Raw genomic sequence first — 56,743 nt, 5'->3', positions numbered from 1 at the left:
CGGTCCGGTTATGCTCTTCCGCGAAGAACTGGTGCAGCGACTCGGCGACGATCGGCCCGACGTCGTTGACTTCGAGCAGTTCGTCGATCGATGCATCCATGATCGGCGTCAGCGAGCCGAAATGCTTCGCGAGATCCTTCGCGGTCGATTCGCCGACATGGCGGATGCCGAGCCCGTAGATGAAGCGCGCGAGCGTCGTGTGCTTCGCCTTCTCGAGCGAGTCGAGCAAATTCTGTGCGGACTTCTCGGCGAACCGGTCGAGCTCGGCGAGCGTCGCGAAACCGAGATTGAACAGGTCGGCTGGCGTGCGCACGAGATTCAGCTCGACGAGTTGGTCGATGATCTTCTCGCCGAGCCCGTCGATGTCGAGCGCGCGGCGCTGCGCGAAGTGCCACAGCGCCTGCTTGCGCTGTGCCGGGCAGAACAGGCCGCCCGTGCAGCGCGCGATCGCCTCGTCCGGCAGGCGCTCGATCTTCGAGCCGCACACAGGGCATTCGGTCGGCATCACGAATTCGGCCGCATCGTCCGGGCGCCGGTCGAGCAGCGCGCCGACCACTTCGGGAATCACGTCGCCCGCGCGTCGCACGATCACGGTATCGCCGATCCGGATGTCCTTGCGACGTACCTCGTCCTCGTTGTGCAGCGTCGCGTTGGTCACGGTCGCACCGCCGACGAACACCGGCTCGAGGCGCGCGACCGGCGTGATCGCGCCCGTGCGGCCGACCTGCACGTCGATCGCGACGAGCTTCGTCAGCGCTTCCTGTGCGGGGAACTTGTGCGCGAGCGCGAAGCGCGGCGCGCGCGACACGAAGCCGAGGCGCTCCTGCTCGTCGCGCCGGTTGACCTTGTAGACGACGCCGTCGATGTCGTACGGCAGCGACTCGCGCTTCTCGCCGATCTTGCGGAAGAAGCCGAGCAATCCGTCGGCGCCGTGCACGACCGCGCGTTCGCGATTCACGGGCAGGCCGAGCGCTTCGTACCAGTCGAGCAGCGCGCTGTGCGTGTCGGGCATCGGCATCCCGTCGAGCACGCCGATGCCGTACGAGAAGAACGACAGCGGACGCTGCGCGGTGATCTTCGAGTCGAGCTGGCGCAGGCTGCCGGCCGCCGCATTGCGCGGGTTCGCGAATTCGCGCTGCTCGGCCGCACGCTGGCGTTCGTTCAGGCGTGCGAAATCGCGCTTGAACATCAGCACCTCGCCGCGCACGTCGAGCACCGCCGGCACGTTCGCGCCCTTCAGCTTCAACGGGATCGAGCGGATCGTGCGCACGTTTTCGGTCACGTCCTCGCCCGTCGTGCCGTCGCCGCGCGTCGACGCCTGCACGAACACGCCGCGCTCGTAGCGCAGCGAGATCGCGAGGCCGTCGAACTTCAGCTCGCACGCGTATTCGACGGGCTCCGTCACCGAGCCGGCGAGATCGGTCGTCTTGTCGAGCGCATCGGCGACGCGCTTGTCGAACGCGACGATGTCCTCGTCGGCGAAGCCGTTGTTCAGCGACAGCATCGGCGCGTCGTGGACGACCGGCGTGAAGCCGCCGGCCGCTTCGCCGCCGACGCGCTGCGTCGGCGAATCGGGCGTCACGAGTTCGGGATGGTCGGTTTCGAGCTGCTGCAGTTCGCGGAACAGCCGATCGTATTCGGCGTCGGGCAGATCCGGCTGGTCGAGTACGTAATAGGCGTAGTTCGCCCGCTCGAGTTGGTCGCGCAGCCATGCGGCGCGCGCGTCGGGCTGGCTGGCTGGCGGTTCGGCTTGGGTTCGGGCCATGCTGGCGGCAGATTCGTTCTGAGAAAATCGGATGCCCGATTATCTCAGTTTGACGCCGCGGCGGGGCGTGCAATGCGCGCCGGATCAGCGTGCTGCAGCGCACACGAAAAGCCTGCGCTGCCACGGCGGACGACGGCGCCGAAGCCCGCCGTCCGCACCATCGCGTTACTGGCTGAAGAGGCGGCGCGTGACCGGCGAACCGGCCGGAATGCCAGCTTCCTCGAGCTTCGCGTACAGCTTCATCAACTGCTGCTCGATCGCCAGCAGCGTCGACTCCGGCAGCGGCCGGCGCGAATCGTCGACGACCCGCGCGCCGATCCGCTCGGACAGCGACTTCGCGTAATCGCACATCAGCCGGAACGGCAGGATGTCCTCTTCGGCAACCGGCACGTCGAGCACCAGCGTGATCATGTTGCCGCCCTTGTACGTGAGGTCGTCGCGCAGGAAGTTCGTGTCGCCGAACTGCAGCATGAACACGGGGTTCTGCTTCGCGTCGAGCTTCACGAAACGCGTGCCGTCGCGCGACAGCAGCAGCCCGTCCTGCGATGCGACCGCCTGCACGTAGTTCGCCGACCACGGCGCGCCGTCCGACATCACGTTGATCGACAGTTGCGCGTCGCACTGCGCGGCAAAGGCGTCGAGTTCGCGCGCCATCGCCACCGTCTCCATCATGTCCGGGAATTCCGGTGCGCCGTCGATCGTGTCGGCGAACTGCTGGACGCCCGTCACGAATTCGGAGAATTCGAGCTCGTTCAGCGCGCCGCTGCGGTTCGCGAGCTGCGCGGCCGCGCGCAGTTCTTCGTAGCGCACGCCGTTCTGCAGCAGCTCCCACTGGCCGCCTTCCGGCTTGCCTTCGATGTGCACGGGCTTGCTGCCCGCACGGCGCAGCCGCTGCGCGGCCGGCAGGATCTTGTCGCCCGGCAGCGGCCCGGCGAGGCGGATCGGCACGATGCAGTCGATCCGGCGGTCGACGATCGCGGGCGGCGTCGACGAGATCGTCGTCGCGGCCGGCAGCACGGGTTCGGACGATTCGGCCGGTTCGGCGGCCGGTTCGTGCGCGGCGGCAGGCACCGCTTCTTCACCGGCGGCCGGTTCGGCCGACTCGGGCGACAGGTCGGCGCCGGTCGCCTCGGCCTGCAGATCGGCCGGCATGTCCGCTGGCGCCGCACCTCCGAACGTCGGCTCGACGCGCGCGGCTTCGGCCGGCGCGGCAGCCGCGGCGACCGGTGCCGCGGGCTCGCGGCGCGCCGGCTGGCGCACCGGTTCGATGAACGGCAACTCTTCGTCGCGCTCGGGGCGGTTCATCGCCTCGGCCGCTTCCTCCGGCATCGGGCGCGGCATCCTGCGCCGCACCTTCGCGCCCTGCCATGCGTTGTAGACCACGACGCCGCCCACCACGACGGCGCCCGCGCCGATCAAACCGAGTGTCAACTCGTCCATGCACGCTCCATCAGCAATTCTTTTTCGTCGGGATCGCGAACGGGCGCCCATGCGCCGCGCGAACGCGATCCGGTTTCGTCAAACGTCAATTCTGGGCAAAACCCGCCGCGGTTTCCATGTCCACCGCAACGATCCGCGACACGCCCTGCTCCTGCATCGTCACGCCGATCAGTTGCTGCGCCATCTCCATCGCGATCTTGTTGTGCGAGATGAACAGGAACTGCGTCTTGTCGGACATCGCGCGTACGAGATTCGCGAAACGTTCGGTGTTCGCGTCGTCGAGCGGCGCGTCGACCTCGTCGAGCAGACAGAACGGCGCCGGGTTCAGCTGGAACATCGCGAACACCAGCGCGGTCGCGGTCAGCGCTTTTTCGCCGCCCGACAGCAGGTGAATCGTCGCGTTCTTCTTGCCGGGCGGCTGCGCCATCACCTGCACGCCGGCATCGAGGATCTCGTCGCCCGTCATGATCAGCTTCGCCTGGCCGCCGCCGAACAGGCGCGGGAACAGGTCGCTGAAATGGCGGTTGACCTCGTCGAAGGTACCCTGCAGCAGCGTGCGGGTTTCCTGGTCGATCTTGTGGATCGCGTCCTCGAGCGTCGTGATTGCGTCGATCAGGTCGGCCGACTGCGCGTCGAGGAACACCTTGCGCTCGCTCGCGGCCTTCAGCTCGTCGAGCGCGGCCATGTTCACCGGGCCGAGTGCATTGATCGCATTGTTGAGCCGGGTGACCTCGCCCTGAAGGTACGACGGTTTCAGATCCGGCGTCAGCTTCTCGCTCAGCGCGGCCTCGTCGACCTCGGCCGTCGCGAGCTGCTCGGCGAACTGCTCGACGGACAGGCGCGCGGCCTGCTCCTTCAGCTGCAGCTCGGTGATGCGGTCGCGCAGCGGCTGCAGCGAACGCTCGGTGACGAGACGCTGCTCGTCCGACGCGCGCAGCTTCGCGGTCAGGTCGTCGAGCTCGATCCGCGCGGCCTGCAGCGCTTCCTCCTTCACCGCGCGAATCTCGAGCGCGTCCTGCAGGCCCGTGTGCGCGGTCTGCTCGTTGATCGTCTCGAGTTCGGCACGCGCGTCTTCCAGCGACGCGGCGACACGCTCGCTCTGCTCGTGCGCAACCTGGATGCTGCGCTTGAGCTCGTCGATCCGGGTCACCGCGTTGCGTGCGGCGAAGCGCGCGTCGTTCGCGCCGCGCTCCAGGTCACGCGCCTCCTGACGCGCCTGCGTCAGCGATTCGTCGAGCGATTCGAACGCGAGCTGGTTGTCCTCGAAGCGTGCCTGCAGCTCCGCGAGTTCGCCGTCGAAGCGTTCGAAATTCGCTTCCGACTCCGCGCGCAGCGCGCGCTGTTCTTCGATCTGCGCACCGATTTCCTCGAGTTCCTCGCGGATCTGCGTGCTGCGCTGCGTATAGCGCTCGTGTGCCTGCGCGAGCTTCAATACGTCCATCTGCAGCGCATGCACACGCTGCGTCGCACGCTCGGCCTGCGCGCGCACGTCGCCGAGCGCCTGCGTGGCCTGCGTATGCGCGGCTTCCGCGCGCACGGCGGCCGTGCGCGCCTCGTCGGCGAGCAGTGCCTGCGCACGCACCTGGCGCGTCAGGTTCTCGATTTCCTGCTGGCGGGCCAGCATCCCGGCCTGCTCCGAATCGGCTGCGTACAACTGCACGCCGACGCGCGTGACGATATGGCCGGCCTTGACGACGAATGCACCGCCTGCCGGCAGTTGCGTGCGCGTCGCAAGCGCCTGCGCGACGTCGTCGGCGACATAGACGTTGCCGAGCCAGTCGTTCAGCACCGCGCGAATGCCCGCGTCGTCGATGCGCACGAGCGACAGCACCGGACGCAGCCCGGCCACCGCCGCGGGCGGCTCACCGGTCGCGGGCGGCGCGTAGAACGCGAGCTTCGCGGGCGGTGCATCGGTCGCGAACGCCTTCACCCAGTCGAGATTCGACACTTCGAGCGCGGCGAGGCGCTCGCGCAGCACGGCTTCGAGCGCCGCTTCCCAGCCCGCCTCGACGTGCAGTTTCTTCCACAGGCGCGGCAGCGCGCTGAGCTCGTGCTTGTCGAGCCACGGCTGCACCTTGCCTTCGGTCTGCACGTTTTCCTGAAGCTGCTTCAGTGCGGCGAGGCGCGCCTCGAGCTGGTGGATCTGCGCGCCTTCGGCCTGCACGCGCTCCTGCGCGGCACGGCGTTCGCCGTCGAGGCGCGGCACCGTTTCCTGCGCGTCGGCGAGACGCGCCTGCGCTTCGGCGAGGATTTCTTCCTGCTCCGCAAGCTGCATGCGCAGCTCTTCGAGCTGCGCCTCGTCAGGCGCATCGAGCCCGCCCGCTTCGCTCTTCAGGCGCTCATGGCGCTGCTGAAGCTGCTGGAGCTGCTGGTCGGCGTTGCGCTGGTGCGCGGCTTCGAGCTTCAGCGACTGTTCGGTCTGCGCGATCCGCGCGCGCTCGTCGTTGAGCTGCGCCTGCGCGTCGCGCCACTTCGCCTCGAGCGCCGGCAGCGCGTCGTGCTTCGCGGCTGCGTTGTCCTCGGCGAGCGCGGCCTTCTCGTCGGCCATCGCGCGCGCCTCTTCGGCTTCCTCGAGATCGTCCTGCGACTTCTCGGCCTGCGCGCGCCATTGCTCGCGCTGCGCGTTCAGCGCCGCGATCTGCGCCTGCACGCGATTGCGCGATTCGACGATGAACTTGATCTCTGCTTCGAGGCGGCTCACCTCGGCATTCGCTTCGTAAAGCGCGCCCTGCGCGCCCTGCATCGCATCGCTCGCCGAGTAATGCGCGACGCGCAGTGTCTCGAGCTGCGACTCGACCTCGCGCAGCCTGGCCGTCTGCGCCTCGAGGTCGATCTGCGCCTGTTCGATCGCGCGCTGCTGCTTCTGCTGCTCGCCGGCGGCCTCGTTCTTGCGCAGCAGCCACAACAGGCGCTGCTTCTCCTCGCCGTCGGCGACGAGTTCCTTGTACTTGGTCGCGACGACGGCCTGCGCCTCGAGCTTCTCGAGGTTCGCGCCGAGCTCGCGGACGATGTCCTCGACGCGCGTCAGGTTCTCGCGCGTGTCGTGCAGGCGGTTCTCGGTTTCGCGGCGGCGCTCCTTGTACTTCGACACGCCCGCGGCTTCCTCGAGGAACACGCGCAGCTCTTCCGGCTTCGCCTCGATGATCCGCGCGATCATGCCCTGCCCGATGATCGCGTAGGCACGCGGCCCGAGGCCGGTGCCGAGGAAGATGTCCTGGATGTCGCGGCGGCGCGCCGGCAGGTTGTTGATGTAGTAGCTCGACGTGCCGTCGCGCGTCAGCACGCGCTTCACGGCGATTTCGCCGTATTGGCCCCACTGCCCGGCCGCGCGGCCGTCGGAGTTGTCGAAGATCAGCTCGACGCTTGCCCGGCTGCCGGGCTTGCGGGCGGTCGAGCCGTTGAAGATCACGTCCTGCATCGATTCGCCGCGCAGCTCGGACGCGCGCGACTCGCCGAGCACCCAGCGCACGGCGTCGATGATGTTGGACTTGCCGCACCCGTTCGGGCCCACCACGCCGACAAGCTGGCCCGGAACCTGGAAATGCGTGGGATCGACGAAGGATTTGAAGCCAGCGAGTTTGATCGAGCTCAGACGCACGGCAGTATCGGATGTGAAGAAGGTGTGAAACGGACGGGGCCGCGCTGCGCGGGGCCGGACGGCCCATGCGCGCGACGCGCCCCGGAATTCAAAAGCGGGGCCGCGCGCATACAGCGTTGGGCCCCGCAAACGGCTTCCATCATACCATCGCGCGTGCGCCGTCCCGACCGTCGCCGGGTTTGCCCGGTGCCGGCGCGGCACGATGGACCCGGCTCGACAGCAGCGTCGCCAGCACGATGCACACGCCGCCCGCCCACTCGCGCGCGGTCGGCAGCTCGTTCGCGAACACCCACGCCGACAGCGCGGTGATCACGATCTCGAACAGCATGATGATCGACGCGCGGTTCGCCGGCACGCGCGCGAGGCCGTATTGCACGAGCAGGTTGTTCGCCGCCATCGTCACGCCGATCGCGGCGACGATCAGCGCGGCGACGCCGAGCTGGCCGCCCGCCGGCACGGCCGGCAACCCTTCGAACAGCGACGCGATCGCGCCGAATACCGCCGCGCCGCCGAACAGCGTCGCGGTGCGCATCTCCGCGCGCATCCCGGGCAGCTCGCGGCTCGCCTTGATCACGAGCACGTTGCTCATCGCGAAACTCAGCCCGGCCGCGAGACCGGCCCATTCGGCCGGGTTGGCCGGCAGCGGCAAGCCGAGCGTCGGCGACCACAGCATCAGCATCGCACCGCCGATCGACAGCGCCGCCAGCCCCGCGCCGGCCCAGGTCAGCCGCTCGCGCAGCAGGAAGTGCGCGTAGATCGCGGTCCATGCGGGGGTCAGGTAGAACAGCAGCATCACGCGCAGCACCTCGCCGTGGATCGTGCCCCATACGAAACCGAGGTTCGTCACGCCGGCCGTCACCGCGATGCCCGGCAGCACCCAGTGCCAGCGCAGCGTCGCGATCGTGCGGTGCCGTGTGACGATCACGAACAGGAACGCGACGAGGCTCGTCAGCGCGCTCGCCAGCGTGCCCGTCACGCCGAGCGACGCGAGGATCCGCAACGGATACCAGATCAGGCCCCATACTGACGCGCCGATCAGGATGGCCAGCGTCGGCAAGCTGCCGCGTACCGCGTTATTCATTTGGTTCGATACCCTTTATTCGACCGGCCCGGCCGCCGTTCCGACGGGCCGTGACCGCATTCCGTCACGCTATAATCGTCCGTTGCGACCCGCGCGCCGTCGGCGCCCGTTCGCAGCCGCGCGGCACGCCCGCCGCTTCTTTCGCTCCAACCGGCCGCGATGGCCGCTTCGCCCGTGAACCCTCGACTCGACTCGCTCCAGCCCTATCCCTTCGAAAAGCTGCGCGCCCTGTTCAAGGACGTGACGCCCTCCGGCGACCTCAAACCGATCAGCTTCGGCATCGGCGAGCCCAAGCACCCGACCCCGGCGCTGATCCGCGACGCCGTCGTGGCCGCGCTCGACGGCCTTGCGTCGTACCCGGCCACGGCCGGCTCGGACGCGCTGCGCACATCGATCGCGCATTGGCTCGAGCGCCGCTACGGGCTGCCGGCGATCGATCCGGCCACGCAGGTGCTGCCCGTGTCGGGGTCGCGCGAGGCGCTGTTCTCGCTCGCGCAGACCGTGATCGACGCGCGCCCGTCCGGGCAGGGCGAGAAGGCGATCGTACTCTGTCCGAATCCCTTCTATCAAATTTACGAAGGCGCGGCGCTGCTGGCCGGTGCCGAACCCTATTTCGCGAACAGCGACCCGGCCCGCAACTTCGCGTGCGACTACGCGGCCGTGCCCGACGACGTCTGGGCGCGCACGCAGCTGCTGTACGTGTGCTCGCCGGGCAACCCGACGGGCGCCGTGCTGACGCTCGACGACTGGCGCGAGCTGTTCGCGCTGTCCGACCGCCACGGTTTCGTGATCGCGTCGGACGAGTGCTATTCGGAAATCTATTTCGACGAAGCGACGCCGCCGCTCGGCGGCCTCGAGGCCGCGCACCGCCTCGGCCGCGGCTTCGAGCGGCTCGTGATGCTGTCGAGCCTGTCGAAGCGCTCGAACGTGCCGGGCATGCGCTCGGGCTTCGTCGCCGGCGACGCGGCACTGCTGAAGAAATTCCTGCTGTACCGCACGTACCACGGCGCGGCGCTGTCGCCGGTCTGGCAGCACGCCAGCATCGCCGCGTGGAACGACGAGGCGCACGTGCGCGAGAACCGCGCGCTGTACCTGCAGAAGTTCAATACGGTCACGCCGATGCTCGCCGACGTGATTGACGTGAAACTGCCCGACGCCGCGTTCTACCTGTGGGCCGACGTGTCGCGCACCGGGCTGTCGGACACCGAGTTCGCCCGCCGCCTGTACGCCGACTATAATGTGACGGTTCTGCCCGGCTCGTACCTGGCGCGCGATGCGCACGGGTCGAACCCGGGCCGCGATTTCATCCGGATCGCGCTCGTCGCGGGCACCCCCGAATGCGTCGAGGGCGCGCAACGCATCGTCGATTTCTGCCGTTCTCTCGCGCGGTAATCGTCCATCCCGATCAATTCCATCCATCTCCTGCGAAAACGAACATGTCGCAACAACTTCAGCAAATCATCGATACCGCCTGGGAAAACCGCGCCGAGCTGTCGCCGAAGGCCGCGCCCGCGGAAGTCCGCGAGGCCGTCGCTCACGCGATCGAGCAACTCGACAAGGGTGCGCTGCGCGTCGCCGAGAAAATCGACGGCAACTGGACCGTGCATCAGTGGCTGAAGAAGGCCGTGCTGCTGTCGTTCCGCCTGGAAGACAACGCACCGATGGCGGCCGGCGGCTACTCGCAGTTCTACGACAAGGTGCCGTCGAAGTTCGCGAACTACACGGCCGAAGACTTCGCCGCGGGCGGCTTCCGCGTCGTCCCGCCGGCCATCGCGCGCCGCGGCTCGTTCATCGCGAAGAACGTCGTGCTGATGCCGTCGTACACGAACATCGGCGCCTACGTCGACGAAGGCACGATGGTCGACACGTGGGCCACGGTCGGTTCGTGCGCGCAGATCGGCAAGAACGTGCACCTGTCGGGCGGCGTCGGCATCGGCGGCGTGCTCGAGCCGCTGCAGGCGAACCCCGTCATCATCGAGGACAACTGCTTCATCGGCGCGCGCTCGGAAGTCGTCGAAGGCGTGATCGTCGAGGAAAACTCGGTGATCTCGATGGGCGTGTATCTTGGCCAGAGCACGAAGATCTACGACCGCGAAACGGGCGAAGTCAGCTACGGCCGCATCCCGGCCGGCTCGGTCGTGGTCGCCGGCAACCTGCCGTCGAAGGACGGTTCGCACAGCCTGTACTGCGCGGTGATCGTCAAGAAGGTCGACGCGAAGACCCGCGCGAAGGTCGGCCTGAACGAGCTGCTGCGAGGCGACTGATGGCGAAGCCGCACACCGTGGTCGTCTACGGCATTCCGAACTGCGACACCGTGAAGAAGGCCCGCGTGTGGCTCGACGATCACGGCGTCGAATTCGAGTTCCACGATTTCAAGAAGCTCGGCGTCAGCGCGCCGCTGGTTGAAGACTGGCTGAAGGACGTGTCGCTCGACGCGCTCGTGAACAAGCGCGGCACCACGTGGCGCGGCCTGGACGACGCGATGAAGGCGGCCGCCGAAACGAAGACCGGCGCGGTCGCGCTGATGATCCACAAGCCGTCGGTCATCAAGCGCCCCGTGCTCGTCGTCAACGGTCGCGTGAAATCGCTCGGCTTCGCGGCCGATCAATACGCGGCGCTGTTTGCCGCATAGGGCCGCCCGCGCTGCGCCTGTAGAAGGGCCTGTTCACGCTAATAACGGGCTTGCGAACGTGCCTTGCCGGCTGCAGTGCAAGAAGCAAGGAGCGCCGTTTGGCCGAGCCAAACAAGCGACGCGCGACGCCGCAATGCGGCCGGCAAGGCACGTTCCCCTGTTTGGAAAAAATCATTCGTGGGGCTGGCCCCCAGAAGGGCCGATCGCCGCGTCATGCTCCTCGCGAATACGTCGAGTATTCGCTTCGTCGCGATCCTTGCGCTCGGCCCTTCCGGGGGCCTGCGCAAGCCCGTTATTAGCGTGAACAGGCCCTGGCCCGACGTCATGTCGCTGCCGGCCACCGCGCCGGCATTTTTTATCGAAAGTGGTCCGAACCATGTCCGCCACCCTAGCCCTTACCGAACAGTTGATCGCCCGCGCGTCCGTGACGCCCGACGACCAGCATTGCCAGCAGATCATGACCGGGCGCCTCGCCGCGCTCGGCTTCGAATGCGAGACCATCGCGTCGCACGGCGTGACCAACCTGTGGGCCGTCAAGCGCGGCGCCGACGGCCGCGACGGCAAGCTGCTCGCGTTCGCGGGCCACACCGACGTCGTGCCGACCGGCCCGCTCGAGCAGTGGACCTCGCCGCCGTTCATCCCCGCCCATCGCGACGGCAAGCTGTACGGCCGCGGCGCGGCCGACATGAAGACGTCGCTCGCGGCGTTCGTCGTCGCGTCCGAGGAATTCGTCGCGGCCCATCCCGGCCACCGCGGCGCGATCGCATTCCTGATCACGAGCGACGAGGAAGGCCCGGCCACCGACGGCACCGTGAAGGTCGTCGAACTGCTGCAGGCGCGCGGCGAACGCGTCGACTACTGCATCGTCGGCGAGCCGACGTCGACCGCCGAGCTCGGCGACGTCGTCAAGAACGGCCGCCGCGGGTCGATGTCGGGCGAGCTGGTCGTCAAGGGCGTGCAGGGCCACATCGCGTATCCGCACCTCGCGAAGAACCCGATCCACCTGCTCGCGCCGGCGCTCGCCGAGCTCGCCGCCGAGCAGTGGGACGAAGGCAACGAATATTTCCCGCCGACCACCTGGCAGGTATCGAACCTGCACGCGGGCACCGGCGCGACCAACGTGATCCCCGGCCATGCCGACCTGCTGTTCAACTTCCGGTTCTCCACCGCGAGCACCGTCGAGGGCCTGCAGGCGCGCGTGCACGCGATCCTCGACAGGCACGGCCTCGAATACACGCTGAAGTGGTCGGTGAGCGGCCTGCCGTTCCTGACGCCGCGCGGCGAGCTGTCGAATGCGCTGGAAAACGCGATTCGTACCGAGACCGGCATCACGACCGAACTGTCGACCACGGGCGGCACGTCGGACGGCCGCTTCATCGCGCGCATCTGCCCGCAGGTGATCGAGTTCGGTCCGCCGAACGGCAGCATCCACAAGATCGACGAGCACATCGAAGTGCGTTTCGTCGACCCGCTGAAGAACGTGTACCGCCGCGTGCTCGAACAACTGATCGCCTGATGGAGCCTCGCATGACGACACCTTTTGCCACTGTCCGCGACCTGCTGCGCTACGCGGTCACGCGCTTCTCGAAGGCGAAGCTCGCCTTCGGCCACGGCTCCGACAATGCGTACGACGAAGCGGCCTACCTCGTGCTGCATACGCTCGACCTGCCGCTCGACACGCTCGAGCCGTTCCTCGACGCGCGGCTGCTGCCCGACGAAATCGCAGCCGTGCTCGCCGTGATCGAACGGCGCGCGACCGACCGCGTGCCGGCCGCATACCTCACGCATGAAGCCTGGATGCATGGCCACCGCTTCTACGTCGACGAACGCGTGATCGTGCCGCGCTCGTTCATCGGCGAGCTGCTCGACGACGGGCTGCAGCCATATGTCGCCGATCCCGAGCAGGTCGGCGCGGTGCTCGAACTGTGCACGGGCTCCGGCTGCCTTGCGATCCTCGCGGCGAGCGCGTTCCCGAACGCCGAGATCGATGCGGTCGACCTGTCCGACAAAGCACTCGAAGTCGCGGAGATCAACGTGCGCGACTACGGCCTCGAAGACCGCATCGCGCTGCACCGCGGCGATCTCTACGCGCCGCTGCCCGCGTTCCGCACCGACCCCGGCGCACGCTACGACGTGATCCTGACGAACCCGCCGTACGTGAACGCGTCGTCGATGGCCGCGCTGCCGCCCGAATACCGGCACGAGCCGGAGATGGCGCTCGCGGGCGGCGACGACGGGATGGACATCGTGCGACGCATCGTCGCCGAAGCGCACCGCTGGCTGCACGACGACGGCGTGCTCGTCGTCGAGATCGGCAACGAGCGCGAGCACGTCGAAGCCGCGTTCGGCGGCCTCGAACTGACGTGGCTGCCCACCAGCGCGGGCGACGACACCGTGTTCCTGATCCAGGCGTCGGACCTGCCGCGCAAGGACTGAGCCGCCCGGCTCCCTGACCGTGCGGCGCACCGCTGCGCCGCACGGTTGGGTAAGATGCGCGTAAGCGGCCGCCGCGCCGCACGACCTCAGGAGTCCGTCACGCGCCCATGACCCTCGACTGGCTACATCTCGGCACCCTGATCCTGACCATCCACGTGCTCGGGATCGTCGCGGCATGCCACGCGATCATGAACACGCGCACGTCGCAAGGCGCGATCGCGTGGGCCGTCTCGCTCGCCGCGATGCCGTACCTGACGCTCATTCCGTACCTGTTCCTCGGCCGCAGCAAGTTCTCCGGCTACGTCGACGCACGGCGCCACGAGCTGGAACTGTTGCGCACGCACGCACCGCGCTCGCCGTGGCTCAGCGCCGATGCGACCGACGCAACCGACGGGCCGGCCGCCGCCGCGCTCGGCCAGGCCGCCGTGCTCGCACTCACGCGGCTCGGCGGCATGCCGTTCCTCGGTGGCAATTCGGTGCGCACGCTCGTGAACGGCGACGCGACGTTCTCGGCGATCCTGTCGGCGATCGATGGCGCGCGCGACTATGTGATCGTCCAGTTCTTCATCGTGCGCGACGATGCGCTCGGCCAGATGCTGCTCGACTCGCTGCTGGCGCGTGCGGCGGCCGGCGTGCGCTGCTGCCTGCTGTACGACAGCATCGGCAGCTTCGACCTGCCGCACAGCTACGTCGACACGCTGCGCCGGGGCGGCGTCGAGGTCCATCCGTTCGCGACCAATCGCAAGTTCGTCAACCGCTTCCAGCTCAACTTCCGCAACCATCGCAAGATCGTCGTCGTCGACGGCAATCGCGCGTTCGTCGGCGGCCACAACGTCGGCGTCGAATATCTCGGCGCGAAGCCGCGCCTGTCGCCGTGGCGCGACACGCACATCGAGATCCGCGGCCCCGTGGTCGCGAGCATCCAGTACGTGTTCGCCGAAGACTGGCACTGGGCGACGCAGAAGCTGCCGCCGCTCGCGCTGCCGCCGCCCGCGCAGCCCGGCGACGGCATGCATTGCCTCGTGGTGCCGATGGGGCCGGCCGACAAGCAGGAAACCGGCTCGCTGTTCTTCGTCGAGGCGATCAATGCCGCGCGCGAGCGGATCTGGATCACCTCGCCGTACCTCGTCCCCGACGAAGCCGTGCTCTGCGCGCTGAAGCTCGCGGTGATGCGCGGCGTCGACGTGCGCATCCTGATCCCGAGCCGACGCGATCACTACGTGGTGTTCGAGGCGTCGAAGCTGTACGCGCGCGACCTGATCGACGCGGGCGTCAAGGTGTTCCGCTACCGGCCCGGCTTCCTGCACCAGAAGGTCGTGCTGATCGACCGCATCGCGGCGGCGATCGGCAGCGCGAATCTCGACAACCGCTCGTTCCGACTCAACTTCGAGATCATGGTGCTGACCGTCGACCGCGCATTCGCCGACGAGGTCGAGACGATGCTCGATGCCGACTTCGCGCAGGCGTATGGCGTCGACGCGAACGAATACCGCCAGTCGCCCGCATGGCGGCGGATCGCGATGCACGTCGCGCGGCTGTTCGCGCCGATCCTGTAGCCGCAGGAAGGACGGCAGCGCCCGCCGTCACAGCAGCTTGTCGATATCCGCGGCGATTTCGTCGGGCTTGGTCGACGGCGCGTAGCGTTTGACGATGCGCCCTTCGCGGTCGATCAGGAATTTCGTGAAATTCCACTTGATCGCCTTGAGGCCGAGAATGCCGGGCGCCTCGTCGGTCAGGTAGCGGTACAGCGGATGCGCATGGTCGCCCTTCACGTCGATCTTCGCGAACATCGGGAACGTGACGCCGTAATTGCGCTCGCAGAACGCGCCGATCTGCGCGGCGTCGCCGGGCTCCTGCTTGCCGAACTGGTTGCACGGGAAGCCGAGCACGAAGAAGCCGCGCGCCGCGTACTGGTCGTACAGTTTCTGCAGGCCCGCGTATTGCGGCGTGAAACCGCACTCGCTCGCGGTGTTGACGATCAGCAGCACCTTGCCGCGATACGCGTCGAGCGAAACCGGCGCGCCGGCGAGCGTCTCTGCGCTGAACGAATACAGGGTGGACATCGGGCACTCCTTTTACGAAACCGGATCGACGTGAAGTCTAGGCGAAATCGCGCCGTTGCGGCATCCGCCGAGCGGCCGATGCCCGGCAAGAGCGGCGCGCAGTCTAGAATAGCGGTTTTGGCCAGTCATTTCCGCCGTGATCCGTTTCAATCAGTTCAGCCTTGCGCGAGGCACCAAGCCGCTGTTCGAGTCGACCTCGTTCGTGCTCAATCCCGGCGAGAAAGCCGGCCTGATCGGCGCGAACGGCGCCGGCAAGTCGACGCTGTTCGCGGTCCTGCGCGGCGAGCTGCACTCGGACGCCGGCGATTTCTCGATGCCGCCGTCGTGGCGGATCGCCCACGTGTCGCAGGAAACGCCCGCGGTCGACCGTTCGGCGCTCGACTACACGCTCGATGGCGACGCCGCGCTGCGCGAGATCGAGGCGCGCATCGCGGCCGCGTCCGCCGCGCATGACGGCGCCGCCGAAGCCGACGCGCACGCGGCCTTCGCCGATGCCGACGGCTACACCGCGCCCGCCCGCGCCGAAGCGCTGCTGCTCGGCCTCGGTTTCACGCTCGCCCAGACACGCGAGCCCGTCGCGAGCTTCTCCGGCGGCTGGCGCATGCGCCTGAACCTCGCGCAGGCGCTGATGTGCCGCTCCGACCTGCTGCTGCTCGACGAACCGACCAACCACCTCGACCTCGACGCGATCGTCTGGCTCGAAGACTGGCTGCACCGCTACCCCGGCACGCTCGTCGTGATCTCGCACGACCGCGAATTCCTCGATTCGATCTGCAACGTCACGCTGCACCTGGAAAACCGCCTGGTGAAGCGCTACGGCGGCAACTACTCGCAATTCGAAGTGCTGCGCGCGCAGCAACTGGCGCTGCAGCAAAGCGCATACGAAAAACAGCAGAAGACGATCGAGCACCTGCAGAGCTTCGTCGACCGCTTCAAGGCCAAGGCCACCAAGGCCAAGCAGGCGCAAAGCCGGATGAAGGCGCTCGAGAAGATGGAGCTGATCGCGCCCGCGCACATCGCATCGCCGTTCACGTTCGAATTCCGCACGCCCGACGCCGCACCGAACCCGATGATGGTGATGGAAGACGTCCGCTGCGGCTACCATGCCGACAACGGCGCGGACATCCCGATCGTCGAACGCGTGGCGCTGTCGATCCAGAACGGGCAGCGCATCGGCCTGCTTGGCGCGAACGGCCAGGGCAAGTCGACGCTGATCAAGACGCTGGCCGGCACGCTCGCACCGCTGTCGGGCGACGTCCGCGAGGGCAAGGGGCTGACGATCGGTTATTTCGCTCAGCATCAGCTCGAGACGCTGCGCGAGGACGATTCGCCGCTCGCGCATCTCGCGCGGCTCGCGCCCGACACGCGCGAGCAGGAGTTGCGCGACTTCCTCGGCGGGTTCAATTTCTCTGGCGACATGGCGATGAGTGCCGTCGGCCCGTTCTCGGGCGGAGAAAAGGCGCGGCTCGCGCTCGCACTGATCATCTGGCAGAAGCCGAACCTGCTGCTGCTCGACGAACCGACGAACCACCTCGATCTCGAAACACGCCACGCGCTGACGATGGCGCTCGCGCAGTTCGAAGGCACGCTGATCCTCGTATCGCACGACCGCCACCTGCTGCGCGCGACGACCGACCAGTTCATGCTGGTCGCGAAGCACCGGCTGCAGCCGTTCGACGGCGACCTAGACGATTACCGCGACTGGCTGCTGCAGCATGCGGCCGAGCAGCGCGCGGCCGCGAAGGCCGACAGCGCGGCCTCGTCGGGCGCGGGCGCCGCGACGAACCGCAAGGACCAGAAGCGTCAGGCCGCCGAGGAGCGGCAGCGCCTGTCGGTGTTGAAAAAACCGCTGCAGTCGCGCATCACGAAGCTCGAAAAGGAAATGGAGACGCTACACGCGGAGAAGGCGCGCCTCGACGCGTTCGTCGCCGATCCGGCGAGCTACGAGGCAGCGCGCAAGACGGAGCTGACCGACGCGATCCGCAAGCTCGGCGACGTCAACACGCGTCTCGAAACGATCGAGGCCGACTGGCTCGCCGCGCACGAAGAGCTCGAACAGATCGGCTGAACGCGGCCGCAGTGCAGCCGGCCGGTGCCGCCGGCCCGGCGCGCTGGCGGCACCGGTTCTTCGACAAGCCATCGGGCCCGCATGCGACAAGGCCGGGCGCACTGGCCCGGCCTTTTTACTGCCCTTGTCCGTCGGTTCGCAGGCCGCCTGCCGGCTCAGCGCCGCGGCAGCGTGTCGCGCGGCAGTTGCTCGTCGTCGCCCATCAGGTACCGGCGCCCTTCGGTCGGCCGCCGGATCGCCGCGGCGACTTCCGCTTCGGTCACGTCCTCGGACACGACCTTGCGCGCCAGGCGCCCTTCCTCGTCGATCCATTCGACGATCCGGCATCCGCCGCCCCAGGGCTGGCGAATCGGCTCCGACACGCGGCAGCCGCGCAGGTTGTAAAGGCGTCCGCCCGGCGCTTCCCCATACGATTTCAACATAGGTTCCCTTCGCATTGCGCGGTTCGACAATCCGGCAAAGGATAGGGAAAAGCGATGTCCGGCGGGTTACAGCAGCCTACATATTCTTTACAGAGAATTACGCGACAGATCGCCGACAGGCACAGCCCGCACGGCTGCCGGGCCGATCACTCGAGATCGCGCACGCGGTCGATCGCCTGCTCGATCCGCTCGACGGCCATCACGTTCAACCCTTCGATCGGCTGTTTCGGCGCATTCGCCTTCGGGATCAGCGCGGCCGTGAAGCCGAGCTTCGCCGCCTCGCGCAGCCGCTCCTGCCCGCGCGGGGACGGCCGGATCTCGCCCGCCAGCCCCACTTCGCCGAACACGATCAGCCCCTTCGGCAGCGCCTTGTTGCGCATCGACGAATGGATCGCGAGCAGCACCGCGAGGTCGGCGGCCGGCTCGGTGATCTTCACGCCGCCCACTGCATTGAGGAACACGTCCTGGTCGAAGCACGCGATGCCCGCGTGCCGGTGCAGAACCGCGAGCAGCATCGCGAGCCGGTTCTGCTCGAGGCCGACCGCGAGCCGGCGCGGGTTCGGCACGTGCGCGGTATCGACCAGCGCCTGGATTTCGACGAGCAGCGGGCGCGTGCCTTCCTGCGTGACGAGCACGCACGAGCCGGGCACGATCTGCTCGTGCTGCGACAGGAACAGCGCGGACGGATTCGCGACGCCGCGCAGCCCGCGCTCGGTCATCGCGAACACGCCGAGTTCGTTGACCGCGCCGAAGCGGTTCTTGAACGCGCGCACGAGCCGGAACGACGAATGCGTGTCGCCCTCGAAATACAGCACCGTGTCGACGATGTGCTCGAGCACGCGCGGGCCGGCCAGGTTGCCCTCCTTCGTCACATGCCCGACCATGATGATCGCGGTGCCCGACTGTTTCGCGATGCGCGTGAGCTGCGCCGCGCATTCGCGCACCTGCGCGACCGAGCCCGGCGCCGACGTGAGCGCTTCCGAATAGACGGTCTGGATCGAGTCGATCACGGCCACGTCGGGCCGCTCCGCGTCGATCGCGGCCTGGATCTTTTCGAGCTGGATCTCGGCGAGCAGCTGCAGCTCGGCCGCCGGCGTACCGCCGTCGAGCAGCGCAAGCCGTTGCGCGCGCAACGCGATCTGCGCGGCCGATTCCTCGCCGCTGATATAGAGCGCGCGCCGTTCGCTCGCGATGTCCGCGAGCGACTGCAGCAGCAGCGTCGACTTGCCGATGCCCGGATCGCCGCCGATCAGCACGACGCCGCCGGGGACCAGCCCGCCGCCGAGCACGCGGTCGAATTCGCCGATGCCGGTCGAGAAGCGCGGCACGTCGGCCGCTTCGATGTCGACGAGGCGCTGGACGGGCGCCCGCTTCGCGAGCGACTGGAAACGGTGGGCCGACGGCGACTCGGCGACCGATTCGACCAGCGTATTCCAGGCCTGGCACGACGGACACTGCCCCTGCCACTTCGGGGTCTGCCCGCCGCACTCGCTGCAGACGTAGACGGTTTTCTGTTTGGCCACGCGCAACGCCCTTATTCCGCGCGCACGGGCACGCGGCCGGCGACCGCGCACATCAGCTCGTAGCCGATCGTGCCGCAATGGCGGGCGACGTCGTCGATCGGCAGTGTATTGCCCCACAGCTCGACGCGCGCGCCGACGCCGGCCTGCGGGCACGGGGTCAGGTCGACGGTGATCATGTCCATCGACACGCGGCCCACGATACGCGTGCGGATGCCGTCGACGATCACGGGCGTGCCTTCGGGCGCGACGCGCGGATAGCCGTCCGCGTAGCCGCACGCGACGACGCCGATCCGCATCGGCGCCTGCGCGGAGAACGTCGAGCCATAGCCGATGGCCTGGCCTTTCCCGATCGTTTGCACCGCGATCAGCTCGGACGCGAGCGTCATCGCGGGTTTCAGCCCCGTGTCGGCGATATCGGACGACAGCCCGGACGGCGACGCGCCGTACAGCACGATCCCCGGCCGCACCCAGTCGAAGTGCGTATCCGGATGCCACAGCACGGCGGCCGAATTCGCGAGACTGCGCGCGCCGGCGATGTTTTCCGCGCCACGCTCGAACGTCGCGAGCTGCTCGGCGACGCCGCGCTCGTTGTCCGCGTCCGAAAAATGGGTCATCAACGTGATCTGGCCGATGCCTGGGCACGCGCGGGCGCGCTCCCAGGCCGCACGGTATTTTTCCGGCAGGTAGCCGAGCCGGTTCATCCCGCTGTTCATCTTGAGCTGCACGTTGACGGGCTTCGACAGCCGCGCCGTTTCCAGCATCCGCATCTGCTCGTCGTTGTGGACGGTCGTCGTCAGGCTGTAGCGGTCGATCACGTCGATGTCGGTCGACCGGAAGAAGCCTTCGAGCAGCAGGATCGGGCCGGCCCAGCCGAGCTCGCGCAGCTTCACGGCCTCGTCGAGGTCGAGCAGGCCGAAGCCGTCGGTGCCGCGCAGGCCGGGAAACGCGCGGGCGAGACCGTGGCCGTACGCGTTGGCCTTGACGACCGCCCAGACCTTGGACGGGCCGGCAAAGCGGCGGACGACGGAAAGATTGTTCGCGAGAGCGGCGGTGTGGATGGTGGCGGAGATCGGGCGCGGCATGGGAAATTTACGTAAAGACGCTTGCGAATCATCAGCTTACCGCGCCTTTTGAGCACCGAAGCCGACAATTTGCGGAACGATCGGGGAATCTTGCTAGTCCGAATTGGCGTATTTTCATGTTATAAAGCCGTGCGCACAACCCATTTCGAACGGAATAAGCCGATCGCATATCAGGCGGCCTACGCGGCCCTGCCGCAGCGACGAAAGCATCGCATCAGATGAAAAAAGGTTTTTACACCATCATGGCCGCGCAGTTTTTCTCGTCGCTGGCCGACAATGCGCTTCTCATCGCCGCCATCGCCCTGCTGAAAGACCTCCACGCCCCCAACTGGATGACACCGCTGCTGAAGCTGTTCTTCGTGTTGTCCTATGTGGTGTTGGCGGCGTATGTCGGTGCTTTCGCGGATTCGCGCCCGAAGGGCCGCGTGATGTTCATCACCAACTCGATCAAGGTGGTCGGCTGCATGATCATGCTGTTCGGCGCCCACCCGCTGATCGCGTACGGGATCGTCGGATTTGGCGCGGCGGCCTACTCGCCCGCCAAATACGGAATTCTCACCGAGCTGCTGCCGGCCGATCGGCTGGTCGCCGCGAACGGCTGGATCGAAGGTACGACCGTCAGCTCGATCATTCTCGGCACCGTGCTCGGCGGCGCGCTGATCAGCCCGCACATCGCATCGCACGTGATCGCGCACACGCCCGGCTGGATCGGCACGCCCGCCGAAGCGGCGATGGCGATCATCATGGCGATCTACGTGGTCGCCGCGCTGTTCAACCTGCGCATTCCCGATACGGGCGCCCGCTATCCGAAGCAGGAACGCGGCCCGGTCAAGCTCCTCACGGATTTCGCCGACTGCTTCATGGTGCTGTGGCGCGACAAGCTCGGCCAGATCTCGCTGGCGGTCACGACGCTGTTCTGGGGCGCGGGCGCGACGCTGCAGTTCATCGTGCTGAAATGGGCCGAGGTGTCGCTCGGCATGTCGCTTTCGGAAGGCGCGATCCTGCAGGCCGTGGTCGCGGTCGGCGTCGCGGCCGGCGCGATCGCCGCCGCCGCCCGGATACCGCTGAAGAAGTCGCTGACCGTGCTGCCCGTCGGCATCATCATGGGCATCGCGGTGATGCTGATGGCGTTCTACACGCGCGACCTGTTCCCGTCGCACTGGGCCGTGCACTTCGGCCATCTGCGCATGCCCGTCTACCTGATCGTCGCGTATATCTTCCTGATCTGCGTCGGCGCGCTGTCGGGCTACTTCGTCGTGCCGATGAACGCGCTGCTGCAGCACCGCGGCCACGTGCTGCTGTCTGCCGGCCATTCGATCGCGGTGCAGAACTTCAACGAGAACCTGTCGGTGCTCGTGATGCTGTGCCTGTATGCGGTGCTCGTGTGGCTCGACGTGCCGGTCGGCGTCGTGATCGTGCTGTTCGGCACGTTCGTCTGCCTGACGATGTGGCTTGTGATGCGCCGCCACCAGGCGAACCAGCGTCAGTTCGACTCGGTCGCGCTGATCGGCGAAGCGCGGCACTGACGCTACACTTCCCGTTTCCGTCCGCCGGCGCCGGTCTTCGAACCGGCGCGTTGCCATCATGACGCACCCGATACCCAACATCCTGACGATCGCCGGCTCCGATTCGGGCGGCGGCGCAGGCATCCAGGCCGACCTGAAGACGTTTTCGGCACTCAGCGCGTATGGCGCCAGCGCGATCACCGCGCTGACCGCGCAGAACACGCGCGGCGTGACGGGCGTGCACGCGCCGGACGCCGCGTTCGTGACCGCGCAGCTCGACGCGGTGTTCGACGACATCCGCATCGATGCGGTCAAGATCGGGATGCTCGCGAACGCGGCGATCGTGCACGCGGTGGCCGACGCGCTGCGCCGTTACGCGCCGCGCTTCGTCGTGCTCGACACGGTGATGATCTCGAAGAGTTCACATGCGCTGCTCGCGCCCGACGCGGTCGACGCGCTGCGCGATGCGCTGCTGCCGCTGGCGACCGTCGTCACGCCGAACCTGCCCGAAGCGGCCGCGCTGCTCGGCGACGCACCCGCGACCACTGAAGACGACATGGTCCGGCAAGGCCGGGCGTTGCTGCAGACGGGCGCGCGCGCCGTGCTGATGAAAGGCGGCCACCTGCCCGACGCGGCCGCGAGCCCCGACTGGCTCGTCGATGCGGCGCACACCGTGCGGCTCGACGGCCCGCGCGTGCCGGTCAGCAACACGCACGGCACGGGCTGCACGCTGTCGTCAGCGATTGCCGCGCTGCTGCCGCAGCGGCCCGATCTCGAAAGCGCGGTGCGCGAAGCGAAGACCTACCTGACCGGCGCGATCGCCGCGAGCGGCCGCCTCGACGTCGGCCACGGCGTCGGCCCGGTTCATCACTTCCATCGCTGGTGGTAAGCGCCGCCTGACGCGGCGTCAGTTGTCCTGCGCCGCGAATGCCTGCGCACGCGCCGGCCAGTCGTCGGGCACGACGAAGCCGCGCGCCGTCTCGCGCCACGTGCCATCGCCGCCCTGTTCATAAATGCCGATCAGGTCGGGAGCCTGACGCGTCGCCAGCACGGACGGCAGTTCGAGTGCGGCCGCGAGAGGTTCGGGTTCGAAACCAGCGCCGGCTGCAACACGCCGCGGTGCAAGCCAAGCAAGCCGCGGCAACACGCTCCAGGCAACGCCGGCACGCTGCGCGGCCGCCCACGCCGGCCACTGCGCATGCGTCAGCCAGAAACCGCGCGGGTGATCCGGCGAGATTTCGGCGGACACCGGCGGCAACGGTGCGCCGTGCGGATAGAACAGCCAGCCCCTGATGAACATCTGCGCGTCGGACGGCGCGCCGTAGCCGAGCAGCGTAAACCCGGCGCGATCGCCGAGCCGCAGCTGGTGGTCGAGCAGCCGGCTGCGCTTGCGGTCGAACCGGTCGACGAGGTTGGGGCCGACGAAGTCGGCGAGCGACGCGCCGTCGCGCACCGGCGCGCACAGATAGCACTTCACCGCGAGTTCCCAGTGCAGGCGCTGCCCGCCCGGCGCATCGACGAGAAAATCGACTTCGCCGAGCGTCAGGCCGTTGCTGCGTAGCGGAAGATTGGCCGCAACGAGCCGCAGCGACGGTCCGTACGTAAGGAAATACTCGAGCAGGCATTCGGCGTAGCGGCCGAGCCGGGTGGGCCGCACCCCGTCGAGCGCGCGGCGCAGCGCCTCGGGCGCCGCATCGAGCGCGGCGAGCCATGCCTCGACGGCCGATTGTCCTGCCGCATCCGGCCACGGATGCGCGAGCGGCGCGCCGGGTGCCGCGGTCAGCAGGCTCGGGCTCGCGAGCAACCAGCCCAGATCGCGAACCGCGGCGTCGCGCAGCGTATCGACGAATGCGAACGCCGCGCCGGTCGTCATTGCCCGGCCGGCCCGTTCGCGTCGCCACCCTCTGCGCGCCGGAACGTGTCGCGCGCGAGGCACAGGTCGACCCACGCCTTCGACTTGTCCTGCAGGCTGCGCAACAGGTACGCCGGGTGGTAGGTGACGATCACCGGCACGCCTTCGTACTCATGCACGCGGCCGCGCAGCGACGCGATGCTGGCGTCCGTCTTCAGCAACGTCTGTGCGGCGAAGCGCCCGAGCGCGACGATCAGCTTCGGTTTCACGAGCGCGACCTGGCGCTGCAGATAAGGCTCGCAGCTTGCGACCTCGTCCGGTTCCGGGTTGCGGTTGCCGGGCGGCCGGCACTTGATCACGTTCGCGATATACACGTTGTCGCCGCGCTTGAGCGCCAGCGACTGCAGCATGTTGTCGAGCAGCTTGCCGGCCTGGCCGACGAACGGCTCGCCCTGCTTGTCCTCGTTCTCGCCCGGCGCTTCGCCGATCAGCATCCAGTCCGCCTCACGGTCGCCGACGCCGAACACGGTGTTGGTCCGCTTTTCGCACAGCCGGCAGCGTGTGCAGTCGCGCACGCGCGCGGCCAGCGCATCCCAGTCGAGCATCGCGACCGGCGTTTCGGCGGGACGCGATTCGGCCGGCACGGGCTCGCCCGGCGGCGCCGCGTCGAACCAGGCGAAATCGTCGGGTGCGTCGCCCATCGGCGGTATCGCATCGGCAGAGGCCGCCGGCACAGGTGCGCGATCGCCATCGACGACACGACGCGCCGGTATGCCCGAAGCCGGTATGCCCGGCTCGCGAGCCGGCGAGGCCTCGGCGGCTCGCACGGCCGCCGGCGGCGCATCGTCTTGCACCGGTGCACGCACCGCGCGCGCCGGCCGATCGGCCGTCACTGCGGAAACGTCGTCCGCCGCACCGGTTTGCGCCACGGCGGGCGCGTCGGCTGCCGCGCCTTCGTCCGCGCGCTGCCCGCGCCGCACCCAGATCTGCGCGAGGCCCATTTCCTCGAGCGCCGCTTCAGCCCACGCCATGCGCGTCCCCCTCGTCCTTGTTCAGCGTCAGACGCATCACGATCGCGTCCTCCCGGCTGCGATGCTTCGCCGGATAGTAGTTCTTGCGCCGGCCGATCGTCATGAAGCCGAAACGCTCGTACAGATGGATCGCGCGCGGATTGGACGGCCGCACCTCGAGCAGCACGCCGTCGAGCCGCTCCGCGCGCGAAATGCGCACGGCCTCGCGCAGCAGCGCGAGGCCCGCGCCCGCGCGCTGCGCGGCCGGCGCGACACACAGGTTCAGCAGGTGCATCTCGTCGATCACGGGCATCAGCACGCAATAACCGATCAGCGAACCCGTCACGTGCCGCAGGCACACGCCCAGATAGCCGTTGCGCAACGAATCCTCGAAGTTGCCGCGGCTCCACGGGAATTCGTACGCGACCTGCTCGATCGCAACGACCTCGTCGAGATCCGCGTCCGTCATCGGCGCCAGATAGCGGTCGCTCAGCAGTACACCCGTCATCCCTTCGCCCCGCCCGTCTGCGCGGCCCGCGCCGCGACCCGCTCGGCAGTCGTCTGCGCGACCTTGTCGCGCACGTATTCGGGCGCCGCCTGATCGGCCGGTACCGTGCGCCCGGCGCGGAACGCGCGCAACGCGGCATGCGCGACCGCCAGCGCATGCGGCAATGCTTCGCCGTCGATCACGGCCGCGCGCGCCGCGGCCGACAGCTGCGCGCCGAACGCGGCAGCCGCATTGCCCGCGAGCGTGAACGGCGCGTCGGGCACGCCGACGGCACCCGGCGCATCGAGCGATGCCGGATGCACCGTGCGCCAGTCGCCGGTGCTGTCGTCCCACGCGAAGTCCGCCCAGTAGGCTTCGTCCATCCGCGCGTCCAGCGCGGCAAGCACGCGGGTCGTGCCGGGCGCGCGCAGCCGCGCGTGCTCCGCGCACGCGAGCAGCGTGCCGATCGGCACGACCGGCAGCCCGCGCCCGAACGCGAGGCCCTGCGTAATGCCGGTCGCGGTACGCAGGCCGGTGAACGAGCCGGGGCCCGCGCCGAACGCGATCGCGTCGCAGTCGGCGAGCGTCAACCCGGATTCGGCGAAAAGCTCCTGGATCGCCGGCAGCACGCGCGTGCTCGACACGGCGCCCGTCTGTTCGTGGCGGACCCAGGTTTGCGGGGTGGAAACGGCGTCATCGGCATGGGCCGAGCGCAGCAGCGCGACCGAGCAGTATTCGGTCGACGTATCGATGGCGAGGAGCACTGTTTGCGTCATGGCCGACATTGTAATGCGACGCCCCGCTCCCACGGGCGATCAGGCCCGATTCGTGCACGCGCGCGGCGCCGGCGGCGGTTTGGAAGGATCGCTCGACCCCGCGCGGCGGTCCGCTTGTTAAGATCGCCCGACCTGAAACCCTTACGGAGACACCCGATGAGCGAACTCACCGCCCAATTCGACCAGGCCCAGATCGACGTCAAGCAACTGACGGAACGGCCGGGCAACCTGACCCTGCTGCGTCTGTACGCGCTCTTCAAGCAAGCAACCGACGGCGATGCCCACGGCGACAAGCCGGGCTTCACCGACATCGTCGGCAAATACAAGTACGACGCATGGGATGCACTGAAGGGCACGTCGCAGGATGCCGCGAAGCAGCAGTACATCGAACTCGTCGAATCGCTGAAAAACGGCACGGCTTCCTGACCGAACCACGCCGGTCGCAATAGGCAATCAAATCAGTGGCGCAGCGCAGCAAATCTCTTTATAATGCGGCCTGCGTCACCTCCGCGCTCGGCTCGCATGCCGTTCCGGCCCGACGCCTCGTAGCGTTAAGCTCCAATCCGGTTTAGAACCTGTCCCCTCCTGCTTCGACCCTCGCGGTCGTCACTTATCAGGCTGGCGGCCCCGCTCCTGAAGCGCGCCGCACCCAAAACAGCTTCTAATGCCTCATCCGCCGACTGTTCGGCGGATTGCACCCGTTTCCCGATTTGCTCGCTGAATCCGACGACTTGGGTATGCGCGATTGGCGCCGACGTTTCACCCACTGTGTTTCAAGGATTGTTATGACTTCGAGCATCAACTCCAGCCCGCTCAACGCGATCGCCGACCAGGCGCTCGGTCTCGACGACGCCGCCGCACCGGCCGCGGTCGAACCGGCGTCGGACGAGCCGAGCTTCGCGTCGCTCGGGTTGTCGCCGGAGATCGTCTCCGCGCTGCAGGCCGCCGGCTATGTGAAGCCGACGCCGGTCCAGCAGCGCGCGATTCCGGCCGGCATCGCCGGCCGCGACCTGCTGGTGTCGAGCCCGACCGGTTCGGGCAAGACGGCCGCATTCATGCTGCCCGCGATCGAACGTTTCGCGCAGCTCCAGAAGACGCTGGCGCAGCAACCGCGCGCGCCGCGCGAACCGAACCAGGGCGACCGCCGCGTGCGCCGCCCGCAACCCGTCGCGCGCCCGGGCCTGCTCGTGCTGACGCCGACCCGCGAACTCGCGATGCAGGTCACCACGGCCGCATCGACCTACGGCAAGCACCTGAAGCGCCTGCGCACGGTCAGCATCCTCGGCGGCGTCGCCTATGGCCAGCAGCTGATGCTGCTCGCGAAGAACCCCGAAATCCTGGTCGCCACGCCGGGCCGCCTGCTCGACCACCTCGAGCGCGGCCGTATCGACCTGTCCGAGCTGAAGATGCTCGTGCTCGACGAAGCCGACCGCATGCTCGACATGGGCTTCATCGACGATATCGAAACGATCGTCGCCGCGACGCCCGCGTCGCGCCAGACGATGCTGTTCTCGGCCACGCTCGACGGCAAGATCGGTTCGCTGACGGGCCGCCTGCTGAAGGACCCCGAGCGCATCGAGATCCAGCAGCGCCTCGAGTCGCGCGCGAACATCGCGCAGACCGTGCACTACGTCGACGACCGCGATCATAAGGATCGCCTGCTCGATCACCTGCTGCGCGACGACGCGCTCGACCAGGCGATCATCTTCACGGCAACCAAGATCGACGCCGACCAGCTCGCCGGCCGTCTCGCCGACGCAGGCTTCGAATCGGCCGCGCTGCACGGCGACCTGCCGCAGGGCGCGCGTAACCGCACGATCCGTGCGCTGCGCGAACGCCGCGTGCGCGTGCTGGTCGCGACCGACGTCGCGGCACGCGGCATCGACATCCCGGGCATCACGCACGTGTTCAACTACGACCTGCCGAAGTTCGCGGAAGACTACGTGCACCGTATCGGCCGTACGGGCCGTGCGGGCCGTTCGGGTACGGCGGTGAGCCTCGTGCACCACGCCGAACAGGGCGCGCTCAAGCGCATCGAGCGCTTCGTGCGCTCGCCGCTGCCGGTCAACGTGATCGAAGGTTTCGAGCCGCGCAAGTCGGCGCCCCCGCGCGGCGGCAACGGCGGCCGCGGCCGTCCGGGCGGCGGTAACGGCGGCGGCCGGCGTTTCGGCGGCAAGCCGGGCAGCGGTCATGGCGGCAACGGCCGCAGCTACGGCGGCGGCAATGGCGGCGGCTGGAGCGGCAAGCCGGGCGGCAGCCGCGACGGCGGCCCGCGTCGCGACGGCCAGCGCAGCAGCGGCCCGCGCCGCGGCAGTTCCGCGTCGTAAGCACGCACGGGCGGCCACTGGCCGCCCACGGATTGGCTGTCCTACGGATGGCCGTCCCGACAATCCAGCCGACCGGCGCACCTGCGCCGGTTTTTTTTCGTCCCGCCGAAATTTCACGATGCGAAAAATTTTTTTGCGTCGTAAAAAATCATGCTGCGTGGCACAACCCAGACGATTGCGGGATGGAAAAAAGCATTTCTTATCCTGAAATTAAGAATTCAAGCATTTGATTTAAAACAACTAAAAATTTACGCACTTTCTGAGACAGCCGCTGTTTCGCTCCCGTCGATTTGCCTAGACTCTTATACAAGACTTCACGAAACGGAACGCACCGCTTCCCGCTTCGAGAACAGCACTCCCATCGTCAGATTCGACCCATTAGGCAACACACAGCATCAAGGAGCTCATCATGTCGCGTCAGCAACAGGCACAGGAACTGCAAAAGCAATGGGAAACCGATCCGCGCTGGAAAGGCATCAAGCGCGGCTACTCGGCCGAGGACGTGGTCCGCCTGCGCGGCTCGATCCCGATCGAGCACACGCTGGCCAAGCGCGGCGCGGAAAAGCTGTGGAACCTCATCAACAACGAGCCGTTCGTCAACGCACTCGGCGCGCTGACCGGCAACCAGGCGATGCAGCAGGTGAAGGCCGGCCTGAAGGCCATCTACCTGTCCGGCTGGCAAGTGGCCGGCGACGCGAACGTCGCGGGCGAAATGTACCCGGACCAGTCGCTGTACCCGGCAAACTCGGTGCCGCTCGTCGTGAAGCGCATCAACAACACGCTGACGCGCGCCGACCAGATCCAGTGGTCGGAAGGCAAGAACCCGGGCGACGAAGGCTATGTCGACTTCTTCGCGCCGATCGTGGCCGACGCGGAAGCCGGTTTCGGCGGCGTGCTGAACGCGTTCGAACTGATGAAGGCGATGATCGAGGCAGGCGCATCGGGCGTTCACTTCGAGGACCAGCTCGCTTCGGTGAAGAAGTGCGGCCACATGGGCGGCAAGGTGCTCGTGCCGACGCGCGAAGCCGTCGCGAAGCTATCGGCTGCGCGTCTCGCGGCCGACGTGATGGGTACGCCGACCGTGCTGGTCGCACGTACCGACGCGGAAGCGGCCGACCTGATCACGTCCGACGTCGACGACAACGACAAGCCGTTCCTGACGGGCGAGCGCACGGTGGAAGGTTTCTTCCGCACGAAGCCGGGCCTCGAGCAGGCGATCTCGCGCGGTCTCGCGTACGCACCGCATGCCGACCTGATCTGGTGCGAAACCGGCAAGCCGGATCTCGAATACGCGAAGAAGTTCGCGGAAGCGATCCACAAGCAGTTCCCGGGCAAGCTGCTGTCGTACAACTGCTCGCCGTCGTTCAACTGGAAGAAGAACCTCGACGACGCGACGATCGCGAAGTTCCAGAAGGAACTCGGCGCGATGGGCTACAAGTTCCAGTTCATCACGCTGGCCGGCTTCCATGCGCTGAACTACTCGATGTTCAACCTCGCGCACGGCTATGCCCGGACGCAGATGAGCGCGTTCGTCGAACTGCAGCAGGCCGAGTTCGCGGCCGCCGACAAGGGCTTCACGGCCGTCAAGCATCAGCGTGAAGTCGGCACCGGCTACTTCGACGCGGTGACGCAGACGGTCGAGCGCGAAGCTTCGACGACCGCGCTGCACGGCTCGACCGAAGACGAACAGTTCTTCGACGGCAAGAAGGTCGCGTAACGCGCAAGCGGCGCGGCATCGGCAACAGAACAAAATCAGGGAGGAGACGGCAGGCGCGCGATGCAGATCGCGCGACCGGCCGCGCGGCCCGCGGGCCGCCAGCAACGACGCGCGCCGGCTTTCGTCCGGCGCGCCCTTTTTCTACGGTGCCGAACCTGCTGCCGCCCGCGCGGCCACAACAGCAGGCGCCGCCCTACCGATAGACGATCACCGGAATTTTCGTATGGGTCAGCACACGCTGCGTCTCGCTGCCGATCAGCAGGCTGCCGAGCCCGCGGCGTCCGTGGGACGCCATGAAGATCACGTCGCAGCCGCCGCGTTCGGCCGCCTCGATGATGCCGAGATACGGCGACGGATGCACGCTGGTCCACGTGTCGCAGACGACGCCGGCCTCCTTCGCGGCCGATTCGACCTCGTCGAGGTGCGCGCGCGCCTCGCGCTCGCTGCGCGCCCGGAAATCGGCGGGCGGCTCGATGATCACTTCGGAAAACGGCGAGTACGGATACTGCGGCAGGCACGCGTAGGCCGTCACGCGCGCGCCGACCGCGCGAGCCAGGTCGATCGCGCCGTCGATCGCCTTTTGCGACAGTTCGGAACCGTCGGTTGGAACGAGGATGTGCCGGAACATCGCGCCCTCCTTCGTCAATCGCACTCCGCGCGCCGCGATCCCGTCCGAGCCGGCCGCCACGCGTCGGTCATGTCTCCTACGATTGTAGTGTGCGAAACCGCGCAACCGGCACCGGCAGCGGGTTCGCCCTCATATCGGAAACGCGCGGGCATACGCGGCCTACTCGCCCCAATAACCGGGCCGCTCGTACGTGTGCTTCAGGTAATCGAGAAACAGGCGCACGCGCAGCGGCAGGTGACGGCGCTGCGGAAACACCGCGTGGATGCCGATCGGCGGCGCGGCGAACGCGTCGAGCACGCTGACGAGCCGGCCGGCCGCGATGTCGTCGCCGACCTCCCACCACGAGCGCCATGCCAGGCCGTGGCCGGCGAGACACCACTCGTGCAGCACCGCGCCGTCCGAGCATTCCATCGTGCCGTTCACGCGGATCGACACGACCTTGTCGTCCTCCTGGAACGCCCAGCCGCGCTGCTGGTTCGCGTTCGCCGCAAGCGCGAGGCAGTTGTGCCGCGCCAGTTCCGCGAGCGTGGCCGGCGTGCCGCGCCGCGCGAGATACGCGGGCGACGCGACGCACACGCGGCGATTCTCGCCGAGCTTCAGCGACACCAGCGACGAGTCCGGCAGTTCGCCGAGCCGCACCGCGCAATCGAACCCTTCGTTGACGAGGTCGACCATCCGGTCGGACAGGTCGAGCGTGACCGACACGTCCGGATGCCCGCCGCTGAACTCGGGCACGAGCGGCGCGACGTGCCGCCGGCCGAAGCCGGCCGGCGCGGAAACGCGCAGATGGCCGCTCGCCTTGACGCCGCCGGCGGACACGCTCGCCTCCGCGTTCTGCATGTCGTTGATGACCCGCTGGCAATCCTCGAGGAATGCCGACCCCTCGAACGTCAGCGTGAGCTTGCGCGTCGTGCGCACCAGCAGCTTGACGCCGAGCCGCTCCTCGAGCGCGTCGAGGCGGCGGCCGATGATCGCCGGCGCGACGCCTTCCGCGTGCGCGGCCGCCGACAGGCTGCCTTTCGCCGCGACCGCGGCGAACGTTTCGATCTGTTTGAACCGGTCCATGACTCGCAGGGACGGCACCGCCGCCCTTCAAATAGCTTAAGCCGCTAAAGATTATGTATATAAAAGTAAAAGATCAAGTGATGATTAGCGTCTTTTTTAGCATCTGCGATCACGAATAGAATCGACCCGACCTCTGAAACTGGAGCGCAAGGCTATGTCGGCCACAACGACACTCTCCTCTCCCGACGCAATCCTCTTCGACGCATTCGGCACGTTGTTCGACGTGCATGCGGTCGTGGCCGCGGCAGAGCAGATGTTTCCCGGTCACGGGGAACGGTTGTCGCAGCTGTGGCGACGCAAGCAAATCGAATACTCGCAGCTGCGCACGCTCGCCGATCCGGCCGGCGCCCGCTATCGCCCGTTCCGGGACATCACGCTCGACGCGCTGCGGTTCGCCGCGCGCGCGCTCGGCCTCGCGCTGAACAGCGCGGCCGAGAAACGGCTGATGGACGAATACGCGTGCCTGTCCACCTATCCCGATACGGTGCCCGCGCTGCGCAAGCTGCGCGCGCTCGAGCCGCGCCCGCCGCTCGCGATCCTGTCGAACGGCAACCCGCAGATGCTCGACATCGCGATCAAGAGCGCCGGCATGTCCGGGCTGTTCGATCGCGTGCTGTCGGCCGACACCGTGCGCGCCTACAAGCCGAGTCCGGCCGTCTACGCGCTCGGCACCGCCGCGTTCGGGCCGAACCCGCGCGGCATCGTGTTCGTGTCGTCGAACGCGTGGGACGTCGCCGGCGCCGCGTGGTTCGGCTACACGACGTTCTGGCTCAACCGCACGGGCGCGCCCGCCGAGGAACTCGGCGCACCGCCCGACGGCACGGGCGCCGGCATGGCCGACCTGCTCGCATTCCTCGCCACCCCGGCTCCGGCCGGCAGACACGCAAACCGCACGCGCCCCGGCCCGGGTGCATGACGCTCGCAGCTGCCGCCTTCCCCTTTCACCGAAACCGCAACCAACTGACCGACCAAGGAGATGAGACTCATGAGCACCCCGATCACGCTGCCGCAAGGCATGACGATCACCGGCGAAATCAAGCCGGGTTACGAAGCGATCCTGACGCCCGACGCGCTCGCAATCGTCGCAGCGCTGCACCGCGCGTTCGAACCGCGCCGCCAGGCGCTGCTGCAGGCGCGCGCCGAGCGCACGAAACGCCTAGACGCGGGCGAGCGCCCGGACTTCCTGGCCGATACCAGGGCGATCCGCGAGGGCGACTGGAAGGTCGCGCCGCTGCCGGCTGACCTGCAATGCCGCCGCGTCGAGATCACGGGCCCCGTCGAGCGCAAGATGATCATCAACGCGCTGAACTCGGGCGCCGATTCGTACATGACGGACTTCGAGGATTCGAACGCGCCGAGCTGGACGAACCAGATCGACGGCCAGATCAACCTGAAGGACGCGATCCGCCGCACGATCTCGCTCGAGCAGAACGGCAAGTCGTACAAGCTCAACGACAAGGTCGCGACGCTGATCGTGCGTCCGCGCGGCTGGCACCTCGACGAGAAGCACGTGACGGTCGACGGCCAGCGCGTGTCCGGCGGCATCTTCGATTTCGCGCTGTTCCTGTTCCACAACGCGAAGGAGCTGATCGCGCGCGGCTCGGGCCCGTACTTCTACCTGCCGAAGATGGAAAGCCATCTCGAGGCGCGCCTGTGGAACGACATCTTCGTCGCCGCGCAGGAACAAGTCGGCATCCCGCGCGGCACGATCCGCGCGACCGTGCTGATCGAGACGATCCTCGCCGCGTTCGAGATGGACGAGATCCTGTACGAACTGCGCGAGCACAGCTCGGGCCTGAACGCCGGCCGCTGGGACTACATCTTCTCGGCGATCAAGAAGTTCAAGAACGACCGCGATTTCTGCCTCGCCGACCGTTCGAAGATCACGATGACCGTGCCGTTCATGCGCGCGTACGCGCTGCTGCTGCTGAAAACCTGCCACAAGCGCAACGCGCCGGCGATCGGTGGGATGAGCGCGCTGATCCCGATCAAGAACGATCCGGAAGCGAACGACAAGGCAATGGGCGGCGTGCGCTCGGACAAGCAGCGCGACGCGACCGACGGCTACGACGGCGGCTGGGTTGCGCACCCGGGTCTCGTGCCGATCGCGATGGAAGAGTTCGTCAAGGTGCTCGGCGACCAGCCGAACCAGATCGCGAAGCAGCGCGACGACGTGCAGGTCGCAGGCAAGAACCTGCTCGACTTCCAGCCTGAAGCGCCGATCACCGAAGCCGGCCTGCGCAACAACATCAACGTCGGCATCCACTACCTCGGTGCGTGGCTCGACGGCAACGGCTGCGTGCCGATCCACAACCTGATGGAAGACGCGGCCACCGCCGAGATTTCCCGCTCGCAGGTGTGGCAGTGGATCCGCTCGCCGAAGGGCGTGCTCGACGACGGCCGCAAGGTCACGGCCGACCTCGTGCGCGAATACGCAAAGGTCGAGCTCGACAACGTGAAGCGTTCGGTCGGCGGCAACACGCAGCCGTACGAGCGCGCTGCGGCGATCTTCGAGCAGATGTCGACGTCGGAAGGCTTCACCGAATTCCTGACGCTGCCGCTGTACGAGGAAATCTGACGACGCGGTTCGCTGCGATCGACGGCCGGCCACGTGCGGTCGCCGGTCGCACGCGGCGACCGCACGAAAAAAGCGCCTCGTGGGGCGCTTTCCTTTTGCGGCGAAACCGACTGCCGCGCGGACGCTCAGGCGACTTCCCGCTCGCGCCGGTGCTGGACCCAGTCTCCCGACGCGATGCGCGGACGCCCGGCTGCCGCATACGCGGCGACCGGGTAATACAGGCATGCGTACTGCCGGCCGCCGAGTTCGACGGTCACCTCTTCCGGCTTGAACAGCGTGTCGACGCCCGGATAAACGCGCTCGATCTCGTCGAGCACGGGAACGAGCTGCTCGTCGACCTCGTAGACGTCGCCCCAGACCAGCGACTTGCCGGCCGGCTCGGCGACCATCCCCGGATACGTACCGAAATCGTACAGCTCGCCCGGCAGCGCGACCGCGCCAAGCAGCGTCGGCGCGACGATCCCGTGTCGTGCGGCCGCATGGCCGATGTCGTTGGTCTCTCCGGCTCTCAGGGTGCCGTAGACGAATACGTAGCGCATCGTGATTCTCCTCTTCGATTCGTATGTTGCCGTGTTCGCGCGCGATTCGTGCGAAATTGCGCACGCATCGATAGACCACCGGATCGGCCCGATGGTTCTGACCGGCAAACGCGCAGCCTCGGGCAGCCGCGCCGAATTCGCCCGGTCCCATACAAAGTTCATTTGAAAGCGGCATGATCGCCCGACAAACCGCCGCATGCGCTCGCGCGGCGCCTTCTAAAATAACGGCATCGCCGCCGCGCCGCCGGAACCGTCCATGAATCCTCCCGTTCAAGCCGACGTATCGAACCCATACGACGTCATCGACATCCCGCCCGAATTCGCGCCGACCGCCGTCCATCCAATGCGCGTGCGCGCGCGGCAAGTCGACGCCGGCCACCGCATCCCGCTGCACACGCATGCGTGGGCGCAGCTCGCGTACGCATCGCGCGGCGTGCTGCGCGTCGCGACGACCGGCACGACGTGGATGGTGCCGCCGTCACGCGCGATCTGGGTGCCGCCGCGTGTGACGCACGAAGTCGTGATCGTCGAGGAAGCGTATTTGCGCACGCTGTATATCGACGAATCGATCGTGCCGGACGGGCTCGACGCGTGCCGCGTCGTCGAAGTGACGGGATTGCTGCGCGAACTGATCGTCGCACTCGATGCGCGCGACCTGAGCACCGCGCGCGAGCGCCTGCTGTGCGGGCTCGTGCTCGACGAGTTGAGCCATGCCGAGCCGTTGCCGCTTGCGGTGCCGATGCCCGACGAGAAACGGCTACGCCTGCTATGCGAATCGGTACTCGCGCAACCGGCGCATGCGGAATCGCTCGAACACTGGGCGAGCGAGGTCGGCGCGAGCACGCGCACGATTTCGCGGCTCTTCAAGCAGGAACTGGGCGTGAGCTTTTCGCAGTGGCGCCAGCAGGCGCTGCTGGCGCGGGCCATTCCGCTGCTGAACCAGGGGCGCCCGCTGTCGCATATCGCGCGCGAACTCGGCTACCAGAGTCAGAGCGCGTTCTCGGCGATGTTCCGCCGTGCATTCGGCGAAAGCCCGCGCGCGTTCATGCTGCGCGGCTACGAGCACCGCGGCGCGGAAGGCCGCATCGCGGACGACGAATCGCCGGACGACGACGCGATCGACGCCGTCCGCTGAGCGCGGCGCTCCGGATCGTCAGACCTTCAGACCGGCCGCACCATGTGGCGGATCGAGCCGAGTTGCGCGAGCCGCGAGCCGGCTACCTGGTAGCCCATGCGCCGGTAGAGACGCGCGGCGGGATTGTCGACGAACACGCGCAACTGCAATTCGTGCAGCCCCCGCGCACGCGCCCAGCGGTGCGACATGTCGAGCATATAGGTGCCGGCGCCCTGCCCGCGATGGCCGGCCGCGATCTGGACGTCGCGGATATGCAGCGAATCGCCTTCCTCGGTCACGCGCAGCACGCCGATGCGCTCGCCGTCGGCCTCGAGGATGAAGTTTTCGGATTCGCGCCAGCTCGCATAGAACAGGTCGCTGCGCCACACGAGCCCATGGCGCTTGTAGTAGCCGCCCATGTTGCCGTGCGTCAGCGCTTCGGCAAACGGGAAATCGCCGGGCTCCGCGGGCCGGAGCTGATACAGGAGTCGCAGGTCGGTCGGATCGAGCATCGCGCAGGGGTCAAGAACGCATTCCGCCACGATAGCGCAGTCGCGTGCGGATGCAATCGCGAATTTCTCGTAGCGGCGCGGCGCCTGATTTCTGGATCAGGGTTCACGACGGACGCAACCGGAAACGCAAACGAAAAAGCCCGCACAAGGCGGGCTTCTTCATTTTTTTGGCGGAGAGGACGGGACTCGCCTACATCCCGCAGGCCGCGGCTGCGCTTGCAAGCGCAGCCCTTCGAGTCCCGCCGGAAGCCGCGCAGGCGGCTTCCTCCGCTCCGCGGTCACGCGCCCGGGAACGGGCGCAACAACCGGACGCACAAACGAAAATGCCCGCACAAGGCGGGCACTTTCGTTTGTTTGGCGGAGCGGACGGGACTCGAACCCGCGACCCCCGGCGTGACAGGCCGGTATTCTAACCGACTGAACTACCGCTCCAGTCTTGCTGCTTGCCTGGCAGGCGTCGGTTGCTTCCTGCCGGCGCATCGTTTGTTCGAACGACGCCGAAATCTGGCGTCCCCTAGGGGATTCGAACCCCTGTACTCACCGTGAAAGGGTGATGTCCTAGGCCTCTAGACGAAGGGGACAACGTACTGCTTACATCCTTAATGCAAAATCCCGTTCAAAAACGTTCTTTGAACGGGCTTCGTTCTGGCGGAGCGGACGGGGCTCGAACCCGCGACCCCCGGCGTGACAGGCCGGTATTCTAACCAACTGAACTACCGCTCCAGCTTTCTTCACCCCACTTGCAGGACATCGTTCACGTTCCTGCAAGCGTTGCGGCACTTCTTGTGAAACGCCGCTGAATCTGGCGTCCCCTAGGGGATTCGAACCCCTGTACTCACCGTGAAAGGGTGATGTCCTAGGCCTCTAGACGAAGGGGACAACGTACTGCTTACATCCTTAATACAAAAGCCCGCTCAAAAACGTCTTGAACGGGCTTCGTTCTGGCGGAGCGGACGGGACTCGAACCCGCGACCCCCGGCGTGACAGGCCGGTATTCTAACCGACTGAACTACCGCTCCAACTTCCTTACCCAACCCGCAGGACGTCGGTTACGTTCCTGCAAGCCTCGCGACACTTCTACGAAACGCCGCTGAATCTGGCGTCCCCTAGGGGATTCGAACCCCTGTACTCACCGTGAAAGGGTGATGTCCTAGGCCTCTAGACGAAGGGGACAAAATCTTTTCAGATCTGTCTGACTTTCGCTATTCACTTCTCATCAACAGCGAAGGCCGGAATTCTAACTGCTTTAGATCATTCTGTGAAGCATTTATTACTACTACTACTGCTTCGCAAACCAATCCAATTTGTTCTGTTGGTGGAGGTAAGCGGGATCGAACCGCTGACCTCTTGCATGCCATGCAAGCGCTCTCCCAGCTGAGCTATACCCCCTTGCAGAACAGAAATGAGATTATATGGACCGACTTTGAACTTGTAAATACCCTTTTTGCGATTCGAGCGAAATTTTTTGCGAAGCCGCCGCGATCTCACGCGCAGACAGCTTCGCTCACGCACGAACCTCAGGCCAGCGCGGCCTCGATGCGCGACACCACGACGTCGCGACCGAACAGCACAAGCACCGCATCGATCGACGGCGTGTGCGTCGTACCCGCCACCAGCAGGCGCACCGGCATCGCGAGTTGCGGCATCTTCAGCTTGTGCGTGCCGAGCGTCGCCTTCAGCGCGGCAGACACCGCTTCTTTCGTCCAGTCGGCCGCCTTCAGCGCGACGACGAGATCGGCCAGTGCCGGCCGCACCGCATCGGTCACGTGCTGCGCGATCGCATCGGCCTCCGGTGCCGGCACGCGGTAGAACATCGCGGCGCCTTCCGCGATCTCCTTGACCGTCGTCGCGCGATCCTTCATCAGGCCGACCACGGCGTCGAGCGCCGGGCCCGTCGCGAGCGCCGCGTCGTCGATGCCGAGCGCGTCGAGGAACGGCTTCGCGAGCGCGGCGAGGCGCGCGTTGTCGGCTTCCTTGATGTAATGCGCGTTCAGCCAGCTCAGCTTGCCGTGGTCGTACTGCGCGGGCGACTTGCCGAGATGCTCGAGATCGAACCATTCGACGAACTGCTCGCGCGAGAAGATCTCCGCGTCGCCGTGCGACCAGCCGAGGCGCGCGAGATAGTTGACGACCGCTTCGGGCAGGAAGCCTGCGTCGCGATACGCCATCACGCTCATCGCGCCATGCCGCTTGCTCATCTTCTCGCCCTGCTCGTTCAGCACGGTCGGCAGGTGCGCATAGACGGGCGCCTCGCCGCCGAGCGCATTCAGGATGTTGATCTGGCGCGGCGTGTTGTTCACGTGGTCGTCGCCACGGATCACGTGCGTGATGCCCATGTCCATGTCGTCCACCACCACGCAGAAGTTGTAGATCGGCGTGCCGTCCGGGCGCGCGATCACGAGGTCGTCGAGTTCTTCGTTCGAGATCTCGACGCGCCCCTTCACGGCGTCGTCCCACACGACCGTGCCGGTCAGCGGATTGCGGAAGCGCAGCACGGGCTTCACGCCTGCCGGCGGCTCGGGCAGCACCTTGCCGGGCTCCGGACGCCACGTGCCGTCGTAGCGCGGCTTCAGGCCGGCCTCGCGCTGGCGTTCGCGCAGCGCGTCGAGTTCCTCGGCCGACATGTAGCACGGGTACGCGAGGCCCTTCTCGAGCATCTGCGCGAGCACCTCGCGATAGCGGTCCATCCGCTGCATCTGGTAGATCGGGCCTTCATCGAAATCCAGGCCGAGCCACTGCATCCCCTCGAGGATCGCATCGACCGCTTCCTGCGACGAGCGCTCGACGTCGGTATCCTCGATGCGCAGCACGAACGTGCCCTTCATCTTGCGGGCGAACGCCCACGGATAGAGTGCGGAGCGGATGTTGCCGAGGTGGATGAAGCCGGTGGGACTCGGCGCGAAGCGGGTACGGACAGGACGGGTCATAAACGGTAACTCGAACGCCTGGGGCGCATGAATGATTCGACGCGGGATCGACGGCGGCAGCCCGGACAACAACGGGGCCGGCGACGCCCGGAACGGGAAAGAAGCCGGAATTATACTCGCGCCGGACATCGCGCCAAGCGCACCGCTTGCTTTATGATGTGCGCGCCGCGACCGCCAGCCGGCGCGGCGCCGGCCGCACGGAACCTGCCGCGCGGCCGCTCGGAACCTATCGCCGCCGCGGGCCGTGTAACCCGCCGCCAAGCCGCCGGAGAACCATTCGATGTCGTCCCCTCGCCTGTCGCGCCGCCATTTCACGATCGCGTGCGCGTCCGCCAGCCTCGCCGCCTGTACGTCGTTCGGCGGCAAGTCCCGTCCCGACAACGCATCCAACGAAAAGCCCGTGAAGATCGGCATCGCGCTCGGCGGCGGCGCCGCGCGCGGCTTCTCGCACATCGGCGTGCTGAAGGCGCTCGAGGCGCGCGGCATCCCGATCGAGATCGTCGCGGGCACGAGCGCGGGCTCGGTGGTCGGCGCACTCTATGCGTCGGGCATGAGCGCGCTGCAGATCAACAAGATCGCGCTCGACATGGACCAGGCGGCGATCAGCGACTGGGCGCTGCCGTTCCGCTCGCGCGGCCTCTTGCAGGGTGTCGCCCTGCAGAACTTCCTGAACAAGACGCTCAACAACCGGCCGATCGAGAAGATGGCGAAGCCGCTCGGCATCGTCGCGACGGATCTGCAGAGCGGCCAGCCGATCCTGTTCCAGCAAGGCAACACGGGGCTCGCGGTGCGTGCGTCGTGCAGCGTGCCGTCGGTGTTCGAACCGGTGAAGATCGGCAGCCGCGAATATGTCGACGGCGGCCTCGTGAGCCCGGTGCCCGCGTCGTACGCGCGCAAGATGGGCGCGAGCTTCGTGATCGCGGTCGACATCTCGGCCCGGCCGGACGGCGCGGCGACCAACAACCCGATCGAGATGCTGCTGCAGACCTTCACGATCATGGGCCAGACGATCAAGACCTACGAGCTCGACAAATACGCGGACGTCGTGGTCCGCCCGAACCTCGCGGCCATGGGCGGCAGCGACTTCAACCAGCGCAACGCGGCGATTCTCGCAGGCGAGGAAGCGGTCGCGCGCATCATGCCGGAACTGCAGCGCAAGCTCGCGGCGGCGCGCGGCGTGGCCGCCGCGTAAGAAGCACGCCGGTCGCGGGACGCGCCGCCGCCCCGCGACCGGCGGAACGACTTCCGCGTCGTCGCCTGCGCCGGCCCCAAAACAAAAAACCCTGCCGCCTTTCGGTGACAGGGTTTTTTCGATCCGGTCCGGCTGACCGGCGAACGTCAGTTGTTGCCGCTCGCCGAATCGTCGCCGATCGTCGCGCGCACGCGCTGGCGCAGATCTTCGGCCTTCATCGGGAACTCCGACTCGAGCCGGCGCGCGCCGGTGAAACGCTTTTCCCAGTAGCCGCTATCGAGATCGTCGACGCGAACGGTGCTGCCCGTCGACGGCGAATGCACGAACTTGTTGTCGCCGATATAGATGCCGACGTGCGAGAACGTGCGGCGCATCGTGTTGAAGAACACGAGATCGCCCGGCTTGAGGTTGCTCATGCTCACCTTCTCGCCGACCCGGCTCATCTCTTCCGCGCGACGCGGCAGCGACATGCCGAGCGTGTCCTGGAACACGTAGCGAACGAAGCCGCTGCAGTCGAGGCCCGAATCCGGCGAATTGCCGCCCCAGCGATAACGCACGCCGATCATGTTCAGCGCGCCGACGACGACGTCGCCTGCCTTGCCCGCCATGCCGGCAAGGAACGACTTCGCGCCGCCACCCGACGGCTGGGCACTGGTCTGCTGGGGGGAAGAACCCGACCCGATTTGAGTCGAATTCGTGACATTCTGGTTAAAACTGCTGACTTCGTCGGCGAACGCGCCGGGAGCTGCTGCGAACAGGGCGCCGATGAATAGCCCGGCGATGGTGCGCGTGCATGCCTGGGTCAGGGATCGATGCTGCATTGGTCGATGGAATGTGCTTAAAAATCAGCTGATTGGCGGAAAATTTCGGTCGATACTAGCCAGCGCGTAATCGTTTGTCAAAACAAATTAAAAAATACAATCGAGATGATCAGACCATTGGACGCCTATCACGCTTTCCAGACCGCTTTCAACAGCTTTTGTGTGTAAGGATGTGACGGTCTGGTGAAGATGTCGGCGACGTCTCCCGACTCGACGACGGCGCCGTCCTGCATCACCGCGACGCGGTGCGCCATCGCGCCGATCACCTCCAGGTCGTGGCTGATGAATACATAGCCGAGGTTGTATTTCTGTTGCAAATTCGCGAGCAGTTTCAGCACCTGCTGCTGGATCGACACGTCGAGCGCGGAAGTCGGCTCGTCGAGGATCAGGATGCGCGGCTCCAGCACCAGCGCTCGCGCGATCGCGATCCGCTGGCGCTGCCCGCCCGAGAATTCGTGCGGATAGCGGTGCAATACCGTGCGGTCGAGGCCGACTTCGCGCAGCACCGCGAGCGACTTCGCGCGACGCGCATCGGGCGTCATTTCCGGGTGATGCAGTTCGAGTCCCTCGCCGACGATCCGTTCGATCGTGTGACGCGGCGAAAGCGAACTGAACGGATCCTGAAAGACGACCTGCATGTTCGAGCGCAGCGCGGTCTGTTCGCGGCCGCGATAGGTCGACAGCGCGCGCCCCTGGAATTCGATCTCGCCGCCGGCCGTCTTCTGCAGCCCGAGCAGCGCCATCGCGAGCGTCGATTTCCCGGAACCCGATTCGCCGACGATGCCGAGCGTTTCGCCCTGTCGCACCGACACCGACACGTCCGCGACGGCCGTCACGGGCACCGTACCGAACCAGCCCGCGAAGCCGGGCCGCTTGCGTGCGAACTGCACGCTCACATGGCGCGCGTCGAGCACGACGGGCGCGATCGGCATGACCGGCGCGACCGTGCGTTGCGGCCGGCTGTTCAGCAGCCGCTGCGTATAAGGATGCTCAGGTTCCGCGAAGATCCGCTCAACGGGCCCGCTCTCGACGAGCCTGCCGTGCTCCATCACCGCGACGCGGTCGGCGAAGTGGCGCACCAGATTCAGGTCGTGCGTGATCAGCAGGATCGCCATCCCGCGCTTTTCCGCCTCCTCGCGCTGCAGTTCCAGCAGCAGGTCGACGATCTGCGCACGGATCGTCACGTCGAGCGCGGTGGTCGGCTCGTCGGCGAGCAACAGGCGCGGCCGGCACGCGAGCGCCATCGCGATCATCGCGCGCTGCCGCTGGCCGCCCGACAACTGGTGCGGGTAGCTGTCGACGCGCTTGTCGGGTTCCGCGATGCCCGTGCGCGCAAGCAGCGCGATCGCGCGCTTGCGCGCCTCGACGGCCGATACGCCGTCGTGCAGCACGATCGTCTCGCCGATCTGCACACCGATCGTATACAGCGGGTTGAGCGCCGTCATCGGCTCCTGGAAGATCATCGCGATGTCCGAGCCGCGCAGCCCGCGCATCTCGCGCTCGCTCTTGGCCGAAAGATCCTGCCCCGCGAAGCGGATCGCGCCGCTCACGTCGGCGTCGTGCAGCAGCCGCAGGATCGACAGCGCGGTCACGCTCTTGCCCGAACCCGACTCGCCGACGAGCGCGACGCGCTCGCCGCGGCCGATCGCGAGCGTCACGTCGTCCACCGCGACCGTGTCGCCGAAGCGCACATGCAGACGTTCGAGCGACAGCAGCGGCTCGTCGTGCCTCGATACGACCGTTTCGCTCATCGCTGGCCTCCCGCCGCACGTATCGAATCGGCGATCCGCGTGTCGAGCGCGTTGCGCAGCGCGTCGCCCATGAAGGTCAACAGCAGCAGCGTCGCGACCAGCACGCCGAACGTCGACAGCGAGATCCACCATGCGTCGAGGTTGCCCTTGCCCTGCGCGAGCAGTTCGCCGAGGCTCGGCGTCGGCGGCGGCACGCCGAGCCCGAGGAAATCGAGGCTCGTCAGCGCTAGGATCGCCCCGCTCATCCGGAACGGCAGGAACGTGATCACCGGCGTGAGACTGTTCGGCAGCACGTGGCGCCAGATGATCTGCCAGTTCGTGAGCCCCATCGCGCGCGCCGCGCGCACGTAGTCCTGCGTGCGGTTGCGCAGGAATTCCGCGCGCACGTAGTCGGCCAGCCCGATCCAGCCGAACAGCGACAGCAGCACGATCAGCAGCAGGAAGCTCGGCTCGAAGATCGACGCGAAGATGATCAGCAGGTACAGCTCGGGCAGCGAACTCCAGATCTCGATCAGCCGCTGCCCGACGATGTCGATGCGTCCGCCGAAGAAGCCCTGCACGGCGCCGGCGGCGATCCCGAGCAGCGTGCCGATCACGGTCAGGATCAGCCCGAACTCGACCGACACGCGGAACCCGTACACGAGCCGCGCGAGCAGGTCGCGCCCCTGCGCGTCGGTGCCGAGCCAGTTCTGGCGCGACGGCGGCGCCGGGTTCGGCACGTTCGAGAAGTAGTTCAGCGTGTCGTAGTAATAGCGGTTCGGCGGGTAGACGACGAAGTTGCCGGGCGCCTCGAGCCGCTTGCGCACATACGGATCGAGATAGTCGGCCGGCGCCGGGAAATCGCCGCCGAAGGCCGTCTCCGGGTACGCATGGAACAGCGGGAAATAGTATTGGCCGTCGTAGCGCACGACGAGCGGCTTGTCGTTCGACCAAAGCGGCGCCGCAAGGCTCGCGGCGAACGCGACGACGAAGATCACGAAGCTCCAGTAGCCGAGGCGCTGCCGCCGGAAGCGCTGCCACACGCGGCGCGCCGGCGACGGCGACACGTGCGCGCGCGCCACGTCGATGCGGGACGACACGACGGCCCGGTTCATCGCGCGCCTCGCCCGGTGACGCCGGGCATGCAGACGGACGGTTTCATGTCAGCGCTCCAGGTTGTCGAATTGAATGCGTGGATCGACCCACACATAGCAGAGGTCGGAAATCAGCTTGGTCGCGAGCCCGATCAGCGTGAACAGGTACAGCGTGCCGAGCACGACCGGGTAATCGCGGCGCACCACCGACTCGTACGACAGCAGCCCCAGCCCGTCGAGCGAGAACAGCGTCTCGATCAGCAGGCTGCCGGTGAAGAACGCACCGATGAACGCGGCCGGGAAACCGACGATCAGCGGCAGCATCGCATTGCGGAACACGTGCTTCCACAGCACGCTGCGCTCGGAGAGCCCCTTCGCGCGCGCGGTCAGCACGTATTGCCGGCGGATCTGGTCGAGAAACGCATTCTTCGTGAGCATCGTGACGACCGCGAAGCTGCCGACGACCGACGCCGTGATCGGCAGCGCGATGTGCCACAGGTAGTCGAGCACCTTGCCGACGAGCGACAGCTCGGCGAAGTTGTCCGACGTGAGGCCGCGTAGCGGAAAGAGCTGCCAGAACGAGCCGCCGCCGAACAGCACGAGCAGCAGCACGCCGAGCACGAAGCCCGGGATCGCATAGCCGACGAGCACGACGAGGCTCGTCGCGACGTCGAACGGCGAACCGTTGCGCACGGCCTTCGCGATGCCGAGCGGCACCGATATGAGATACGTGAGGAAGAACGTCCACAGCCCGATGCTGATCGACACGGGCAGCTTCTGTACGATCAGCGACCACACGCTCTGGTGGCGGAAGTAGCTGTCGCCGAGATCGAAGCGCGCGAAGCGCTTCAGCATCAGCCAGTAGCGCTCGAGCGGCGGCTTGTCGAAACCGTACAGCGCCTTGAGCTGCGCGAGCTGCTGCGCGTCGACACCGGTGTGCGCACGCATCCCGAACGGCACCGCGCCCTGCTCCGTCGCGCCCTTGCGCAACTCCTGCACGGCCTGCTCGACCGGGCCGCCCGGCACGAACTGGGTCACCGCGAACGTGAGGGTCAGCACGCCGACGAGCGTCGGGATCATCAGCAGCAGGCGTTTGAGGATGTAGCTCCACATAGGGCGTCGACTCGTGATCGGTAGGCTGGGTTGGACGAAGGGCCGGCGCGGGTCAGTGAGCGGGTTTCGCCCACCAGGTCGACACGACCCAGCCCTCGGCCGAATAGTACAGCGGCAGCGTCTGCGGATAGGCGAGCGTGCGCTTGTACGCGATCCGGTGCGTCGTGCTGTACCACTGCGGGACCGCGTAGTAGCCGTGCATCAGCACGCGGTCGAGCGCGTGCGTCGCGTCGAGCAGCTCGTCGCGCGACTGCGCGGTGCCGAGCGCGTGCAGCAGCGCGTCGACGGCCGGCGACTTCAGCCCGATGATGTTGTCGGAGCCCGGTTCGTCGGCGAACTTGCTGCCGTAACGCGAGAACTGCTCGGCGCCCGGCACCTGCACGCCCGGCAGGCGGACCGTCGTCATGTCGTAGTCGAACGCATCGAGGCGCTTTTGCAGCAGTGCGTAGTCGGCCGTGCGAAAGCGTGCGTCGATGCCGAGCTTCGCCAGATTGCGCTGGTAGGCCGTCACAATACCTTCCATCGCCGCGCCCGCATCGTCGAGAATCTCGAACGTGAACGGCTCGCCGTTCGCGTTGCGCAACGCGCCGTCGCGATAGGTCCAGCCGGCCTGCGCGAGCAGCGCGCGCGCCTTCAGCAGGTTCGCGCGCAGCGAGCCCGGCGGGTTCGTGTCCGGCTGCGTGACCATCGGGCCGAACACGGCCGGGTCGAGCTGCGCACGCAGCGGCTCCAGCAGCTTCAGCTCGCCTGCGCCCGGCGTGCCGGTCGCCTGCAGGTCGGTGTCGGCGAAATAGCTGTCGAGACGCGTGTAGGCACTGTAGAACAGCTGCCGGTTCAGCCATTCGAAGTCGAACGCGAGATCGAGCGCCTGACGCACCCGTACGTCGCGAAACAGCGGCCGGCGCAGGTTCATGAAGAAACCCTGCATGCCCGCGCCGTTGTGCTGGCGGAATTCGCGCTTGACGAGCTCGCCGCTGTCGAAACGCTTGCCGACGTCGCGCCGCGCCCAGTTGCGCGCGATGTACTCGACGAGCACATCGTATTCGCCGGCCTTAAACGCCTCTAGCCTCGCGACGCCGTCGCCGTACAGCTTGTAGACGATCCGCTCGAAGTTGTGGGTGCCGACCCGCACCGGCAGGTCGGCGCCCCAGTACGCGGGGTTGCGCCGGTAGGTGATCGTGCGGCCGTTGTCGTAGCGCTCGATCAGGTACGGGCCGCTGCCGATCGGCTGCTCGAACGCGAGCTGGTCGAACGGGATGCGCGAGCCGTTCTCGCGCAATCCCCACTTGCGCGAGAACACGGGCACGCCGCCGGCGATCAGCGGCAGCTCGCGATTCGCGCTGCGGAACTCGAAGCGCACGGTGGCCGGGTCGACGACCACGGCCTTCGCGATCTCCGCGAAATACGCGCCGAACTGCGGCGCGGCCAGCTTGCTCTTCAGCGTGTCGAACGAAAACTTGACGTCGTCGGCCGTGACGGCGTCGCCGTTCGAGAAGCGTGCGCGAGGATTCAGGTGGAACGTGACCGAACGGCGATCGGGCGCGATGTCGATATCGTCGGCAAGCAGCCCGTACGCGGATGCCGGTTCGTCCGAGCTGCCCGTCGCCAGGCTCTCGAACAGGTTGTCGATGCCCGGCGCGGGGTTGCCGCGCATCGTGAACGGATTGAACTTGTCGAACGACGTCAGCCGGCTCGGGTTCGCGAGCACGAGCGTGCCGCCCTTCGGCGCATCGGGGTTGACGTAGTCGAAATGCTTGAAGCCCGGCGGATATTTCGGCTCGCCGTACTGTGCAATCGCGTAGGCTGCGTGCGCGGCCGTCGCGGCCAGCGCCGCCTGCATCGCAAACACCGCGGCAACGCGGCCGGCGGCCCGTGCGGCATGCAGCGCGCCGAAGCGGACGCGCGCGATGGCGGCCCGGGGCGAACCCTTCGTCATAGAGGCCCTGTCGGTCGAATGAGGGTAGTAACGTGGGACGATTCTACCCATTCAATCCTTCGAGCCAAAAGAAAACCGCCACGCGGGCGGTTTCTTCATGAACGGACGGCGCGCCCGCGTCACGCGGGCGCAGCGTGTCGATCAGCGCCAGCCGTTGTGGCGACCATGATCCCAGTGACCACGATCGCGATCGCCGCCCCAGCCGCGGCCATGGTGGCGATACCACTCGTCGCGGCCCCAGTAGCGGCGGCCGTCCCAGTAGCGATCGCCGTGCCAGCCGATCACGATCGCCGGCGCCGGCGCATAGACGGGCGCAGGTGCATACACGGGCGCCGGCTGATAGATGACCGGCGGCGGCGGCGCATACACGGGCGCGGGCGCGACATAAACCGGTGCCGGCACGCCGACGTTGATCCCGACATTGACTCCCGCCATTGCTGCGCCCGACACGAGCAAGGCCGTCATACCGGTCAAGAGCGAGGCAACACGCAAGGTCTTCATGGATTCCTCTTCTGGTTGTGTCATGTGTGATTCGACTATAACGGCAAGCACCGTCGCCGCATATTTCAAGTTTGTAAGAACTGATGCGCTGCGTCGCAACGGAAAGCGTGCGCTAACGTCTTGTAACAATCGGCGCCGTCCGGCCCTGCCCTCGCCGGCTGCCGAACCCCGTCCGGCTCGCGCTTGTGCGCCCTGGCGCGCTGATCGTCATCTCGCCGTTGGCCGCCTTGCGCGGCGCGCACTGCAACAAAACAAAAAGGCGGCATCTGCGTGCCGCCTCTTCTTCATCTACGCGCGCGGATATCGGACCCGGCGCCGCGACGCCGCTCAGCGCGACATCATGTTCATGCTGACGTTGTGCATCACCCACAGCGTGCCGACGATCAGGATCACCGCGGTCAGCACCGTGTAGCTGAATGCCATCACGTTCCAGCGCTGGCCCGACGAACCGTTCATGTGCAGGAAATACACGAGGTGCACGACGATCTGCACGAACGCGAGCACGGCCAACGCGATCAGCGACGCATGCGGCGACAGCACGCCGCCCATCACGAGGCCGAACGACGCGGCCGTGAGCAGCACCGACAGGATGAAGCCGGCGACGTAGCCGCCGACACTGCCGTGCCCTTCTTCGAGTTGAGACGAATGCGAATGGGCCATTTAGATCACGCTCGCGAGATAGACAAAGGAAAACACGCAGATCCACACGATGTCGAGGAAGTGCCAGAAGAGGCTCAGGCACGTCAGGCGCCGCAGATCGCGATCGGTCAGGTCGCCGCCGCGGAACACGATCTGCCCGGCGAGCACGATCATCCACAGCAGGCCGGCCGTCACGTGCAGCCCGTGCGTGCCGACCAGCGTGAAGAACGCCGACAGGAACGCGCTGCGCTGCGGGCCCGCGCCTTCCGCGATCAGGTGCGAGAACTCGCGCAGTTCCATCGCGAGAAACGCCGCGCCGAGCACGAACGTCACCGCGAGCCATGCGAGCAGCGCGCCGCGCCTCTGCTTGTAAGCGGCGAGCATCGCGAAACCGTACGTGATGCTCGACAGCAGCAGCGCGGCTGTTTCCACCGCGACGCCCGGAATGTCGAACAGGTCTTTCGCGGCCGGCCCGCCCGCATACTGGTGGCCGAGCACCGCGAACGTCGCGAACAGCGCCGCGAAGATCACGCAGTCCGTCATCAGGTACAGCCAGAAGCCGAACACCGAATGCGACGGCGGATGGTCGTCGTGCTCGAGCAGGGTTGCGCTCAAGGTTTTCTGCAACATCAGTTGGCCTCCAGTTCCACGTCGTCGACACGCGCAGGCGCGCGCTTGGTCGGCTGCTTGTCTTCGATCTTCCGCACCGTCGACGCGGGGATGTAATAGCCGTCGTTATCGCGCGAGCTGTAGATCACCAGCGTCGCGACGATCCCGACGAGCCCGGCGATCGCGAGCCACCAGATGTGCCACACCAGCGCGAAGCCGAGCACCAGGCTGAAAATCGCGACCACGAGGCCCGCGCAGGTATTCGACGGCATATGGATATCGCGGATCGACGCCGGGTTCGGCCGGCCTTCGCCGCGCGCCTTCAGGTCCGCGTACGCGTCGAGCGTGCGCACCTGCGGGATCACCGCGAAGTTGTAGTCGGCCGGCGGCGACGAGGTCGCCCACTCCAGCGTGCGGCCACCCCATGGGTCGCCCGTCGTGTCGCGGTATTCGGGCAGGTTGCGGTTGCGGATGCTGACCACCAGTTGCAGCAGCTGGCATGCAATGCCGATCGCGATCAGCACGGCGCCGAACGCGGCGACCAGCAGCCACGGATGCCAGGCCGGGTTGTCGTAGTGGTTGAGCCGGCGCGTCATGCCCATGAAGCCGAGCACGTAGAGCGGCACGAAAGCGACGTAGAAGCCGACCTGCCAGAACCAGAACGCGGCCTTGCCGAGCTTCTCGTTCAGCTTGAAGCCGAACGCCTTCGGGAACCAGTAGTTGAAGCCCGCGAGATAGCCGAACAGCACGCCGCCGATGATCACGTTATGGAAGTGCGCGATCAGGAACAGGCTGTTGTGCAGCACGAAGTCCGCGCCGGGAATCGCCATCATCACGCCGGTCATGCCGCCGAGCGTGAACGTGACCATGAAGCCGATCGTCCACAGCACCGGCGTCGTGAATTCGATCCGGCCGCGATACATCGTAAACAGCCAGTTGAACACCTTCACGCCGGTCGGGATCGCGATGATCATGGTCATGATGCCGAAGAACGCGTTCACGTTCGCACCCGAGCCCATCGTGAAGAAGTGATGCAGCCACACGAGGAACGACAGCACCATGATCGCGCAGGTCGCGTACACCATCGTCTTGTAGCCGAACAGCGGCTTCTTCGCGAACGTCGCGATGACCTCCGAGAAGATGCCGAACGCCGGCAGGATCAGGATGTACACCTCCGGATGGCCCCAGGCCCAGATCAGGTTCAGGTACAGCATCGCGTTGCCGCCGGCTTCGTTCGTGAAGAAGTGCATGCCGAGGTAACGGTCGAGGCCGAGCAGCGCGAGCGTCGCAGTCAGGATCGGGAACGACGCCATGATCAGCACGTTGGTGCAGAGCGCGGTCCACGTGAACACCGGCATCTTCAGCAGCGTCATGCCCGGCGCGCGCATCTTGATGATCGTCACGAAGAAGTTCACGCCGGTCAGCAGCGTGCCGACGCCCGAGATCTGCAGCGCCCACAGGTAGTAATCGACGCCTACTCCCGGGCTGAACTGCAGCTCCGACAGCGGCGGGTACGCGAGCCAGCCCGTCTGCGCGAATTCGCCGATCACGAGCGAGATGTTGATCAGGATCGCGCTGACCGCCGTCATCCAGAAGCTCAGCGAGTTGATGAACGGGAACGCGACGTCGCGCGCGCCGATCTGCAGCGGCACGATCAGGTTCATCAGGCCGACCATGAACACCATCGCCATGAAGAAGATCATGATCACGCCGTGTGCCGTGAAGATCTGGTCATAGTGGTGCGGCGGCAGGTAGCCGGGCGCGTTGTATGCGAGCGCGAGCTGCATGCGCATCATGATCGCGTCGGCGAAGCCGCGCAGCAGCATGATCAGCGCGACGATGATGTACATCACGCCGAGTTTCTTGTGGTCGACTGTCGTCAGCCATTCCGTCCACAGCCATTTCCACCGGCCGGTGATCGTCAGCGCGGCGAGAATGCCCAGCACGGCCAGCCCCATGAAGGCGCCGGCCACCATGATGATGGGCTGATCGAACGGGATCGCCGATAGTGTGAGTTTGCCGAACATGCGTTACCCCTTCGTGCCGCAGGCGGCGTCCTTCAGGTCGAGGACGTGGCCATCGTTGTATTTCGCGATGATGTTGTGGAAGAGCCGCGGATCGACCGACGAGAAGTAGCGCACGGGCGCCTTCTCGCTCGGCTGCGCGACGGTGCCGTACACGGTCGCGTCGAGTCGCTCCGGCGATGCCTTCACCTTCTGCACCCATGCGTCGAACTGTTCGCGCGGCTCGGCGAGCGTGCGGAACTTCATGTCGGAGAAGCCGCGGCCGCTGAAGTTGGCGGACGTGCCCGCGTAGTTGCCGGGCTCGTCGGCGATCAGGTGCAGGCGCGTCTGCATGCCGGCCATCGCGTAGACCTGGCCGCCGAGCTGTGGAATGAAGAACGAGTTCATCACCGAATCCGACGTGATGCGGAAGTTCACCGGCGTGCCCACCGGAATCGCGAGCTGGTTCACCGACGCGATGCCGAGTTCCGGATAGATGAACAGCCACTTCCAGTCGAGCGCGACGACCTCGACGTCGATCGGCTTCACCGACGACTCGAGCGGCTTGTACGGGTCGAGCTCGTGCGTGGTCTTCCACGTGAGCACGCCGAGGAACAGGATGATCAGCGTCGGCACCGTCCAGATCACGACTTCGATCGCGGTCGAGTGCGACCAGTTCGGCGCGTACGTTGCGTTGCGGTTCGATGCGCGGTAACGCCACGCGAACCACAGCGTCAGCAGGATCACCGGCACGACGACGATCAGCATCGCCCAGGTGGACGTCGCGATCAGCGCCTTTTCGGCAGCGCCCACGCTTCCTTTCGGATTTAGTACATCTAAATTACAGCCTGACAGGCTTAGCACCGCGCCGATTGACATCAGCGCCGACCAGCCTCTTGAAGCTCTTGTTTTCATCACACAGCCCGAGGGTCATTGAATCCGTTTTGCGTATGCCCGATGCGCATTCGATTCACGAAAGTGGCCGAATCATACGTCGCGCGGGTGCGATGAAAAACCGGTGGGTGCGACAAATCATCATTGCAAAATCTGCCGTGAGACACATTGTCGCGGGGCAATTTCACGCAGCCGGAAGCTGGCCCGGCGCCGCATGTGCCGGACCGCAATCGATGTATGCGCAACGACCGCATCGCCGTGCGATGCGCCCCCGCCCTCGCGGCGTGCCGCGATCAGCCGTGCGTCGATGCCATGTACGCCGGCTGCGCCCGCACGGGGCCGTCCGCTGCAGGCACCTTCGAACGGCTGGCTTCGTCGATCAGCTTGCCGACGGTCGGATCGATCGCGTCGGTGAATGGTTTCGGATCGATGCCGACCGCCAGCACGACCAGCGCGAGCGACGCGAACATCGCGATCTCGCGACGGTTCAGGTCGGCGAGCTTCGCGATCCGCTGGCTCGCGACCTTGCCGAACACGACGCGCTTGAGCATCCACAGCGTGTACGATGCGCTGAGGATCAGCGTCAGCGCCGCGATCGCGCCGATCCAGAAGTTGAAACGGATCGCGCCCATGATGACCATGAACTCGCCGACGAACCCCGACGTGCCCGGCAGGCCGACGTTGGCCATCGCGAACAGCAGCGCGAAGGTCGCGAAACGCGGCATCACGCCCGCCACACCGCCGTACGCCGCGATCTCGCGCTGCTTCGTGCGATCGACGAGCACGTTCACGCACAGCAGCATCGCGCCCGCGACGAAGCCGTACGACACGAGCTGCACGATCGCGCCTTCGACGCCGATCCGGTTGAACAGGAACAGCCCGAGCGTGACGATCCCCATGTGCGCGACCGTCGAGTACGCGAGCAGCTTGCCGAGATCGGTCTGCGCGAGCGCGATCAGGCTCGCATAGACGATCGCGAACAGCGACAGCGCGATCACGGCCGGTGCGAAGAAGTGGCTCGCGTCGGGCGTGATCGGCAGCGCGAAGCGCAGGAACCCGTACCCGCCGAGCTTGAGCATCGCGAGCATCAGCGCGGCGCCCGTCGGGCCGTCCGTGTACACGTCGCTCAGCCACGTATGAACCGGCCACATCGGCACCTTGACCGCGAACGCGGCGAAGAAGCCGAGGAATACCAGCAACTGCGGTGCGAAACCGAGCTGCAGCGTGCGCCACACGGCCAGGTCGAACGTATGCGACTGCGCGTACAGGTACAGCATCGCCATCAGCAGCAGCAGCGAGCCGGCAAACGAGATGAAGAAGAACTTCACGGCCGCGTACACGCGGCGCTCGCGCCCCCACGTGCCGATCAACAGGTAAAGCGGGATCAGCGTCGCCTCGAAGAAGATGAAGAACAGCAGCCCGTCCTGTGCGGCGAACACGCCGACCATCAACCCCGACAGGATCAGGAACGACGCGTAGTACTGCGCGATACGCACCGTGACCGACTCCCACGACGCGATCACCACCACGAGCGTCGTGAATGCGGTCAGCACGACGAGCCACAGCGACGCGCCGTCGATGCCGACCCGCCAGCCCGAATTGAACGCCGCCAGCCAGTTGCCGCTTTCGACGAACTGCATGGCGGCCGAATGCGCATCGAAACCGGCGACCAGCGGGACGACGGCGACCAGCCCCGCCAGCGCACCGGCGAGCGCAATCAGTCGTGCCCGGCGCGGATGATGGTCGGAACCGGCGCGCAGCACACACGCGCCAAACAGGATCGGAACCCAGATGGCCAGGCTCAGGAAGGGAAAATCATGCATGTCAACAAGGCCTTGATGAGGTCGCGCACTGCATCGGGGACAGGCGAAACGAAAGGAACGAAATCAAATCGACAGATAGATTTCGTGAATCGCCAATGTTGGCAAAATGTAAAGCGGTATCACGGGAAAACTTGATGCCGCTCAAGCGCAATCGGGTTAACCAGCATAAGGCGATCAATTATTTTTTGCAGCGCAGCAGCGCATCGATTTTCAGCATCGGCGCAGAATGCTGATTTTTATGAGTAATTTTTTGTATTGCTCGACGAGGGATGTCGTGGAAATCGACGCAGCGCCACAATTTTGGCGTCAACGCATCGTTTTGGAGGGCCGGAGCGCGCTGGGTGACGTCGCGTCGGGCAGTGATCGCACAGCGCTTCCTGCCTTACATGACCACTTTCATTTTTATTTCATTCGGCGTTGCCCGATGCAGATCGGGCGCGCATGGCCGCTCCACCGTTCGGCGCCGCTGCAGGCATCGCATCGTTCATGTTCCCGGCCGCTAGCGTTGATGACTCAGACGGTCCCGTACGCGCATCGTCACCGCGCGATAGTGGTTGTGTTGTGCGGGAAAATGGACGAAGCGGCTGTCGCGCGTTGCATAGACCGGCGATGATGCGAGCGTCGTCGCATCGACAATATGGTGCGAATCGATCATGCCGCTTGCGGCGGGCAGCGCCGACTTCGACGTCTGCGTTGTGACGATCGCATTGTAACCGCGTGCGACATCCGGCAGCGCGTGCTGGTCGGACACGACGGAGAACGGATCGAGCACGAGCAGCAATGCGCCCGGCTCCATCGCGACGAGCTGCGCGATGATCGTGCGGTACTTGTGCAGGACCTGCTGGCGCTCGCCATACACGTGCATGCCGTCGACCATCGCATGCCGGTAGCCGTGCAGCCGCGCGTAACGCTCGTGGTTTTCGACAAGTTCGTCGACAGGTCAATGAGAGAGGACTGTCAGAACGGAATGCGGGCTGGCCAAGAGCGTCACCTTGAGTCGCGCCAATCGATACGCAATATGTAGCGCGTTACCGCCGCTCAAGTCGAGCACTCATTGCCTGACTGGCTGCCTCGGCCAATTCCGCCTGCGGATGAGATCCGGCTGCATCGAATGAGTTGTGCGTGGATGCAGCGGAAAAAGAAAAAGCCCCGCAAGTCCGAGAACTTGCGGGGCTTTGTCACCGCTTTTGGCGGAGACGGAGGGATTCGAACCCTCGATCCAGGTTTTGGCCCAGATGCTCCCTTAGCAGGGGAGTGCCTTCGACCTCTCGGCCACGTCTCCCAAACTTTCGCTCGCACCAGGGAGGCAGTGCGACGAGAACGAAATAATATAGGGTTTCGAACCGCGCGTCAATTTCCGTGATGCATTTTCGTCAACGCATCACGAAAATTTCATCATGCCTGGTCGAGTTCGAATGCCTTGTGCAGCGCACGGACGGCCAACTCCATGTATTTCTCGTCGATCAGCACCGAAATCTTGATTTCGGACGTCGAGATCATCTGGATGTTGATGCCCTCTTCCGACAGCGTGCGGAACATCTTGCTCGCGACGCCCACGTGCGAACGCATGCCGACGCCGACGACCGACACCTTCGACACCTTCGGGTCGCCCTGCACCTGCTCGGCGTTCACATGGCCCTTCACCTGGTTGGTGAGGATGTCCATCGCCTTCTGGTAGTCGCCACGGCCGACCGTGAACGTGAAGTCTGTTTTGCCTTCGACGCTCTGGTTCTGGATGATCATGTCGACGTCGACGTTCGCATCGGCGACCGGGCCGAGGATCTGATACGCGATGCCCGGCTTGTCAGGCACGCCCATCACAGCAATGCGTGCTTCGTCGCGCTGGAACGCGATGCCGGAAATGACTGCCTTTTCCATGGTCTCGTCTTCTTCAAAAGTAATCAGGGTGCCCGAGCGCATTTCTTCGTCGAGCGCAATCAGCGGATCGGTCAGGCTCGACAGCACGCGCGTCTTCACCTGGTATTTGCCGGCGAATTCGACCGAGCGGATCTGCAGGACCTTCGAGCCGAGGCTGGCCATTTCCAGCATCTCCTCGAACGTCACGCGATCGAGGCGTCGCGCCTCTTCGACGACACGCGGATCGGTCGTGTAGACGCCGTCGACGTCCGTGTAGATCAGGCACTCTTCGGCATCCAGCGCAGCCGCGACCGCCACCGCCGACGTGTCCGAGCCGCCACGGCCCAGCGTCGTGATGTGGCCGTCCGGATCGACGCCCTGGAAGCCCGTGATGATCACGACCTTGCCGGCGTTCAGATCGGCCTTCACGCGCTCGTCGTCGATCGAGTGGATGCGCGCTTTCGTGAACGCGCTGTCGGTCTTGATCGGTACTTGCCAGCCGGCGTAGCTCACGGCCTCGACGCCGATTTCCTGCAGCGCGATCGACAGCAGGCCGACGCTGACCTGCTCGCCGGTCGACGCGATCATGTCGAGCTCACGCGGGCTCGGCTGGCTCGAAATCTCTTTCGCAAGACCGAGCAGACGGTTGGTTTCGCCGGACATCGCCGAAGGCACGACCACCATCTGGTGCCCGGCCTGATGCCATTTTGCGACGCGTTTCGCGACGTTCTTGATGCGCTCGACCGAGCCCATCGAAGTGCCGCCGTATTTGTGTACGATGAGTGCCATTGTCGTTCTGAACTGGAGGAGAGACCGCACGGGCGCGCTGGGCAGGCCGCGTTGCCGTTCGGTCACGCGGCTTGTGGCTGTGGACGGACGACGAGGGGGACGGCTGGGACGCAACACGCAAGCGTGACGGATTTTGCCCGGAAGGCCGATCAGGCCGCGCAAACCGGGTACGTCACGCGGGAAACCTGCACAAATCGCTCAAAAATCGAGCCGAGCAAACGTCCGAGCGTACCCGATAGAAGCCCGCTTGACAAGCCGCTCGCCGTGTCCGCAGCCGTTCCGGCGCTGTTTACCAAATGGTGAAAATGGGCGCGCCATCGCACTGCCGGAAGCCCGTCCGCCGTTACGCGATCAGCAGGTCGGGACGCCATTCGATCCGGCGCCACGCGCCGCCGCCAGACGGCCCGTTGTCGGACAATTCGCCATCGCGGTTCACGCCAAGCCGCGGCACGTAGATCAGCCGATCGCCCGCGAACAGCAGCGGCACATCGCGCTGCCATGCCGGCACGCCGCGCTCCTGGAACAGGTTCTTCAGCGTCCGGCCCGGGCCGCCCGGCGACGTGCGCATCCGCTCGCCGCCCGCCCGGGCGCGCGC

Annotated in this window: 47 protein-coding genes, 8 tRNA genes and 1 pseudogene (1 of these 56 cut by a window edge); 17 read left to right on the top strand and 39 right to left on the bottom strand. The window is 66.5% G+C overall.

All coding sequences use genetic code 11. From position 1 onward, the window contains the following. The 4 genes from ligA to ACNQQL_RS28560 form a co-directional block, all read right to left on the bottom strand. Positions 1–1,765, bottom strand: partial view of an NAD-dependent DNA ligase LigA gene (gene ligA, locus ACNQQL_RS28575; RefSeq protein WP_072437086.1) — the 5' portion only. The gene continues 311 nt to the left of window position 1, outside the view; 1,765 of the gene's 2,076 nt are visible here — the first part of the coding sequence; it begins with the start codon at positions 1,763–1,765; the stop codon falls past the left edge of the window. A 165-nt stretch (positions 1,766–1,930) separates the two neighbouring features. After that, positions 1,931–3,205 carry a cell division protein ZipA C-terminal FtsZ-binding domain-containing protein gene (locus tag ACNQQL_RS28570; RefSeq protein ID WP_175961142.1) on the bottom strand — a complete coding sequence of 425 codons (1,275 nt, stop codon included), beginning with the start codon at positions 3,203–3,205 and terminating at the stop codon, positions 1,931–1,933. An 85-nt stretch (positions 3,206–3,290) separates the two neighbouring features. After that, a complete protein-coding gene (gene smc, locus ACNQQL_RS28565) occupies positions 3,291–6,803 on the bottom strand; it encodes a chromosome segregation protein SMC (protein WP_347067369.1) in 3,513 nt (1,170 codons plus the stop codon). A gap of 139 nt (positions 6,804–6,942) precedes the next feature. Continuing rightward, complete coding sequence (locus ACNQQL_RS28560) at positions 6,943–7,884, bottom strand: DMT family transporter (protein WP_204423682.1); 942 nt, start codon at positions 7,882–7,884, stop codon at positions 6,943–6,945. A gap of 159 nt (positions 7,885–8,043) precedes the next feature. On the opposite strand from ACNQQL_RS28560, the gene dapC reads away from it, so the two are divergent. The 6 genes from dapC (at position 8,044) to cls (ending at position 14,508) form a co-directional block, all read left to right on the top strand. Then, complete coding sequence (dapC, locus tag ACNQQL_RS28555; RefSeq protein WP_347067366.1) at positions 8,044–9,276, top strand: succinyldiaminopimelate transaminase; 1,233 nt, start codon at positions 8,044–8,046, stop codon at positions 9,274–9,276. Positions 9,277–9,320: 44 nt separating this feature from the next. After that, positions 9,321–10,148, top strand: a complete 828-nt coding sequence (dapD, locus tag ACNQQL_RS28550) for a 2,3,4,5-tetrahydropyridine-2,6-dicarboxylate N-succinyltransferase (protein ID WP_072437081.1) — start codon at positions 9,321–9,323, stop codon at positions 10,146–10,148. Next, positions 10,148–10,516, top strand: coding sequence for an ArsC family reductase (locus ACNQQL_RS28545; protein ID WP_034184733.1), 369 nt, complete (start codon positions 10,148–10,150; stop codon positions 10,514–10,516). Before dapD ends, ACNQQL_RS28545 begins: the two co-directional genes overlap by 1 nt. A gap of 376 nt (positions 10,517–10,892) precedes the next feature. Further along, a complete protein-coding gene (gene dapE, locus ACNQQL_RS28540; RefSeq protein WP_347067364.1) occupies positions 10,893–12,032 on the top strand; it encodes a succinyl-diaminopimelate desuccinylase in 1,140 nt (379 codons plus the stop codon). An 11-nt stretch (positions 12,033–12,043) separates the two neighbouring features. Then, positions 12,044–12,952, top strand: coding sequence for a 50S ribosomal protein L3 N(5)-glutamine methyltransferase (prmB, locus tag ACNQQL_RS28535; RefSeq protein ID WP_204423683.1), 909 nt, complete (start codon positions 12,044–12,046; stop codon positions 12,950–12,952). Between the two features lie 107 nt (positions 12,953–13,059). After that, on the top strand, positions 13,060–14,508 hold the full coding sequence (gene cls, locus ACNQQL_RS28530) for a cardiolipin synthase (protein WP_347067361.1): 1,449 nt from the start codon (positions 13,060–13,062) through the stop codon (positions 14,506–14,508). 27 nt (positions 14,509–14,535) lie between these two features. Here cls and ACNQQL_RS28525 read toward each other — a convergent pair whose 3' ends face one another. Beyond that, the gene (locus tag ACNQQL_RS28525; RefSeq protein WP_011549528.1) at positions 14,536–15,015 is read right to left on the bottom strand and encodes a glutathione peroxidase; all 480 of its coding nucleotides are present in this window, start codon (positions 15,013–15,015) and stop codon (positions 14,536–14,538) included. A 136-nt stretch (positions 15,016–15,151) separates the two neighbouring features. On the opposite strand from ACNQQL_RS28525, the gene ACNQQL_RS28520 reads away from it, so the two are divergent. Beyond that, positions 15,152–17,083 (top strand): ATP-binding cassette domain-containing protein, encoded by a 1,932-nt coding sequence (locus tag ACNQQL_RS28520; protein WP_347067359.1) that lies wholly within the window; start codon positions 15,152–15,154, stop codon positions 17,081–17,083. Positions 17,084–17,238: 155 nt separating this feature from the next. Here ACNQQL_RS28520 and ACNQQL_RS28515 read toward each other — a convergent pair whose 3' ends face one another. The 3 genes from ACNQQL_RS28515 to alr form a co-directional block, all read right to left on the bottom strand. After that, positions 17,239–17,505, bottom strand: a complete 267-nt coding sequence (locus tag ACNQQL_RS28515; RefSeq protein WP_034184728.1) for a DUF2866 domain-containing protein — start codon at positions 17,503–17,505, stop codon at positions 17,239–17,241. A gap of 146 nt (positions 17,506–17,651) precedes the next feature. Further along, positions 17,652–19,028, bottom strand: coding sequence for a DNA repair protein RadA (gene radA, locus ACNQQL_RS28510; protein ID WP_072437254.1), 1,377 nt, complete (start codon positions 19,026–19,028; stop codon positions 17,652–17,654). An 11-nt stretch (positions 19,029–19,039) separates the two neighbouring features. After that, positions 19,040–20,110 (bottom strand): alanine racemase, encoded by a 1,071-nt coding sequence (gene alr / locus ACNQQL_RS28505; RefSeq protein ID WP_034184727.1) that lies wholly within the window; start codon positions 20,108–20,110, stop codon positions 19,040–19,042. Positions 20,111–20,328: 218 nt separating this feature from the next. On the opposite strand from alr, the gene lplT reads away from it, so the two are divergent. Both lplT and thiD read left to right on the top strand, forming a co-directional pair. Further along, positions 20,329–21,636: a lysophospholipid transporter LplT gene (lplT, locus tag ACNQQL_RS28500; protein ID WP_347067356.1), complete on the top strand. Its 1,308-nt coding sequence runs from the start codon at positions 20,329–20,331 to the stop codon at positions 21,634–21,636. Between the two features lie 58 nt (positions 21,637–21,694). Continuing rightward, entirely contained in the window at positions 21,695–22,504 is an 810-nt protein-coding gene (gene thiD, locus ACNQQL_RS28495; RefSeq protein WP_347067354.1) for a bifunctional hydroxymethylpyrimidine kinase/phosphomethylpyrimidine kinase, read from the top strand. Between the two features lie 18 nt (positions 22,505–22,522). Here the strand turns inward: thiD and ACNQQL_RS28490 are convergent, their stop codons facing one another. From ACNQQL_RS28490 to tsaB, 4 genes are read right to left on the bottom strand one after another with little or no spacing between them, the layout of a single operon-like run. Then, positions 22,523–23,488: a DUF1853 family protein gene (locus ACNQQL_RS28490; RefSeq protein ID WP_347067352.1), complete on the bottom strand. Its 966-nt coding sequence runs from the start codon at positions 23,486–23,488 to the stop codon at positions 22,523–22,525. Then, entirely contained in the window at positions 23,485–24,498 is a 1,014-nt protein-coding gene (locus ACNQQL_RS28485) for a uracil-DNA glycosylase (protein WP_347067350.1), read from the bottom strand. The genes ACNQQL_RS28490 and ACNQQL_RS28485 overlap by 4 nt, the downstream gene beginning before the upstream one ends. Continuing rightward, the gene (rimI, locus tag ACNQQL_RS28480) at positions 24,485–24,985 is read right to left on the bottom strand and encodes a ribosomal protein S18-alanine N-acetyltransferase (RefSeq protein ID WP_347067348.1); all 501 of its coding nucleotides are present in this window, start codon (positions 24,983–24,985) and stop codon (positions 24,485–24,487) included. Before rimI ends, ACNQQL_RS28485 begins: the two co-directional genes overlap by 14 nt. Beyond that, positions 24,982–25,749 carry a tRNA (adenosine(37)-N6)-threonylcarbamoyltransferase complex dimerization subunit type 1 TsaB gene (tsaB, locus tag ACNQQL_RS28475; protein ID WP_347067347.1) on the bottom strand — a complete coding sequence of 256 codons (768 nt, stop codon included), beginning with the start codon at positions 25,747–25,749 and terminating at the stop codon, positions 24,982–24,984. The genes rimI and tsaB overlap by 4 nt, the downstream gene beginning before the upstream one ends. A 147-nt stretch (positions 25,750–25,896) precedes the next feature. Between tsaB and ACNQQL_RS28470 the strand changes: the two genes are divergently transcribed. From ACNQQL_RS28470 to aceA, 3 genes are all read left to right on the top strand, one after another. Next, the gene (locus ACNQQL_RS28470; protein WP_011352486.1) at positions 25,897–26,166 is read left to right on the top strand and encodes an acyl-CoA-binding protein; all 270 of its coding nucleotides are present in this window, start codon (positions 25,897–25,899) and stop codon (positions 26,164–26,166) included. Between the two features lie 359 nt (positions 26,167–26,525). After that, complete coding sequence (locus tag ACNQQL_RS28465; RefSeq protein ID WP_347067344.1) at positions 26,526–28,067, top strand: DEAD/DEAH box helicase; 1,542 nt, start codon at positions 26,526–26,528, stop codon at positions 28,065–28,067. Positions 28,068–28,476: 409 nt separating this feature from the next. Further along, on the top strand, positions 28,477–29,784 hold the full coding sequence (aceA, locus tag ACNQQL_RS28460; protein ID WP_072437069.1) for an isocitrate lyase: 1,308 nt from the start codon (positions 28,477–28,479) through the stop codon (positions 29,782–29,784). A 193-nt stretch (positions 29,785–29,977) separates the two neighbouring features. On the opposite strand, the gene ACNQQL_RS28455 is transcribed toward aceA, so the two are convergent. Together ACNQQL_RS28455 and ACNQQL_RS28450 are read right to left on the bottom strand one after the other, a co-directional pair. Continuing rightward, positions 29,978–30,412, bottom strand: a complete 435-nt coding sequence (locus tag ACNQQL_RS28455; protein WP_072437253.1) for a universal stress protein — start codon at positions 30,410–30,412, stop codon at positions 29,978–29,980. A gap of 159 nt (positions 30,413–30,571) precedes the next feature. After that, on the bottom strand, positions 30,572–31,477 hold the full coding sequence (locus tag ACNQQL_RS28450; protein ID WP_347067342.1) for a LysR family transcriptional regulator: 906 nt from the start codon (positions 31,475–31,477) through the stop codon (positions 30,572–30,574). A 154-nt stretch (positions 31,478–31,631) separates the two neighbouring features. On the opposite strand from ACNQQL_RS28450, the gene ACNQQL_RS28445 reads away from it, so the two are divergent. Further along, positions 31,632–32,393 carry a haloacid dehalogenase type II gene (locus ACNQQL_RS28445; protein ID WP_347067340.1) on the top strand — a complete coding sequence of 254 codons (762 nt, stop codon included), beginning with the start codon at positions 31,632–31,634 and terminating at the stop codon, positions 32,391–32,393. Between the two features lie 69 nt (positions 32,394–32,462). Further along, positions 32,463–34,055, top strand: coding sequence for a malate synthase A (aceB, locus tag ACNQQL_RS28440; protein WP_347067338.1), 1,593 nt, complete (start codon positions 32,463–32,465; stop codon positions 34,053–34,055). Between the two features lie 125 nt (positions 34,056–34,180). Here the strand turns inward: aceB and ACNQQL_RS28435 are convergent, their stop codons facing one another. Beyond that, positions 34,181–34,594 carry a gamma-glutamylcyclotransferase family protein gene (locus ACNQQL_RS28435; protein ID WP_347067336.1) on the bottom strand — a complete coding sequence of 138 codons (414 nt, stop codon included), beginning with the start codon at positions 34,592–34,594 and terminating at the stop codon, positions 34,181–34,183. A 256-nt stretch (positions 34,595–34,850) separates the two neighbouring features. On the opposite strand from ACNQQL_RS28435, the gene ACNQQL_RS28430 reads away from it, so the two are divergent. Beyond that, positions 34,851–35,729: an AraC family transcriptional regulator gene (locus ACNQQL_RS28430; protein WP_204423708.1), complete on the top strand. Its 879-nt coding sequence runs from the start codon at positions 34,851–34,853 to the stop codon at positions 35,727–35,729. A 26-nt stretch (positions 35,730–35,755) separates the two neighbouring features. On the opposite strand, the gene ACNQQL_RS28425 is transcribed toward ACNQQL_RS28430, so the two are convergent. The 9 genes from ACNQQL_RS28425 to gltX form a co-directional block, all read right to left on the bottom strand. Continuing rightward, on the bottom strand, positions 35,756–36,220 hold the full coding sequence (locus ACNQQL_RS28425) for a GNAT family N-acetyltransferase (RefSeq protein ID WP_347067334.1): 465 nt from the start codon (positions 36,218–36,220) through the stop codon (positions 35,756–35,758). A 355-nt stretch (positions 36,221–36,575) separates the two neighbouring features. After that, positions 36,576–36,652, bottom strand: a tRNA-Asp gene (locus tag ACNQQL_RS28420). Between the two features lie 73 nt (positions 36,653–36,725). Beyond that, positions 36,726–36,801, bottom strand: a tRNA-Glu gene (locus tag ACNQQL_RS28415). A gap of 65 nt (positions 36,802–36,866) precedes the next feature. Continuing rightward, a tRNA-Asp gene (locus tag ACNQQL_RS28410) sits at positions 36,867–36,943 on the bottom strand. Between the two features lie 80 nt (positions 36,944–37,023). Further along, positions 37,024–37,099 (bottom strand) — tRNA-Glu (locus ACNQQL_RS28405). A 63-nt stretch (positions 37,100–37,162) separates the two neighbouring features. Next, positions 37,163–37,239: transfer RNA gene (locus ACNQQL_RS28400), tRNA-Asp, on the bottom strand. Positions 37,240–37,317: 78 nt separating this feature from the next. Then, positions 37,318–37,393: transfer RNA gene (locus ACNQQL_RS28395), tRNA-Glu, on the bottom strand. 140 nt (positions 37,394–37,533) lie between these two features. After that, a tRNA-Ala gene (locus tag ACNQQL_RS28390) sits at positions 37,534–37,609 on the bottom strand. A gap of 128 nt (positions 37,610–37,737) precedes the next feature. After that, on the bottom strand, positions 37,738–39,147 hold the full coding sequence (gene gltX / locus ACNQQL_RS28385) for a glutamate--tRNA ligase (protein WP_347067332.1): 1,410 nt from the start codon (positions 39,145–39,147) through the stop codon (positions 37,738–37,740). A gap of 280 nt (positions 39,148–39,427) precedes the next feature. Between gltX and ACNQQL_RS28380 the strand changes: the two genes are divergently transcribed. Beyond that, on the top strand, positions 39,428–40,339 hold the full coding sequence (locus ACNQQL_RS28380) for a patatin-like phospholipase family protein (RefSeq protein WP_072437062.1): 912 nt from the start codon (positions 39,428–39,430) through the stop codon (positions 40,337–40,339). A 146-nt stretch (positions 40,340–40,485) separates the two neighbouring features. Here the strand turns inward: ACNQQL_RS28380 and ACNQQL_RS28375 are convergent, their stop codons facing one another. From ACNQQL_RS28375 to ACNQQL_RS28310, 14 genes are all read right to left on the bottom strand, one after another. After that, the gene (locus ACNQQL_RS28375) at positions 40,486–41,160 is read right to left on the bottom strand and encodes a C40 family peptidase (RefSeq protein WP_347067329.1); all 675 of its coding nucleotides are present in this window, start codon (positions 41,158–41,160) and stop codon (positions 40,486–40,488) included. Positions 41,161–41,288: 128 nt separating this feature from the next. Beyond that, positions 41,289–42,911, bottom strand: coding sequence for an ABC transporter ATP-binding protein (locus ACNQQL_RS28370; protein ID WP_204423715.1), 1,623 nt, complete (start codon positions 42,909–42,911; stop codon positions 41,289–41,291). Further along, on the bottom strand, positions 42,908–44,005 hold the full coding sequence (locus ACNQQL_RS28365) for an ABC transporter permease (RefSeq protein WP_072437059.1): 1,098 nt from the start codon (positions 44,003–44,005) through the stop codon (positions 42,908–42,910). Before ACNQQL_RS28365 ends, ACNQQL_RS28370 begins: the two co-directional genes overlap by 4 nt. A gap of 48 nt (positions 44,006–44,053) precedes the next feature. Further along, complete coding sequence (locus tag ACNQQL_RS28360) at positions 44,054–45,097, bottom strand: microcin C ABC transporter permease YejB (protein WP_072437058.1); 1,044 nt, start codon at positions 45,095–45,097, stop codon at positions 44,054–44,056. 52 nt (positions 45,098–45,149) lie between these two features. Further along, on the bottom strand, positions 45,150–47,033 hold the full coding sequence (locus ACNQQL_RS28355; RefSeq protein ID WP_347067326.1) for an extracellular solute-binding protein: 1,884 nt from the start codon (positions 47,031–47,033) through the stop codon (positions 45,150–45,152). A 141-nt stretch (positions 47,034–47,174) separates the two neighbouring features. After that, complete coding sequence (locus tag ACNQQL_RS28350) at positions 47,175–47,534, bottom strand: hypothetical protein (RefSeq protein ID WP_072437056.1); 360 nt, start codon at positions 47,532–47,534, stop codon at positions 47,175–47,177. 327 nt (positions 47,535–47,861) lie between these two features. Further along, the gene (cyoD, locus tag ACNQQL_RS28345; protein ID WP_124624908.1) at positions 47,862–48,194 is read right to left on the bottom strand and encodes a cytochrome o ubiquinol oxidase subunit IV; all 333 of its coding nucleotides are present in this window, start codon (positions 48,192–48,194) and stop codon (positions 47,862–47,864) included. Further along, the gene (gene cyoC / locus ACNQQL_RS28340; RefSeq protein ID WP_072437047.1) at positions 48,195–48,803 is read right to left on the bottom strand and encodes a cytochrome o ubiquinol oxidase subunit III; all 609 of its coding nucleotides are present in this window, start codon (positions 48,801–48,803) and stop codon (positions 48,195–48,197) included. After that, a complete protein-coding gene (gene cyoB / locus ACNQQL_RS28335; RefSeq protein ID WP_347067324.1) occupies positions 48,803–50,809 on the bottom strand; it encodes a cytochrome o ubiquinol oxidase subunit I in 2,007 nt (668 codons plus the stop codon). Before cyoB ends, cyoC begins: the two co-directional genes overlap by 1 nt. 3 nt (positions 50,810–50,812) lie before the next feature. Beyond that, complete coding sequence (cyoA, locus tag ACNQQL_RS28330) at positions 50,813–51,700, bottom strand: ubiquinol oxidase subunit II (RefSeq protein ID WP_347067322.1); 888 nt, start codon at positions 51,698–51,700, stop codon at positions 50,813–50,815. Positions 51,701–51,972: 272 nt separating this feature from the next. Next, positions 51,973–53,502, bottom strand: a complete 1,530-nt coding sequence (locus tag ACNQQL_RS28325; RefSeq protein ID WP_347067319.1) for an NADH-quinone oxidoreductase subunit M — start codon at positions 53,500–53,502, stop codon at positions 51,973–51,975. 499 nt (positions 53,503–54,001) lie between these two features. Further along, positions 54,002–54,379 (bottom strand): hypothetical protein, encoded by a 378-nt coding sequence (locus ACNQQL_RS28320; RefSeq protein ID WP_347067317.1) that lies wholly within the window; start codon positions 54,377–54,379, stop codon positions 54,002–54,004. Positions 54,380–54,690: 311 nt separating this feature from the next. Further along, positions 54,691–54,784, bottom strand: a tRNA-Ser gene (locus ACNQQL_RS28315). A 113-nt stretch (positions 54,785–54,897) separates the two neighbouring features. Beyond that, positions 54,898–56,148 carry an aspartate kinase gene (locus ACNQQL_RS28310; protein WP_034184693.1) on the bottom strand — a complete coding sequence of 417 codons (1,251 nt, stop codon included), beginning with the start codon at positions 56,146–56,148 and terminating at the stop codon, positions 54,898–54,900. Between ACNQQL_RS28310 and ACNQQL_RS28305 the strand changes: the two are divergent. Next, positions 56,131–56,368: pseudogene (locus tag ACNQQL_RS28305) on the top strand (hypothetical protein); the annotation flags it as partial. The gene ACNQQL_RS28310 and the pseudogene ACNQQL_RS28305 overlap by 18 nt on opposite strands. Before the next feature lie 123 nt (positions 56,369–56,491). On the opposite strand, the gene tilS reads toward ACNQQL_RS28305, so the two are convergent. Next, a partial coding sequence (tilS, locus tag ACNQQL_RS28300; RefSeq protein WP_347067314.1) for a tRNA lysidine(34) synthetase TilS occupies positions 56,492–56,743 on the bottom strand: 252 nt, incomplete at its 5' end.

The sequence above is a fragment of the Burkholderia sp. LFS061 genome (assembly GCF_047978125.1).
Lineage (GTDB): Bacteria > Pseudomonadota > Gammaproteobacteria > Burkholderiales > Burkholderiaceae > Burkholderia > Burkholderia pyrrocinia_C.
Note: the sequence above shows the minus strand (reverse complement) of the source record. Positions and strands in the feature narration are given on the sequence as shown.

What these genes read in the sequence shown, in the direction of transcription:
- cyoB (WP_347067324.1), bottom strand. Translation starts at nt 50,809, where the DNA reads ATGTTCGGCAAACTCACACTATCGGCGATCCCGTTCGATCAGCCCATC.
- ACNQQL_RS28425 (WP_347067334.1), bottom strand. Translation starts at nt 36,220, where the DNA reads ATGCTCGATCCGACCGACCTGCGACTCCTGTATCAGCTCCGGCCCGCG.
- ACNQQL_RS28470 (WP_011352486.1), top strand. Translation starts at nt 25,897, where the DNA reads ATGAGCGAACTCACCGCCCAATTCGACCAGGCCCAGATCGACGTCAAG.
- cyoD (WP_124624908.1), bottom strand. Translation starts at nt 48,194, where the DNA reads ATGGCCCATTCGCATTCGTCTCAACTCGAAGAAGGGCACGGCAGTGTC.
- aceB (WP_347067338.1), top strand. Translation starts at nt 32,463, where the DNA reads ATGAGCACCCCGATCACGCTGCCGCAAGGCATGACGATCACCGGCGAA.
- ACNQQL_RS28515 (WP_034184728.1), bottom strand. Translation starts at nt 17,505, where the DNA reads ATGTTGAAATCGTATGGGGAAGCGCCGGGCGGACGCCTTTACAACCTG.
- ACNQQL_RS28320 (WP_347067317.1), bottom strand. Translation starts at nt 54,379, where the DNA reads ATGGTCGACGGCATGCACGTGTATGGCGAGCGCCAGCAGGTCCTGCAC.
- ACNQQL_RS28325 (WP_347067319.1), bottom strand. Translation starts at nt 53,502, where the DNA reads ATGCATGATTTTCCCTTCCTGAGCCTGGCCATCTGGGTTCCGATCCTG.
- ACNQQL_RS28560 (WP_204423682.1), bottom strand. Translation starts at nt 7,884, where the DNA reads ATGAATAACGCGGTACGCGGCAGCTTGCCGACGCTGGCCATCCTGATC.
- ACNQQL_RS28380 (WP_072437062.1), top strand. Translation starts at nt 39,428, where the DNA reads ATGTCGTCCCCTCGCCTGTCGCGCCGCCATTTCACGATCGCGTGCGCG.
- cyoC (WP_072437047.1), bottom strand. Translation starts at nt 48,803, where the DNA reads ATGTTGCAGAAAACCTTGAGCGCAACCCTGCTCGAGCACGACGACCAT.
- ACNQQL_RS28485 (WP_347067350.1), bottom strand. Translation starts at nt 24,498, where the DNA reads ATGGCGTGGGCTGAAGCGGCGCTCGAGGAAATGGGCCTCGCGCAGATC.
- ACNQQL_RS28365 (WP_072437059.1), bottom strand. Translation starts at nt 44,005, where the DNA reads ATGAACCGGGCCGTCGTGTCGTCCCGCATCGACGTGGCGCGCGCGCAC.
- dapD (WP_072437081.1), top strand. Translation starts at nt 9,321, where the DNA reads ATGTCGCAACAACTTCAGCAAATCATCGATACCGCCTGGGAAAACCGC.
- ACNQQL_RS28310 (WP_034184693.1), bottom strand. Translation starts at nt 56,148, where the DNA reads ATGGCACTCATCGTACACAAATACGGCGGCACTTCGATGGGCTCGGTC.
- ACNQQL_RS28545 (WP_034184733.1), top strand. Translation starts at nt 10,148, where the DNA reads ATGGCGAAGCCGCACACCGTGGTCGTCTACGGCATTCCGAACTGCGAC.
- ACNQQL_RS28465 (WP_347067344.1), top strand. Translation starts at nt 26,526, where the DNA reads ATGACTTCGAGCATCAACTCCAGCCCGCTCAACGCGATCGCCGACCAG.
- cyoA (WP_347067322.1), bottom strand. Translation starts at nt 51,700, where the DNA reads ATGAAAACAAGAGCTTCAAGAGGCTGGTCGGCGCTGATGTCAATCGGC.
- cls (WP_347067361.1), top strand. Translation starts at nt 13,060, where the DNA reads ATGACCCTCGACTGGCTACATCTCGGCACCCTGATCCTGACCATCCAC.
- lplT (WP_347067356.1), top strand. Translation starts at nt 20,329, where the DNA reads ATGAAAAAAGGTTTTTACACCATCATGGCCGCGCAGTTTTTCTCGTCG.
- rimI (WP_347067348.1), bottom strand. Translation starts at nt 24,985, where the DNA reads ATGACGGGTGTACTGCTGAGCGACCGCTATCTGGCGCCGATGACGGAC.
- ACNQQL_RS28430 (WP_204423708.1), top strand. Translation starts at nt 34,851, where the DNA reads ATGAATCCTCCCGTTCAAGCCGACGTATCGAACCCATACGACGTCATC.
- ACNQQL_RS28370 (WP_204423715.1), bottom strand. Translation starts at nt 42,911, where the DNA reads ATGAGCGAAACGGTCGTATCGAGGCACGACGAGCCGCTGCTGTCGCTC.
- ACNQQL_RS28570 (WP_175961142.1), bottom strand. Translation starts at nt 3,205, where the DNA reads ATGGACGAGTTGACACTCGGTTTGATCGGCGCGGGCGCCGTCGTGGTG.
- ACNQQL_RS28360 (WP_072437058.1), bottom strand. Translation starts at nt 45,097, where the DNA reads ATGTGGAGCTACATCCTCAAACGCCTGCTGCTGATGATCCCGACGCTC.
- ACNQQL_RS28435 (WP_347067336.1), bottom strand. Translation starts at nt 34,594, where the DNA reads ATGCGCTACGTATTCGTCTACGGCACCCTGAGAGCCGGAGAGACCAAC.
- ACNQQL_RS28525 (WP_011549528.1), bottom strand. Translation starts at nt 15,015, where the DNA reads ATGTCCACCCTGTATTCGTTCAGCGCAGAGACGCTCGCCGGCGCGCCG.
- prmB (WP_204423683.1), top strand. Translation starts at nt 12,044, where the DNA reads ATGACGACACCTTTTGCCACTGTCCGCGACCTGCTGCGCTACGCGGTC.
- ACNQQL_RS28350 (WP_072437056.1), bottom strand. Translation starts at nt 47,534, where the DNA reads ATGAAGACCTTGCGTGTTGCCTCGCTCTTGACCGGTATGACGGCCTTG.
- aceA (WP_072437069.1), top strand. Translation starts at nt 28,477, where the DNA reads ATGTCGCGTCAGCAACAGGCACAGGAACTGCAAAAGCAATGGGAAACC.
- ACNQQL_RS28445 (WP_347067340.1), top strand. Translation starts at nt 31,632, where the DNA reads ATGTCGGCCACAACGACACTCTCCTCTCCCGACGCAATCCTCTTCGAC.
- tsaB (WP_347067347.1), bottom strand. Translation starts at nt 25,749, where the DNA reads ATGTCGGCCATGACGCAAACAGTGCTCCTCGCCATCGATACGTCGACC.
- ACNQQL_RS28355 (WP_347067326.1), bottom strand. Translation starts at nt 47,033, where the DNA reads ATGACGAAGGGTTCGCCCCGGGCCGCCATCGCGCGCGTCCGCTTCGGC.
- ACNQQL_RS28455 (WP_072437253.1), bottom strand. Translation starts at nt 30,412, where the DNA reads ATGTTCCGGCACATCCTCGTTCCAACCGACGGTTCCGAACTGTCGCAA.
- dapC (WP_347067366.1), top strand. Translation starts at nt 8,044, where the DNA reads ATGGCCGCTTCGCCCGTGAACCCTCGACTCGACTCGCTCCAGCCCTAT.
- ACNQQL_RS28375 (WP_347067329.1), bottom strand. Translation starts at nt 41,160, where the DNA reads ATGCAGCATCGATCCCTGACCCAGGCATGCACGCGCACCATCGCCGGG.
- ACNQQL_RS28450 (WP_347067342.1), bottom strand. Translation starts at nt 31,477, where the DNA reads ATGGACCGGTTCAAACAGATCGAAACGTTCGCCGCGGTCGCGGCGAAA.
- thiD (WP_347067354.1), top strand. Translation starts at nt 21,695, where the DNA reads ATGACGCACCCGATACCCAACATCCTGACGATCGCCGGCTCCGATTCG.
- gltX (WP_347067332.1), bottom strand. Translation starts at nt 39,147, where the DNA reads ATGACCCGTCCTGTCCGTACCCGCTTCGCGCCGAGTCCCACCGGCTTC.
- ACNQQL_RS28490 (WP_347067352.1), bottom strand. Translation starts at nt 23,488, where the DNA reads ATGACGACCGGCGCGGCGTTCGCATTCGTCGATACGCTGCGCGACGCC.
- dapE (WP_347067364.1), top strand. Translation starts at nt 10,893, where the DNA reads ATGTCCGCCACCCTAGCCCTTACCGAACAGTTGATCGCCCGCGCGTCC.
- alr (WP_034184727.1), bottom strand. Translation starts at nt 20,110, where the DNA reads ATGCCGCGCCCGATCTCCGCCACCATCCACACCGCCGCTCTCGCGAAC.